Annotated in this window: 62 protein-coding genes, 1 tRNA gene and 1 other annotated feature (1 of these 64 only partly in view); of the genes, 23 read left to right on the top strand and 40 right to left on the bottom strand. The window is 36.3% G+C overall.

What is annotated here, in order from left to right; all coding sequences use genetic code 11:
• Together ACFOY7_RS09330 and ACFOY7_RS09325 are read left to right on the top strand one after the other, a co-directional pair.
• Window positions 1–692: the 3' portion of a thermonuclease family protein gene (locus tag ACFOY7_RS09330; RefSeq protein WP_390251657.1), read on the top strand. The gene continues 409 nt to the left of window position 1, outside the view; the window shows 692 of its 1101 coding nt (coding positions 410–1101); the start codon falls outside the window, past its left edge; its stop codon occupies window positions 690–692.
• 57 nt (window positions 693–749) lie between these two features.
• Entirely contained in the window at window positions 750–1994 is a 1245-nt protein-coding gene (locus ACFOY7_RS09325; RefSeq protein WP_390251655.1) for a site-specific integrase, read from the top strand.
• Between the two features lie 115 nt (window positions 1995–2109).
• On the opposite strand, the gene ACFOY7_RS09320 is transcribed toward ACFOY7_RS09325, so the two are convergent.
• Window positions 2110–2182 (bottom strand) — tRNA-Val (locus ACFOY7_RS09320).
• 267 nt (window positions 2183–2449) lie between these two features.
• Here ACFOY7_RS09320 and ACFOY7_RS09315 point away from each other — a divergent pair.
• Window positions 2450–3040, top strand: a complete 591-nt coding sequence (locus ACFOY7_RS09315) for a cell wall hydrolase (RefSeq protein WP_390251653.1) — start codon at window positions 2450–2452, stop codon at window positions 3038–3040.
• Between the two features lie 28 nt (window positions 3041–3068).
• Here the strand turns inward: ACFOY7_RS09315 and ACFOY7_RS09310 are convergent, their stop codons facing one another.
• A complete protein-coding gene (locus tag ACFOY7_RS09310; RefSeq protein WP_390251651.1) occupies window positions 3069–3746 on the bottom strand; it encodes a DUF3298 and DUF4163 domain-containing protein in 678 nt (225 codons plus the stop codon).
• A gap of 117 nt (window positions 3747–3863) precedes the next feature.
• On the opposite strand from ACFOY7_RS09310, the gene ACFOY7_RS09305 reads away from it, so the two are divergent.
• The 3 genes from ACFOY7_RS09305 to ACFOY7_RS09295 all read left to right on the top strand — a co-directional run bounded on the left by ACFOY7_RS09305 (window position 3864) and on the right by ACFOY7_RS09295 (window position 5889).
• Window positions 3864–4586 carry an alpha/beta hydrolase gene (locus ACFOY7_RS09305; RefSeq protein ID WP_390251649.1) on the top strand — a complete coding sequence of 241 codons (723 nt, stop codon included), beginning with the start codon at window positions 3864–3866 and terminating at the stop codon, window positions 4584–4586.
• A gap of 5 nt (window positions 4587–4591) precedes the next feature.
• Window positions 4592–5014 (top strand): GNAT family N-acetyltransferase, encoded by a 423-nt coding sequence (locus ACFOY7_RS09300; RefSeq protein ID WP_390251647.1) that lies wholly within the window; start codon window positions 4592–4594, stop codon window positions 5012–5014.
• 194 nt (window positions 5015–5208) lie between these two features.
• A complete protein-coding gene (locus ACFOY7_RS09295) occupies window positions 5209–5889 on the top strand; it encodes a DUF421 domain-containing protein (protein ID WP_390251645.1) in 681 nt (226 codons plus the stop codon).
• A 30-nt stretch (window positions 5890–5919) separates the two neighbouring features.
• Here the strand turns inward: ACFOY7_RS09295 and ACFOY7_RS09290 are convergent, their stop codons facing one another.
• The 3 genes from ACFOY7_RS09290 to ACFOY7_RS09280 form a co-directional block, all read right to left on the bottom strand.
• Window positions 5920–6207, bottom strand: a complete 288-nt coding sequence (locus ACFOY7_RS09290; protein WP_390251643.1) for a hypothetical protein — start codon at window positions 6205–6207, stop codon at window positions 5920–5922.
• Window positions 6208–6278: 71 nt separating this feature from the next.
• Window positions 6279–6515 (bottom strand): hypothetical protein, encoded by a 237-nt coding sequence (locus ACFOY7_RS09285; protein ID WP_390251641.1) that lies wholly within the window; start codon window positions 6513–6515, stop codon window positions 6279–6281.
• A 75-nt stretch (window positions 6516–6590) separates the two neighbouring features.
• Window positions 6591–7001, bottom strand: a complete 411-nt coding sequence (locus tag ACFOY7_RS09280) for a CotO family spore coat protein (RefSeq protein WP_390251639.1) — start codon at window positions 6999–7001, stop codon at window positions 6591–6593.
• 174 nt (window positions 7002–7175) lie between these two features.
• On the opposite strand from ACFOY7_RS09280, the gene ACFOY7_RS09275 reads away from it, so the two are divergent.
• Window positions 7176–7694 carry a CotY/CotZ family spore coat protein gene (locus tag ACFOY7_RS09275; RefSeq protein ID WP_390251637.1) on the top strand — a complete coding sequence of 173 codons (519 nt, stop codon included), beginning with the start codon at window positions 7176–7178 and terminating at the stop codon, window positions 7692–7694.
• 178 nt (window positions 7695–7872) lie between these two features.
• Window positions 7873–9405: a glycine betaine uptake BCCT transporter gene (locus ACFOY7_RS09270; protein ID WP_390251635.1), complete on the top strand. Its 1533-nt coding sequence runs from the start codon at window positions 7873–7875 to the stop codon at window positions 9403–9405.
• Window positions 9406–9446: 41 nt separating this feature from the next.
• Here the strand turns inward: ACFOY7_RS09270 and ACFOY7_RS09265 are convergent, their stop codons facing one another.
• The 4 genes from ACFOY7_RS09265 to mgtE form a co-directional block, all read right to left on the bottom strand.
• Window positions 9447–9839, bottom strand: a complete 393-nt coding sequence (locus ACFOY7_RS09265; protein ID WP_390251633.1) for a thiol-disulfide oxidoreductase DCC family protein — start codon at window positions 9837–9839, stop codon at window positions 9447–9449.
• An 85-nt stretch (window positions 9840–9924) separates the two neighbouring features.
• A complete protein-coding gene (gene fabI / locus ACFOY7_RS09260) occupies window positions 9925–10704 on the bottom strand; it encodes an enoyl-ACP reductase FabI (protein ID WP_390251631.1) in 780 nt (259 codons plus the stop codon).
• A gap of 120 nt (window positions 10705–10824) precedes the next feature.
• The gene (locus ACFOY7_RS09255) at window positions 10825–12669 is read right to left on the bottom strand and encodes a monovalent cation:proton antiporter family protein (protein ID WP_390251629.1); all 1845 of its coding nucleotides are present in this window, start codon (window positions 12667–12669) and stop codon (window positions 10825–10827) included.
• A 5-nt stretch (window positions 12670–12674) separates the two neighbouring features.
• Window positions 12675–14048, bottom strand: a complete 1374-nt coding sequence (mgtE, locus tag ACFOY7_RS09250) for a magnesium transporter (RefSeq protein WP_390251627.1) — start codon at window positions 14046–14048, stop codon at window positions 12675–12677.
• 253 nt (window positions 14049–14301) lie between these two features.
• Between mgtE and ACFOY7_RS09245 the strand changes: the two genes are divergently transcribed.
• Window positions 14302–15492, top strand: a complete 1191-nt coding sequence (locus ACFOY7_RS09245) for an FtsW/RodA/SpoVE family cell cycle protein (protein ID WP_390251625.1) — start codon at window positions 14302–14304, stop codon at window positions 15490–15492.
• A gap of 19 nt (window positions 15493–15511) precedes the next feature.
• Complete coding sequence (gene prpE / locus ACFOY7_RS09240) at window positions 15512–16267, top strand: bis(5'-nucleosyl)-tetraphosphatase PrpE (RefSeq protein ID WP_390251623.1); 756 nt, start codon at window positions 15512–15514, stop codon at window positions 16265–16267.
• On the opposite strand, the gene ACFOY7_RS09235 is transcribed toward prpE, so the two are convergent.
• The 3 genes from ACFOY7_RS09235 to yjbM are packed head-to-tail and all read right to left on the bottom strand — an operon-like array spanning window position 16264 to window position 18624.
• Window positions 16264–17148: an RluA family pseudouridine synthase gene (locus ACFOY7_RS09235; protein ID WP_390251621.1), complete on the bottom strand. Its 885-nt coding sequence runs from the start codon at window positions 17146–17148 to the stop codon at window positions 16264–16266. The genes prpE and ACFOY7_RS09235 overlap by 4 nt on opposite strands.
• A 34-nt stretch (window positions 17149–17182) precedes the next feature.
• Window positions 17183–17986 (bottom strand): NAD kinase, encoded by an 804-nt coding sequence (locus ACFOY7_RS09230; protein WP_390251619.1) that lies wholly within the window; start codon window positions 17984–17986, stop codon window positions 17183–17185.
• Between the two features lie 17 nt (window positions 17987–18003).
• Entirely contained in the window at window positions 18004–18624 is a 621-nt protein-coding gene (yjbM, locus tag ACFOY7_RS09225; RefSeq protein WP_390251617.1) for a GTP diphosphokinase, read from the bottom strand.
• Between the two features lie 148 nt (window positions 18625–18772).
• On the opposite strand from yjbM, the gene ACFOY7_RS09220 reads away from it, so the two are divergent.
• From ACFOY7_RS09220 to ACFOY7_RS09210, 3 genes are all read left to right on the top strand, one after another.
• The gene (locus tag ACFOY7_RS09220) at window positions 18773–19348 is read left to right on the top strand and encodes a CYTH domain-containing protein (RefSeq protein ID WP_390251615.1); all 576 of its coding nucleotides are present in this window, start codon (window positions 18773–18775) and stop codon (window positions 19346–19348) included.
• A 176-nt stretch (window positions 19349–19524) separates the two neighbouring features.
• Window positions 19525–19926 carry a globin domain-containing protein gene (locus ACFOY7_RS09215; protein ID WP_390251613.1) on the top strand — a complete coding sequence of 134 codons (402 nt, stop codon included), beginning with the start codon at window positions 19525–19527 and terminating at the stop codon, window positions 19924–19926.
• A complete protein-coding gene (locus tag ACFOY7_RS09210) occupies window positions 19923–20816 on the top strand; it encodes a ClpXP adapter SpxH family protein (RefSeq protein ID WP_390251611.1) in 894 nt (297 codons plus the stop codon). Before ACFOY7_RS09215 ends, ACFOY7_RS09210 begins: the two co-directional genes overlap by 4 nt.
• A gap of 554 nt (window positions 20817–21370) precedes the next feature.
• On the opposite strand, the gene pepF is transcribed toward ACFOY7_RS09210, so the two are convergent.
• The 12 genes from pepF to ACFOY7_RS09150 form a co-directional block, all read right to left on the bottom strand.
• Window positions 21371–23188: an oligoendopeptidase F gene (pepF, locus tag ACFOY7_RS09205; protein WP_390251609.1), complete on the bottom strand. Its 1818-nt coding sequence runs from the start codon at window positions 23186–23188 to the stop codon at window positions 21371–21373.
• A gap of 69 nt (window positions 23189–23257) precedes the next feature.
• On the bottom strand, window positions 23258–24346 hold the full coding sequence (locus tag ACFOY7_RS09200) for a competence protein CoiA (RefSeq protein WP_390251607.1): 1089 nt from the start codon (window positions 24344–24346) through the stop codon (window positions 23258–23260).
• A 49-nt stretch (window positions 24347–24395) separates the two neighbouring features.
• On the bottom strand, window positions 24396–25790 hold the full coding sequence (locus ACFOY7_RS09195; protein ID WP_390251605.1) for an MDR family MFS transporter: 1395 nt from the start codon (window positions 25788–25790) through the stop codon (window positions 24396–24398).
• Between the two features lie 196 nt (window positions 25791–25986).
• Window positions 25987–26670 carry an adaptor protein MecA gene (mecA, locus tag ACFOY7_RS09190; RefSeq protein ID WP_390251603.1) on the bottom strand — a complete coding sequence of 228 codons (684 nt, stop codon included), beginning with the start codon at window positions 26668–26670 and terminating at the stop codon, window positions 25987–25989.
• A 337-nt stretch (window positions 26671–27007) separates the two neighbouring features.
• Window positions 27008–27403 carry a transcriptional regulator SpxA gene (gene spxA, locus ACFOY7_RS09185; RefSeq protein ID WP_390251601.1) on the bottom strand — a complete coding sequence of 132 codons (396 nt, stop codon included), beginning with the start codon at window positions 27401–27403 and terminating at the stop codon, window positions 27008–27010.
• 218 nt (window positions 27404–27621) lie between these two features.
• Window positions 27622–28224 carry a GNAT family N-acetyltransferase gene (locus ACFOY7_RS09180; RefSeq protein ID WP_390251598.1) on the bottom strand — a complete coding sequence of 201 codons (603 nt, stop codon included), beginning with the start codon at window positions 28222–28224 and terminating at the stop codon, window positions 27622–27624.
• Window positions 28225–28309: 85 nt separating this feature from the next.
• Window positions 28310–29533, bottom strand: a complete 1224-nt coding sequence (locus ACFOY7_RS09175) for a putative glycoside hydrolase (protein ID WP_390251596.1) — start codon at window positions 29531–29533, stop codon at window positions 28310–28312.
• Between the two features lie 157 nt (window positions 29534–29690).
• The gene (locus ACFOY7_RS09170) at window positions 29691–30611 is read right to left on the bottom strand and encodes an ABC transporter ATP-binding protein (protein WP_390251594.1); all 921 of its coding nucleotides are present in this window, start codon (window positions 30609–30611) and stop codon (window positions 29691–29693) included.
• The gene (locus tag ACFOY7_RS09165; RefSeq protein WP_390251592.1) at window positions 30608–31654 is read right to left on the bottom strand and encodes an ABC transporter ATP-binding protein; all 1047 of its coding nucleotides are present in this window, start codon (window positions 31652–31654) and stop codon (window positions 30608–30610) included. The genes ACFOY7_RS09170 and ACFOY7_RS09165 overlap by 4 nt, the downstream gene beginning before the upstream one ends.
• A 17-nt stretch (window positions 31655–31671) precedes the next feature.
• Window positions 31672–32820 carry an oligopeptide ABC transporter permease gene (opp3C, locus tag ACFOY7_RS09160; RefSeq protein WP_390251590.1) on the bottom strand — a complete coding sequence of 383 codons (1149 nt, stop codon included), beginning with the start codon at window positions 32818–32820 and terminating at the stop codon, window positions 31672–31674.
• On the bottom strand, window positions 32820–33752 hold the full coding sequence (gene opp3b / locus ACFOY7_RS09155) for an oligopeptide ABC transporter permease (protein WP_390251588.1): 933 nt from the start codon (window positions 33750–33752) through the stop codon (window positions 32820–32822). Before opp3b ends, opp3C begins: the two co-directional genes overlap by 1 nt.
• A gap of 124 nt (window positions 33753–33876) precedes the next feature.
• On the bottom strand, window positions 33877–35556 hold the full coding sequence (locus tag ACFOY7_RS09150; protein ID WP_390251586.1) for a peptide ABC transporter substrate-binding protein: 1680 nt from the start codon (window positions 35554–35556) through the stop codon (window positions 33877–33879).
• A 281-nt stretch (window positions 35557–35837) separates the two neighbouring features.
• On the opposite strand from ACFOY7_RS09150, the gene ACFOY7_RS09145 reads away from it, so the two are divergent.
• Window positions 35838–36194: a DUF3899 domain-containing protein gene (locus ACFOY7_RS09145; RefSeq protein WP_390251584.1), complete on the top strand. Its 357-nt coding sequence runs from the start codon at window positions 35838–35840 to the stop codon at window positions 36192–36194.
• Window positions 36195–36251: 57 nt separating this feature from the next.
• Window positions 36252–36446, top strand: a binding site (T-box leader).
• 55 nt (window positions 36447–36501) lie between these two features.
• Window positions 36502–37497 carry a tryptophan--tRNA ligase gene (trpS, locus tag ACFOY7_RS09140; RefSeq protein WP_390251582.1) on the top strand — a complete coding sequence of 332 codons (996 nt, stop codon included), beginning with the start codon at window positions 36502–36504 and terminating at the stop codon, window positions 37495–37497.
• A gap of 168 nt (window positions 37498–37665) precedes the next feature.
• On the opposite strand, the gene ACFOY7_RS09135 is transcribed toward trpS, so the two are convergent.
• From ACFOY7_RS09135 to ACFOY7_RS09125, 3 genes are all read right to left on the bottom strand, one after another.
• Window positions 37666–37755 (bottom strand): putative holin-like toxin, encoded by a 90-nt coding sequence (locus ACFOY7_RS09135; RefSeq protein WP_390252073.1) that lies wholly within the window; start codon window positions 37753–37755, stop codon window positions 37666–37668.
• 177 nt (window positions 37756–37932) lie between these two features.
• Window positions 37933–38688, bottom strand: coding sequence for a DUF3603 family protein (locus tag ACFOY7_RS09130; protein WP_390251580.1), 756 nt, complete (start codon window positions 38686–38688; stop codon window positions 37933–37935).
• 77 nt (window positions 38689–38765) lie between these two features.
• On the bottom strand, window positions 38766–38978 hold the full coding sequence (locus ACFOY7_RS09125) for a hypothetical protein (RefSeq protein WP_390251578.1): 213 nt from the start codon (window positions 38976–38978) through the stop codon (window positions 38766–38768).
• 97 nt (window positions 38979–39075) lie between these two features.
• Here ACFOY7_RS09125 and ACFOY7_RS09120 point away from each other — a divergent pair, with 97 nt between their 5' ends.
• A complete protein-coding gene (locus tag ACFOY7_RS09120) occupies window positions 39076–39837 on the top strand; it encodes a DUF3891 family protein (protein WP_390251576.1) in 762 nt (253 codons plus the stop codon).
• Window positions 39838–39873: 36 nt separating this feature from the next.
• Here ACFOY7_RS09120 and ACFOY7_RS09115 read toward each other — a convergent pair whose 3' ends face one another.
• The 4 genes from ACFOY7_RS09115 to ACFOY7_RS09100 form a co-directional block, all read right to left on the bottom strand.
• Window positions 39874–40467, bottom strand: coding sequence for a lysophospholipid acyltransferase family protein (locus ACFOY7_RS09115; protein WP_390251574.1), 594 nt, complete (start codon window positions 40465–40467; stop codon window positions 39874–39876).
• A 185-nt stretch (window positions 40468–40652) separates the two neighbouring features.
• On the bottom strand, window positions 40653–41894 hold the full coding sequence (gene fabF, locus ACFOY7_RS09110) for a beta-ketoacyl-ACP synthase II (protein ID WP_390251572.1): 1242 nt from the start codon (window positions 41892–41894) through the stop codon (window positions 40653–40655).
• 24 nt (window positions 41895–41918) lie between these two features.
• Window positions 41919–42854, bottom strand: coding sequence for a beta-ketoacyl-ACP synthase III (locus ACFOY7_RS09105; RefSeq protein WP_390251570.1), 936 nt, complete (start codon window positions 42852–42854; stop codon window positions 41919–41921).
• A gap of 245 nt (window positions 42855–43099) precedes the next feature.
• Entirely contained in the window at window positions 43100–44074 is a 975-nt protein-coding gene (locus ACFOY7_RS09100; protein WP_390251568.1) for a BMP family ABC transporter substrate-binding protein, read from the bottom strand.
• Window positions 44075–44302: 228 nt separating this feature from the next.
• Here ACFOY7_RS09100 and ACFOY7_RS09095 point away from each other — a divergent pair, with 228 nt between their 5' ends.
• Entirely contained in the window at window positions 44303–44476 is a 174-nt protein-coding gene (locus ACFOY7_RS09095; protein ID WP_390251566.1) for a DUF2929 family protein, read from the top strand.
• A gap of 140 nt (window positions 44477–44616) precedes the next feature.
• Here ACFOY7_RS09095 and ACFOY7_RS09090 read toward each other — a convergent pair whose 3' ends face one another.
• Together ACFOY7_RS09090 and ACFOY7_RS09085 are read right to left on the bottom strand one after the other, a co-directional pair.
• Window positions 44617–44928: a metal-sulfur cluster assembly factor gene (locus ACFOY7_RS09090; RefSeq protein WP_089741331.1), complete on the bottom strand. Its 312-nt coding sequence runs from the start codon at window positions 44926–44928 to the stop codon at window positions 44617–44619.
• Window positions 44929–45002: 74 nt separating this feature from the next.
• On the bottom strand, window positions 45003–45767 hold the full coding sequence (locus ACFOY7_RS09085) for a prolyl oligopeptidase family serine peptidase (protein ID WP_390251563.1): 765 nt from the start codon (window positions 45765–45767) through the stop codon (window positions 45003–45005).
• A gap of 145 nt (window positions 45768–45912) precedes the next feature.
• Between ACFOY7_RS09085 and ACFOY7_RS09080 the strand changes: the two genes are divergently transcribed.
• Window positions 45913–46767 (top strand): Cof-type HAD-IIB family hydrolase, encoded by an 855-nt coding sequence (locus ACFOY7_RS09080; RefSeq protein WP_390251561.1) that lies wholly within the window; start codon window positions 45913–45915, stop codon window positions 46765–46767.
• A gap of 77 nt (window positions 46768–46844) precedes the next feature.
• Window positions 46845–47036 carry a DUF3813 family protein gene (locus ACFOY7_RS09075; RefSeq protein ID WP_390251559.1) on the top strand — a complete coding sequence of 64 codons (192 nt, stop codon included), beginning with the start codon at window positions 46845–46847 and terminating at the stop codon, window positions 47034–47036.
• 22 nt (window positions 47037–47058) lie between these two features.
• Here the strand turns inward: ACFOY7_RS09075 and ACFOY7_RS09070 are convergent, their stop codons facing one another.
• Entirely contained in the window at window positions 47059–47481 is a 423-nt protein-coding gene (locus ACFOY7_RS09070) for a hypothetical protein (RefSeq protein ID WP_390251557.1), read from the bottom strand.
• A gap of 114 nt (window positions 47482–47595) precedes the next feature.
• Between ACFOY7_RS09070 and ACFOY7_RS09065 the strand changes: the two genes are divergently transcribed.
• Window positions 47596–47859: a NifU N-terminal domain-containing protein gene (locus tag ACFOY7_RS09065; RefSeq protein ID WP_390251555.1), complete on the top strand. Its 264-nt coding sequence runs from the start codon at window positions 47596–47598 to the stop codon at window positions 47857–47859.
• 39 nt (window positions 47860–47898) lie between these two features.
• Here the strand turns inward: ACFOY7_RS09065 and ACFOY7_RS09060 are convergent, their stop codons facing one another.
• Both ACFOY7_RS09060 and ACFOY7_RS09055 read right to left on the bottom strand, forming a co-directional pair.
• The gene (locus ACFOY7_RS09060; RefSeq protein ID WP_390251553.1) at window positions 47899–48729 is read right to left on the bottom strand and encodes a BsuPI-related putative proteinase inhibitor; all 831 of its coding nucleotides are present in this window, start codon (window positions 48727–48729) and stop codon (window positions 47899–47901) included.
• A 49-nt stretch (window positions 48730–48778) separates the two neighbouring features.
• The gene (locus ACFOY7_RS09055) at window positions 48779–49627 is read right to left on the bottom strand and encodes a YitT family protein (RefSeq protein WP_390251551.1); all 849 of its coding nucleotides are present in this window, start codon (window positions 49625–49627) and stop codon (window positions 48779–48781) included.
• Between the two features lie 220 nt (window positions 49628–49847).
• On the opposite strand from ACFOY7_RS09055, the gene ACFOY7_RS09050 reads away from it, so the two are divergent.
• From ACFOY7_RS09050 to ACFOY7_RS09040, 3 genes are all read left to right on the top strand, one after another.
• Window positions 49848–50717 carry a DegV family protein gene (locus tag ACFOY7_RS09050; RefSeq protein ID WP_390251549.1) on the top strand — a complete coding sequence of 290 codons (870 nt, stop codon included), beginning with the start codon at window positions 49848–49850 and terminating at the stop codon, window positions 50715–50717.
• Window positions 50718–50766: 49 nt separating this feature from the next.
• Window positions 50767–51624, top strand: a complete 858-nt coding sequence (locus ACFOY7_RS09045; protein ID WP_390251547.1) for an SDR family oxidoreductase — start codon at window positions 50767–50769, stop codon at window positions 51622–51624.
• Window positions 51625–51768: 144 nt separating this feature from the next.
• Window positions 51769–53109, top strand: coding sequence for an MATE family efflux transporter (locus tag ACFOY7_RS09040; protein ID WP_390251545.1), 1341 nt, complete (start codon window positions 51769–51771; stop codon window positions 53107–53109).
• Window positions 53110–53154: 45 nt separating this feature from the next.
• On the opposite strand, the gene ACFOY7_RS09035 is transcribed toward ACFOY7_RS09040, so the two are convergent.
• The 4 genes from ACFOY7_RS09035 to ACFOY7_RS09020 form a co-directional block, all read right to left on the bottom strand.
• Window positions 53155–54558, bottom strand: a complete 1404-nt coding sequence (locus ACFOY7_RS09035) for an alpha-amylase family glycosyl hydrolase (protein ID WP_390251543.1) — start codon at window positions 54556–54558, stop codon at window positions 53155–53157.
• Window positions 54559–54669: 111 nt separating this feature from the next.
• Window positions 54670–55110, bottom strand: coding sequence for a hypothetical protein (locus ACFOY7_RS09030; RefSeq protein WP_390251541.1), 441 nt, complete (start codon window positions 55108–55110; stop codon window positions 54670–54672).
• 34 nt (window positions 55111–55144) lie between these two features.
• A complete protein-coding gene (gene asnB, locus ACFOY7_RS09025; protein WP_390251539.1) occupies window positions 55145–56992 on the bottom strand; it encodes an asparagine synthase (glutamine-hydrolyzing) in 1848 nt (615 codons plus the stop codon).
• A gap of 306 nt (window positions 56993–57298) precedes the next feature.
• The gene (locus ACFOY7_RS09020; protein ID WP_390251537.1) at window positions 57299–57667 is read right to left on the bottom strand and encodes a YisL family protein; all 369 of its coding nucleotides are present in this window, start codon (window positions 57665–57667) and stop codon (window positions 57299–57301) included.
• Window positions 57668–57671: the final 4 nt, after the last annotated feature.

Genomic DNA, 57671 nt, shown 5'->3' with positions numbered 1-57671 from the left:
ATAACGAGGAATTAATAACTACAACTGTAACTAGAGTGGTAGATGGTGATACGCTTGAAGTCAATTACAACGGTACTACGGAAGACGTACGTTTATTATTAGTAGATACACCTGAAACCGTTCATCCAAATAAACCAGTTGAACCATTTGGGCCTGAAGCATCGCAATTTGTTAAAGATACTGTTCAAGGGAAAGAAGTTCAACTTAAACTTGGTATCGAAGAAAGAGATAAATATGACCGCTTATTAGCTTATGTATATATTGGAGATACAACTTTACAAGAAATGCTATTAGAAGAAGGTTTAGCAGCAACTGCATATTTATATAACGATTTAACCATGTTAGAAGAATTCCATGCAGCACAACAGACAGCAATTGATGCTGGCATTGGGGTTTGGTCCATTCCAGGATATGCGACTGTCGATCAAGAAAATGGATTCCAATATGAAGAACCAGAACCTGAACCTGCTCCAGAACCAGAGCCGGTACCAGAGCCAGAACCTCAACCAGAACCAGAAGTAACAACCCCTAGTAGCAACTTAAAGTATGACCCAGCCGGACCGGATCGTGATTGTGGTGATTTTAGCACTCAATCTGAAGCTCAAGCATTTATGGAAGCATCGGGCGCATCAGATCCACATAGATTAGACGGAAACGATAATGATGGGTTAGCATGTGAAAGTTTACCTTAAAATTAAATGATTAAAAGCGTACCCTTGAGTGCGCTTTTTTCATAGGGAGGTTTCAATATGGCGAAAGGACATATGAGAGATAGAGGCAATGGCAAGTGGCAACTGGAAGTTGATTTGGGATCATATGTGGATCCGAAGACGGAGAAGAAGAAACGGCATAAGAAGTATCGTACTATACAAGCAAAAGGGATAAGAGAAGCACAAAAAGCTTTAACTAAGTTTGTTGCCGAAGTAACAGATAACGAATATTATGAGCCGGAGAAAATGAATTTTGTGGATTTTATCAATAATGAATGGTTGCCCAAGTGTGGTCGGAAGAGATTAGCCAGCACCACACTAGAAAATTATGTATTGTATTTAGAAACACGTATTCTGCCTGCCTTTCAATTTTTGCGCATGGATCAAATTAAACCAAAACACATTATTGATTTCATTCACAATTTGGAAGATGAAGGCATGAGACGAGATAAATATAAGGATGAAAAAAGACAAGAGGAAAATAAAAAGAAAAAATTATCGAGCAGCACTATCTTTTATCATTATCGAATTTTAAATAATGTATTTAACTTCGCTCAAGAAATGCAATTAATTAAGGATAATCCAGTAAAGCAAGTCAAAAAACCGAAGGTAGAACATAAACAATTAGAAGTTTATGAGATCAATGAAGTGATCCACTTATTAGAATGTTTAGAAAAAGAAATAAAAGTACCTCATTGGCAGATAATTGTGAAGTTGGCTATAACCACTGGTATGAGACGATCAGAATTATTCGGGTTAGAGTTTAAACATTTCGATCACGAAAAGAAATTGGTCCATATTAGACAAGCTTTAACTTATACTAAGGTGGATGGATACCAGATATACGACATAAAGAAAGGTAGTCAGTCGGCTAAGCAACGTGATGTAGTTATATCTGAAGCGTTATTGGCCGAAGTTAAGAAACTAGAATTGCATCGCAAAAAAGAGAGACTTGCCGCACAAGAATTATGGAGAGATGGAAAACATAATTTTATACTTGCTGACATGAACGGTAAACCATTTAATCCGGAATCATTAAAGAATTGGTGGGAACGGTTTATTAAACGGCATGGTCTAAAATATATAAAAATTCACGCACTAAGGCACACGTCGGCAACTTTATTAATCAATGAAGGCGTACATGCTAAAATTATTGCAGAACGATTAGGACATGCTAATATAAAAACGACTATGAATATCTATGCTCATGCTCTTAGACAGGCCGACGAAATTGCTTCTCAAAAATTAGATGATGCCCTAAATAGAAAGAACAAAAACGGTTAAAATTGATTATGTATGAAGAATTGGTCGGCTAAATGTCGGCATTACTTCTATTTATAAGAAAATAGCGATTCTCGAAATAAATCAAGAATCGCTATGTATAAAGGGTTGAAGCTAATGATTCCGACTGGTCTCGAACCAGCGACCTCCACCCTGTCAAGGTGGCGCTCTCCCAGCTGAGCTACAGAATCGCAAAATTATTTGATTGTTCCTATAAATATAGATAAAAATTCAATATCTGTCAATCTCTAATATGACAATAACATTTCAGTTGTCATATTAGAAGAAATTTATCCTTCAACATCCATATATTTACCCGCCATAATCTATTGGAAATAATTACTCCCCCCACTCCATCTAGTATTCTCCCGATTGGAAAAATCAACCTACTGAAAGATTATGTTACAAATGCTAGTCTTAATTTTAGATAATAAAAAAACACAGGAGGTAACAACAATATGTCCAAGATACTTCGCATATCCGTTCTTACTATAATCACAACAATTGCCTTTTTACTAATGCCTGCCATTTCCAATGCTTATACGGTAAAAAGCGGGGATTCCATGTGGAAAATTGCTCAGCAAAACAGTGTATCAGTTTTGAGTCTCCAAAACGCTAATAACCGATCCAACTCGATCATTTACCCTGGTGAAAATTTACTTATTCCTGAAGCTATCTCAGCTTCTGATAAACAGCTAATGGCAAAGCTTGTCCATGCAGAAGCTAAAGGTGAACCATATGCAGGGAAAGTTGCAGTGGCTACTGTTATCCTTAACCGTGTGGATCATAAGGATTTTCCTGATTCTGTTGCTGGAGTTATATATGAAACATATAACAATGGCTTATTTTATGCATTTAGTCCAGTGAAGGATGGTGCCATTAATCAGCCTGCTGATGCGGAGTCAATAAGCGCAGTTAATGAAGCTATCGCATTTCGTGGACAAGGTCAAGGTTCCATTTTCTTCTATAATCCAGAAACAGCTGTGAATAAATGGATTTCCAGCCGCCAAATAACGATTAAAATTGGAAATCATGTCTTTGCAAAATAAATAATTAGAAAAAAGCCTGATCACTCGATCAGGCTTTCTCATACACTTCTTTCGGTATTGCAATCTCTTGATTTCCTGAAACATATGGTGCAATTTCATACTGCTGGAATACTAACACAATCCCCTCATCTGTAAAATAGAAGGCTGTATCCTTTGTTAATTGAATGTCTTCTTTTTTTAAATCAGGATAGAAAATATCTGGTCGTTCAATGGCATATTCCCATACATAATTCTGAACCTTCTTCAATTGTTCTTCTGTTGTTAAGATGTCCGTTAAGTAAACTCGCTTTCCTGCTTCAATATCGTAATTAAATGACTGTACAACAGTATTGCCATGAGCTCCTCCACTGAACATATAATCGCTAGTTATAATACTTAAACGCGGGTTCTTGTTATATTTCACTTCGTATGTTGTAAGATATTCCCCTTCAAAACCGTATTTCTCTGCCTGCTTTAGGTTTTCCTTATAAGCTTTATATGCTTCTTTTATATATTTATCAAAATCCCGATTGATTTTTTCTTCCATTTTCTCATTATCAACATTACTTACTTGCGGATACTTTAAATTTTCTTTATCCTTATATAAATGCTCGGTAACTGTTGCTGTCTGTTTGGCAGCTTCTGCTGCAACTCCAAAATCAGAAGCACTAACGGTAAGGACTACAAGCACTGTTCCAATTATTACACACACTTTTTTCCAAGACATTGGGTTCACATCCTCCTTTTTAATTATTATGATGTGCTTGCGGTATATTTTCATGCATGATCGTTGGAGAAAATGTTAATATAGGTGCAAGAGTATTGTTTCTAGGAGGTTTATTTCATGGGCCGTAAGGGAAAAATGGGTGATCTAGTTATTGACAGTAATTATTTAGATGAAGAGATAACAGTGAAATGGTATCTGCCTGAAGGGTTTACTCCGATGAATGATTATCGAATCTGTTATATGCATGATGGTGATGATTATTTCAGAATGGGAAGAATCGCGACGTTAAGTGATAAATTACATACTGAAATGGAGATTGAGCCGACTATATTTGTTGGAATACATTATAATGACAAATATGACCGGATGAAGAAATACCATCCAGATGGGGAAAAACAAGAAGCATATATCACTTTTTTTATCCGCGAAGTACTGCCAATAGTGGAGGATGCATTACATATCACACCTGTTGAACGTTCTTTAATGGGTGATTCTCTTGCCGGGACATTAGCTTTTATGATTGCAAGTATGTATCCGAGTACAATCGGAAAAGTAATTATGCAGTCACCATTTGTTAATGAAACCGTAATGGAGCGTGCAAAGAATACCTCTAACCTGAAAGGATTAGAAGTGTATCACTCGATTGGTTTGGAGGAGAAAAGTGTCAAAACAACAGATGGCAAGGTATCTGATTTTTTATTACCGAATCGTGAGTTACATGGTCAGCTTGATGGTAATTTACTGGCATATCATTATGTGGAGTTCGAAGGTGACCATACTTGGACGTATTGGCAGCAACATATTGAGGGAATATTGAAGCAGATGTTTAGTGAGGAGTAATGAATATGGAAATTAAAATAGTAGAAAATGAACAACAATTACAGGATGCCTATTCAGTAAGATATGAAGTATTTATTCATGAACAAAGTGTCCCGGAAGAATTAGAAATTGATGATTTAGAAAAAGAAGCGATTCATTTTGTTGGATACGAAGGAAAAACGCCTGTTGCTGCAAGCAGAATCCGTTTAGTGGACGGGTATGGAAAAATGGAACGCATTTGTATTGTAAAACCAAGCAGAGGCAAGGGGTATGGAAAAGAGCTGCTATTATTTATGGAGCAGATTGCACAAGAAAAAGGGATGAAAAAATCGAAACTTAATGCACAAACCCAGGCAGAGGCATTTTACAGAAAGCTCGGATATGAAACCATCTCAAGTGAGTTTATGGATGCAGGCATTCCACATGTTACTATGACAAAGGTTCTTTAAAGTGAGGCCGGATTAAAAGTAATCCGGCTTTTTTTGATACATTGATCTTGAATGCAAATCATTCGGCATCTGTATCAAACCACCTTCAGATAAATTTGATTCACTAGTTTGGCTCATTTCACATTATACAATGTATAATCATGAATTACTTTGGTAAAAATGTAATGAGCTTAAACAAAGGTGGGGAATATTGTATGGGTTTTGGTTCAATTTTTATCGAAACAGTGTTTGGCTTTTTTGCATTGTTTATTTTGGCAAAAGTTCTAGGAAAAACACAAATCAAACAATTAACTGCCTTTGATTTTATTTCAGCACTAATCTTAGGTGAATTAGTTGGGAATGCATTATATGATAAAGAAGTTGGTATACCAAAAATCGCCTTCGCGGTTTTGTTATGGGGCGCATTAATATATATAACAGAATTGGTTACTCAAAAAGTTAAACGGTCGCGATATATAATAGAAGGAAGACCTTCTATGGTGATCCGTAAGGGAAAATTGCAAAGGGAAGAAATGAAAAAAGCAAGACTGGATATGAATCAGCTTCTTCATTTGTTAAGGGCTAAGGACACTTTTTCTGTCCAGGAAGTTGATTATGCTGTTCTGGAAACTGATGGTTCTGTTTCTGTGCTAAAAAAATCCAGCTATCAAACCCCAAAAAAAGAAGATATCAAACTTCCAGATACAGAGGTTATAATGCCATATATGCTTATAAATGATGGAGAGATTATCTATGATAATCTAGAAGAAATTGGTTATGGGGAAGAATGGTTAAAAGAAGAGTTGCGAAAGCAAGGAGTTCATGTAGTAAAAGAAGTTTTTTATGCAGAATATAAAAAGAATAGCGGATTATTTATTCAGGAACAGCAAAAATAAAAGAAGACAGCTCTGTTTCGAGCTATCTTGTTATGCTTGCGCGGCGAACTGTTGGCCTTTTCCTGTTACTTCGGCATAAACCTTATCATTTATTGTGCTCTTTCTGGTCAGGTAATGCGCCGCTTTCCTCATTCGTGTTTCTGCTTCTGAATTATTAGTCGTATCTTCAGCTTTTTCTTTTAGCTTTTCTCTATCGTACTGCATGTTAAATTGTACTGGATATAGCTTTTCGATTGGAAACGGGTCACGTTCTTCTTTGGTTACACGGTTATGATATTGTTGATATTGATAATTGTCAACTGGCATAATGTACCCCATCCTAAAACCTCCCCTATTCTCCTTTTATTAACTATACCCATATATTCGCCTCGTAAAACTATTTTTGACTGTTATAGCCATGAAAAAGGTGGTCTTCTGTCATCATCACGGTCTTTGTCTTTATGTTCCTCATTATTGTCTGCAATATCTTCTATATCCTCTTCACGGTGTTCTCTTTCTTCCGCTTCACCAAGCGTTTGTTGTCTTGGTCCGAAAAATGGATCATGACGACGAGATGGTTCAATACGGACATTATCTGCTTTAATTACAAGGTCTTTTACATAGATCACTTTCTTTTTATCTGACATGTTTAATTCCTCCTTATATGAAATCTTTTCCGCTATATCCTATGCAATTCTCCCAACAGGTTGTTACATAATAGCTTAAAAACCTGCAATATTAATTGCTTTTATTTGCTGAATTGGTACGGCTACCTCTTCCACTCTGCTCGGTGTTTTAATAGATACCATTTCATTCTGGTAATCATGAATAAAACCATAATATTTTTTTCTATCCGTAATTATTTCACAGCGTACGCGTGGCAAATGCTTTGGCATTGCTGCAAAGTGTTCTACCTTTTCTTCAATGGACATATCTTTGAATTTTTTCTTATTTACTGTATCCTCATTCACTACTTTTTTTTCTTCAGCTTCTTTCATCTCTTTATTTATTTTCTTTCTTTTTTTCCGTTTATTTGACTGATATACTGTTTGCATTTGACTGGATGGTTCAGTAAATGACGGTTGGTGCAAATATAGCTTCGGAGATTGATTGTTTCTTCTTGCGGAACTCATATCCCATTCCTCCTGTTACACATAATCTTGATTTATCTTATGATATCAGCCTAATATTGTGCATATTTATTAATATTTTTCTTCTCGTAATCGTGTCATTCGTCTATACATAATTATGTTAGTCTCATAGGCTATATTGTTAGCAAAAACTTAATTGAAGGAGTGTTATTTATTATGACTAAACAACACCATGAAGAAAACTGTGACGAATTAGGATCAATCTCAAGCCGCGACTGTGTATGTGATGTAGTACGCGCAATTGCTGATGCCCAAGACGATGTAGTTGATCAACACTGTGATATTAGCTGTGCACAATCAATCCGCAGCTTAGTATCACCTGTAACAGCAAACGGATTAGATACAGTACCATTCATTTTATACGGTAAAAATTTAAAACCTTTCAAAGCTTCAGGTGCTGTTATTGGGAACAATAACAATAACAATAATAATAATTTAGTGTTCGAATGTATCGAAAGCTTTATCTTCCGTGTGAACGAAGTAAGTGATGATTGCTGTGCAGTATTAGAATTACTAGCATTTGATAATGATAATGATAATAATGCATGTGACGAACCGTGTGATCAATTAGATAATGAAAATATAAGGGACTTAGAGCGCACTGGAATTTGTATTACGGTTGATTTGTCTTGCTTCTGTGCAATTACTTGTCTTCCAGCAATCTCCGTTTTTTAAATGACTCACTAAACTCTTTCATCAATTGATGGAAGAGTTTTTTTTATGCTAAATCATTGCAATTAGCCCCTTTCTTTTGATAAAATTCGACTCGTTGTTTCAATACATGAATGAACATCATTATATAGGGTATTAATAAGAATAAGAATAAGTAACTTATAAGGGAAAGGGAGATAAAATGCAAAAAGTAACAAAAGTTTTTTACATTTCTTTAGCTATTTCGGTTTTATTTATTATTTGGGGATTAGTTCCACCTGAGGTGTCGCCCAATTGGAACTTAGATCATGTAACTACATTAATACAAGGATTCTTAGTAACTAGGTTTGGTTGGTTCTATTTATTAGTGACAACAGCCTTTTTAATTTTCGCGATCTTTTTGATTGTTTCAAAGTATGGAAATATTGTACTAGGTAAAGATGGTGACAAGCCGGAATATAATTATTTAACATGGTTTGGTATGTTGTTTAGTGCTGGAATGGGGATTGGCCTTGTATTCTGGGGAGCAGCAGAACCGATCCACCATTTTCATACTTCACCATATGATACTGCAACTGAAGCTGAAGCGGCTAGAGTCGCGATGCAGTATAGTTTTTTTCATTGGGGATTCCATCCTTGGGCAGTTTTCGCAACAATTGCACTAGCACTTGCCTACTTTCAATTCCGGAAAGAGGAGCCAGGACTTATCAGCAGTACGCTTAAACCGCTTTTCGGTGATAAAATGAATGGCGGATTGGGAACATTCATTAATGTGATTGCAGTTTTTGCAACTGTTTTTGGTGTAGCAACATCGCTCGGTCTTGGGGCGCAGCAAATTGGAAGTGGATTAGAGTTTATCACAGGCAATATTCCCAACACTATTGGAATTCAAATGATTATTATCGCCATAGTGACCGTGCTTTACATGACTTCGGCCCTTACTGGTCTAAATAAAGGGATCAAAATTCTAAGTACTTCCAATGTAGTAATTGCTATCTTATTAATGCTCTTTTTGCTATTTACTGGACCTACCAACTTTATTATGAACTTTTTTACAACAACATTAGGAAGATATGTTTCCTATTTACCTGAGATGAGTTTCCGAATGGCACCTTTTAATGAGGAGAATGCCAGTTGGTTACAGAGCTGGACTATATTTTACTGGGCATGGTGGATCGCATGGGCACCATTTGTAGGGATGTTTATTGCACGTGTATCCAAAGGACGAACTGTTCGAGAATTTGTAACAGGAGTATTACTGGTTCCAACGCTGTTTGGCGCGCTATGGTTTAGTGTCTTCGGTGGATCAGCTATCCACTTAGAAGTGAATCAAGCTGTAGACATTGCAGGAATCATTAAAGAGTCAGGTACGGAAGCGGCTTTGTTTTCCGTATTAGATAATTTCCCATTATCAGGAATTATGGCAGCCCTTGCTATTTTATTAATCAGTTCATTCTTTATTACATCGGCTGACTCTGCTACCTTTGTACTTGGTATGCAAACAACAAATGGGGATTTAAATCCAGCGATGAAAGTCAAGGTTGTATGGGGTCTCGTTCAATCAGGAACGGCAGCTGTGCTGCTATGGCAAGGTGGCCTAAGTGCTTTACAAACGGCTTCTATTATTGCGGCATTTCCTTTTGCGATTATCATGATAATGATGGTAATATCCATTTTTAAGGCATTTAGGGAAGAAGCAAAGGTGTATTCATTAAAGAGAAAGAAAAGAGAATAAAAATCATGAAACCTCTTATTGTTATGTGACAATAAGAGGTTTTATTCTAAAAATCGTTTTCGGTCTTCAGGTTTAGGCAACATACAATTGTCTTTTTTTCCGAACCAGCGATAACGATTTCTCGCAATATATCTGTATACAAAATTTCTAATCGGTTTTGGTATAATTATAAATCCAAATAACATTGGGTATATATGATCTAACTTTTTTGCAATTTTAAGGGCTGCAGTTGATTCCAGATAATATCTATCTCCCTCAATCAACACAACACTCTCCACCGTTGACGGTATCCTATACTCCGCCATTAATTGCTGCCCAATTTCACTTTGTAATGATGCAAACTGAAAGTATATATTGGGATCATGCTTCATAATAAATTGGACAGAAGAATTACACAAATTGCAGACACCATCAAACAAAATAATTCTCTTCATTCCAACACCACCTTTTGTACAGTGTATCTCAAATTAAGTGGATTAACAAAACAGCCGCTCCAATGAACGACTGTTTTGTTAATAGTTATGATAAACCTAATATGTTATACCCTGCATCAACATGGATGATTTCACCAGTAACGCCACGTGACAAATCACTTAATAAGTAGTATGCAGAATCTCCTACTTCTTCTTGTGTAATTGTCCGGCGTAATGGTGCTTCTTCCTCAATTTTCTTCAGTACAGAATTAAAATCACCAATGCCTTTGGCTGAAAGTGTACGAATTGGGCCAGCTGAAATGGCATTGACACGTACCCCGTGTTTGCCTAAGTCATTCGCTAAATATTTCATACTGGCATCTAAACTTGCCTTCGCAACACCCATTACATTATAGTTCTTTACAACACGTTCGCCGCCTAAATATGTTAATGTAACAATACCGCCACCTTCCGTCATGAGCGGTGCAGCAGCTTTTGCTGTTACAACTAACGAATAGGAACTAATATTATGTGCTAATAAGAAACCATCACGGCTTGTGTCAACAAATTCTCCTTGTAAGTCTTCTTTATTAGCAAAAGCGATACAGTGTGCTAACCCGTGAATCGTTCCGACATCTTGTTTTATTTTAGCAAAAGTATTACTTACTTCTTGGTCATTTGTTACATCACACTCGTAAAAGAGAGCATTCTGTCCTTCTAATGTCTCTGCTAAGTCTTTCACAGGTTGTTCAAATCGATCATTGGCATAAGTGAAAATTAATCGAGCACCAGCCTCATGTAATGAACGAGCAATTCCCCATGCAATGCTTCGCTTGTTTGCTACACCCATTACGACATATGTGCGGCCTTCCAAAGAAAAATTCATCCCTTACCCTCCTAGATAAAATATATAACTTGTTATTAGTACCTGCTGCTATTTTATCTAATTTAGAGATTTATAACAATATTTTTCAACAAGATAACACCGACTTAAAGAATTTTTCTATCAAACGTACTCTAACAATCGCTGAAGATCCCCAACATATTCTTGTGAACCTGTAACAATTAGCCGATCGCCAACTCGCAGTTCCGTATCTCCATGCGGCACGATCGAATCTTTGCCACGGAAAATCCGTACCATTATTACATCCCCGGTAAACGGGAATTCCCGTAATAATATTCCTTCATACTGTGTGTTATTCATAAGAATCTCATATAGTGCTGATTCTTGTTGTGTAAAAATGTTTACAACATTTGGTGCTTCAATAAGTGCTTTTAGTAAGGTTTTAGATGATAGAAGAACGGAAAATACATCTACACCAATTTCCTGAAGACGTTTCTCAATCACAGGTGTTTCAATTCTGGCAATTACCCGACCTACGTCATTATTTTTTGCATAGGTAGCGATCTCTTCATTTTTCTCTTCTTCACCTGTTGATACAACTACAATATCATGATCGAATACACCAGCATTTTTCAGTGTCGCTATATCATAATTATCCAATTGATTGATGTCAAAGATGGATCTCGTATGTTTATCTTCTATCTTGTCCTGTCTTGTATGGAACAGGTGGACTTCGAATTCATCCGGATTTAATTCCCTTACAACAGGAATAGTCGCTTGATTGATACCAATAAATGCAATGGAATCACTATGCTCAACTTCTTCCTGATTAACAAAGTACTTCTTAAAGAAAGGAGGAGTAATAATACATGAAAGTACTGCAACCAATACTAGTGCACCATTCATTTCACTTGTTATAACTCCCAGTCTCTCCCCAATTGTGGCTGCCGCAATTACTAATGAGAGAGTTGATGTCAGAAGCATACTTGCAGCAACTACTGTTTTTGTATCATACCATTTCTTTAATATCGCTACAGGAATCACTTTAGAAACAAGTAATGCAAGAAATAGTAATGGTATTAATATTAATACCTTAGGTTCTTCAAAAAGTGCCCAGAGATCAAGTTCCACCCCGACCATAACAAAGAAAATCGGGATCAGAAATCCATAGCCAAAACTGTCTAATTTTTGAACTAAATCCTGATTTGGTGCCAGAAGAGATACTAACGCCCCTGCAAGGAAAGCTCCAAGGATGTTCTCTGCACCAACCGTTTCCGATAATGCAACAAGAAAAATAATTAAGGTAAAGACAGCTCTTGTTCCGATTTGGATGGTCCCTTTTGACATTGCTTCAAGAAATGACTGGTTCCTGAAGTATTTGCCAACAAAATACAACAGCACACCAACACCAAACAAAATAAGCAGAAGCCACATATTACCAGAGCTGTCGCCATAGAACGATACAAAGACAGCTAGTAAAATCATTGTTGCTAAATCAGCAATAACTGCAATAAGCAGGATAGTTTGTCCAATTGTCGTCTGCATTGCCTGAGCTTCTTTTAATGTAGGTACAACTACACCAAGCGAAATGGTGGAAATAATTAAAGTCATTAAGAATACATTATCGATAAAACCTAGAAGGACAAATAAATACGATAATCCGAATGATAAAATAAGTATGGCTACAAATATTAAAGTAGCAAGTTTTACAGGATTAGGCATTTTATTTTCCGTTTGCTTACCTCTTTTTTTCCTCGAAAATAGGGAAAAGTCTATCTCTAAGCCACTTAAAAACATGAGAAATATAAATCCAAGAGTTGATAAAGTCTCTAACCAACTGCTTTCTTCCACTAATTTAAACCCAGTTTCTCCAATAATCAAACCGATAATAATTTCTGCAACAACTACCGGTATCATCTTCAGTCTAAACCGGTGTAATAATATTGGTGTTAAAAATGCTGCAATGACAACAATTACCAATGAAGTAATTGATTCTCCGTGTTCCATTTATTTCATCCTCCCCCAATTAATAGATTCATAAAAGCAGTTGCTAAACCAAAATATATTAACATAGAAATAATATCATTTAATGTTGTTATAAATGGTCCTGAAGCGACAGCCGGATCGATCTTAAAGCGGTGCATGACAAGTGGTACAAACGCTCCAGCTATCGTTGCAACAATAAGTGTCGCCATAATGGATATGCCGACAAGGATTCCTAAGTAAAGTTCACCATACCAAAATGCAACAATAAAAGTTATAAGAACACCGCATGTTGTCCCTGTGATTACACCAGTCTTCGCCTCTTGCCAAATAACTGATAACTTTCCAATTTTATCCATATCCCCTGTAGAAATACTTCGAACAGCTACAGCTAACGCTTGGGTTCCCGTATTTCCTGCCATACCCGCAATAACTGGAATAAATGCTGCAAGTAATGCCACTTGATCTAATGCAGATTCAAATTTACTAATAATACTTGCGGTAAACATTCCTAAGAATAATAGTGCAATTAACCATGGCAGTCTTTTCTTTGCAGCCTGAATGGCAGTGTCACCAAATCGTTCTACATCAGAAATACCAGCTAATTTAGAATAATCATCACTTGCTTCCTCTTCCATAACATCCATAATATCATCAACTGTTATGATTCCGAGAAGATGATTTTGAAAATCAACAACAGGTAATGCTAGAAAATCATAATCTCGCATCATTTGGGCAATATCTTCCTGATCCTCCCCAACTGGCACGGAAACTACCCGCTCACTCATCACATCATAGATTATCCAATCACCTTCGGCAATGATCAAATCTCTTAGTGAAATAACGCCAACCAATTTTTTATAGGTATCAACTACATATATGTAATAAATCGTCTCAGCTTCTGGCGCTTCTTTTCTTAAATGGCGCATTGCTTCTTTCACGGTCATTTCATGATGAATGACAACAAACTCTGTTGTCATAATACTACCAGCAGTCTTTTCTTCATAATGAAGTAACTGCTTGATTTCATCTGATGCTTTCTTATCCATTATCGTTAAAAAACTAGCGACTTTATTTTTCTCTAATTCATTCAATATATCTACCGCATCATCTGTCGACATTTCTTCAAATATTTTCGCAGCAAATGCTGGCACCATTTCTGAAATAAAATCACTGACTAAATCCCGATCAACATGTTCCATTACTTCAGCCATTTCTTCCGGGGATAAATACGTATATATAAGAAAGCGTATATCTTCTTCTTGTTCCTCGAAAATCTTTGCTTGGTCATATGGATGTAATTCTAAGAAGTCTGCTCTAAATTGATCAATTTGCTCATTGATTAAGGCTCGCTGGATGTTTTCCCACATCTGCATTCTTTCATGTGTTTCTAAGTGCTCCATCATACACGCCTCCTAACTCACAAAACATTTTACAACATATTTTTTCATTTTAGTATATAAAGAATAACATATCATTAAAATAATTACGCTATTTTTACATTCTTTTAAGAAAACTTGGTTTTATCATCAATCTAGGAGCTAATTTGCTAAATATATCGAACCATTTTTTGCAAATTTAGTGTTTTTAATTCTCAAAACCTCGTTAATACACTATACTAAGGATAGAAGCTATTTAGAGGAAGGTACTTTATACATGTCAGAAGAAAATACAAACTCCAGAATCGATTATACACTTATATTAATTATCATTGCACTTGCAGTAATAAGTATTTTTACTTTATATACTTTACACCCGTTTCTCCTGGAAAAATACCCAAATGCTACTTACTATATGTCTCAAATTAAATGGTATATTGTCGGTACTGCTGCAATATTTGTTATTATGTTCTTTGACTATGACAGATTACGGCAGGTTTCCTGGATCTTTTATGCTCTTGGTGTGATTGCATTACTTATGTTATATTTCCATTTCCCGCCAGGTATTGCAGATGAAGTGAATGGCGCATGGGGTTGGTTTCAAATACCCGGATTCGGCTCCTTGCAGCCTGCGGAATTTATGAAAGTTTTTCTTATCATATTTCTAGCACATATAATTGTTGTTCATAATGAGAAATATCCCGATCATACAGTGAAGATGGATTTATGGTTACTTGTAAAAGTTGGCATAACATCATTAGTGCCCATTTTCTTCCTAATAAAACAACCTGATCTTGGAGGAGTGTTAGTATTATCATCCATTACTGTTTGTATGATTTTAGTTTCTGGAATTAAATGGCGTATTATTTTTTCTATTACTGTGGGAATACTAATAATTGGTGGAACAGCGTTTTTCGTCTACCTTACATTTCCCGAGCAAATGTCCACTTTTTTAAATGATAAAGGATTAAGCCATGTTACAGGCCGGTTCGATGCATGGTTAAACCCTGATGAATACAGCCAGGGGGTTGCATATCAGTTAATAAACGCAATGCTTGCCATCGGATCAGGTCAATTATCCGGTAAAGGGATTGGTGATTTTGAGATGATTTCCAAGATCCCTGAATATCATACAGATTTTATCTTTACATCCATTGCTGAGCAATTTGGCTTTATTGGATCAAGCATTGTTATTACCATCTTTTTCTTGTTAATTTATCGTTTGATCCATATTGCACTAAAATGTAAGGATCCTTTCGGAAGTTATATAATTACAGGGATTATCGGAATGTTTGCCTTTCAAGTCTTTCAAAATATCGGGATGTCAATTCAATTGCTTCCTATTACAGGATTGCCATTGCCTTTCATCAGTTATGGCGGTAGTTCAACTCTGACTTATATGATAGCTATCGGGATTGTGTTGAATATTTACTACCGATTAAAAACTTATATGTTTGATGAATCGTAAGAAGTGAGGTTATTATTAAGTGAAATTAGATATAATTGGAGATATTCATGGATGTTACAATGAATTACTGGCACTGATAGAAGAACTTGGCTACAAATGGCAGAACGATGAACTAAATCACCCTGATAACAGAAAAATCGCTTTTGTTGGTGATTTAACAGATAGAGGTCCGGAATCAATTAAAGTTATTAAGCTCGTATACCAACTAGTAATTAATAATAAAAGTGCTTATTATGTACCAGGAAATCATTGCAATAAATTGTATCGTTATTTTCTTGGAAATAACGTAAAGCAGCAGCATGGGCTGGAAACAACAGTAGCGGAATATGTACAATTGCCTGAAAATGAGCAGGAAACTGTTAAACAAATGATGGTGGAATTGTACGAAAAAGCGCCATTATATTACGAAATACCTGAAGTAAATGCTGTTATTGCCCATGCTGGAATAAAAGAAGATTATATAGGAAAACAAGGAAATAAAGTAAAAACTTTTGTATTATATGGAGACATCACTGGCGAAACCCACCCAGATGGCCGGCCTGTCAGAAGGGATTGGGCAAAAGATTATAATGGGGATAAATGGATAGTATATGGTCACACCCCAGTTATATCGCCACGGTTTTTAAACAAAACCGTCAATATTGATACAGGATGCGTATTTGGTAACAGACTAACAGCTTTCCGATTACCTGAAGAAACAATTATCTCTGTTCCATCACAACAGCCATTTATTGAAGAAAAGTTTATGAAATATGAAGAAGAAGCAGACAATTAATGTACTGCTTCTTTTATTTTAGCTATATCTGCAGCTAAAGGCAGGGAAAAGCTCATTCTTTCTTTCGTCATTGGATGATAGAATGCTAAATCCGTACAATGCAATGCTTGCCTGTTTATATACTCGAGATTGCCACCATATAAGCTATCTCCAGCTAACGGATGTCCTATATCTGTCATATGTACTCTTATTTGATGTGTTCTGCCTGTCTCTAACTGTATTTTTACCAGAGAATAACTCCCCCACTTTTCCAGCACACGGTAATTAGTTATAGCCTCCTGTCCTTTGGGATCCACCATTCTTTTTAGAATAGAGTTAGGGGCACGGGCAATCGGCTTGCTAATCTTCCCTTCAGCAGGCTCAGGTTTTCCGGCTACAACTGCCTGATACTTCCGATTTACGTTACCTGATTGCTGTTCCCGAAACATAATAGCATGACTATGACGATGTTTCGCGATTAGTAACAAACCAGAAGTATCCCTATCTAATCTTGTAACAACATGGACAGTGTATGGCAACCGCTGTTGATCATAATGGAAAAGAACCGCATTCGCCAACGTATTATGAGGATGGTGCAAAGATGGGATTGTGGCCATATTCGGGGGCTTATTAATGACAAGCACATCGTCATCCTCAAAAATGATGGATAATGGGATCTTTTCTGGAACCATAAATTCACTTCTCTTTTCTGGAGGGAAAATAACTTCTACCATATCACTTTCAGCTAAAACATACCGCACAGTTTTCGGTACATCGTTTACTAAAATTTTCCCGCCTTTATGTTTCACTGTTGCTAGCGTTCGTTTGGAAAATCCTCTCACTTCGATGAGATATTCCCGCAACAAAAGATTTTCATGATGTTTACTTATTATCCATTTCACTTGCTTATACTCCTTTAATCTTTAACCTTCCCTGCTATCTTTCATCCGAAATAAAAGAATCATGCACCCTCTTCCAAAATGGAAATGCCCGAAATCTGGCAAATCGGATTTTTTTCTCAGAGACACGACATTCGATTGTATCAATATTCGAATAGGAATCCGTATTATGATCCACAGTTATTAAGAAGCTTTTCTCATGGTGGAGTGGCTTCAATTCACAAATGTGATGTTTTGGCAAAATTAATGGTGAACCAATTGTACGGAATACACGGTTATTGATTGAAGCCATTTCTGTTAATTGATAAGCATTGAGTGCCGGATGGATAATGGCTCCACCTAAAGCCTTATTATATGCAGTACTCCCAGAAGGTGTGGAAATACATAATCCATCTCCTCTAAACCGTTCAAAATGAGCACCTTTTATTAACACATCCATGACAACTGTACCATCTGCTGATTTTACCGATGCTTCGTTTAAAGCTAAGAATTGCTTTGTTTCACCTTTACTAGCCGGATGGATGATAATATCAAGTAAAGGATATTCCACAATTTCAAACGGATTCTTGGCAATTTCAATGATTAACTTCTCTATTTCATCAGGTAACCAGTCTGCATAAAATCCTAAATGTCCTGTATGTACACCAATAAATGCGGTATCCTCTAAACGATGCTGATATCTGTGAAATGCTTCAAGAAATGTCCCGTCACCTCCAACCGAAATAGCCAAATCCGGTTCTTTCTCATCATATACTAGCGAAAAATCTTCTAAATATTGCTGCATCCGCCCTTTAATAACGTCAGACTTTTGATCACCTTTTGAAAGTATACTAAAACGCACGTCGATTACCCCCATGATTAATGATTCTGTTTATTCGAATGATAAATTCTTTGAGCCTCCTGAATCTCATCCTTAATTTTCGACATCTCTTCATCCATACTAAACGCTGCTTCTGCCGCTCTTTTCAAACGTGCTTGAACTCTTTCTGGAATTTGCCCTTCATATTTATAATTTAATGAATGCTCATTTGTCGCCCAAAAATTCATTGCCATTGTTCTAATTTGTATTTCAGCAATAATTCTTTGTTCTCCATGTATTGTTTCGACCGGATATTCTATAATTAAGTGATAGGAACGATAACCACTCTCTTTTTTTCTTTTAATATAGTCGCGTTCTTCCATCACTTCAAAATCATTACGAGACTTCAGCCGGTTAAGAATATCATATATATCATCAACAAATTGACAAACTACTCGCACTCCTGCAATATCTTGCAAATCTGTTTCAATTTTTTCCAGTGGGATGTTTTTTCTGCGCATCTTTTCTTTAATACTGGAAATTGGTTTCACGCGACCTGTTACAAATTCTATCGGAGAATGGTTTGTTTCATGTTCGAATTGGGATCGCATACCTCTTAACTTTACTTTTAATTCTTCAACCACCTGTGTATAAGGTGCCAAGAAAGTTTTCCAGTCCATATCTAGCACCACCTCTGTCTTTATCTAAGTATATATTACCACATTTCATCCGTTTTGCTGTATCAAAACTGTTTAGTGTATTATTTTTGCATTTTTGTTCAAGAAGAAGCACAATATGATTACAATAGAAGTAAAGGTGGCACGTAGTATGTCTCACGAAATTGAAATAGAATTTAAGAACCTATTAACGAAACAAGAATTTGCATTATTTCATGATTTTTTTCAATCGTTTTCTAAGAAACAAATAACACAAATTAATCATTATTTTGAAACCCCATCTTTTTCATTGAAAAATAAAGGTGCAGCACTTAGAATACGAGAGAAAGGAAATGATTTCACTGTTACCCTTAAGCAACCAAACCCTGATGGTGCTGGCTTGTTAGAAACTCACCAAGTAATCTCAGCCCATGAAACAACGGATTGGTTTGATAATAAGATCAACCCAGATCATGAATTAGCAACAGCTCTCACTCGGTTAGGGATTAAAATTACGCAATTGCGCTATGGCGGTAAATTGCAGACAAACCGGACAGAATTTGAGTATAAGGATACGTTAGTGGTACTGGACCACAGTTTTTATAATGGACAGGAAGATTATGAATTGGAATTAGAATGTAAAGAAGAAAACTATGGAGAGTCAATATTTAATGAATTATTAAAAAAGTTTGCGATTCCAAGGAGAAAAACAATGAACAAAATTGAACGATTTTATCATACACTGTAGCAGTTAACCCTTCTTCTAATAAACTGTACAATAACAGCCAACCCTTTATGTAAATAGTACTAAATAACAAAACACTTTATTTGCTAGAATCACTACTTCACTGTTACAATATAATAACAATTATGAATATTTTTTAACAATTCATTGATTAATGCGGAATGAAAGGTTTGGAAGAAATGAATAACGTACACTCAATTTATGAGGCAATTGGTGGCGATGAGACAATCGATCGATTAGTCGAAGCGTTTTATGCTCGTGTTGCAAATCATCCTGATCTAATCCCGATTTTTCCGGATGATTTCACAGAAGTCGCTCGTAAACAAAAACAATTTTTAACTCAATTTTTCGGTGGTCCACCATTATATATACAAGAACATGGGCATCCTATGATGAGGAAGCGGCACTTACGCTTTCCAATCACTCCAACGAGGAGAGATGCATGGCTGAAGTGTATGGAGGGTGCATTAGAAGAGGTTCAAATTGAAGAACCAGTAAGAAGTGCCATGTTTGAGCGTTTAACACTTACAGCCAATCACATGATGAATACACCTGACGAAGAGAAAGGAGAATCAATGTGAATTGGAATTCAGCTGGGTCATGGCAACCCCAAGATCGAAACCAGAGTACTCGATTTCATTTTATTGATGTGCTTAAAAAGCCGATCGAGATTTACTTATTTGTCGATCCACTATGTCCGGAATGCTGGTCATTAGAACCTTATATTAAGAAGCTTACTGTCGAATATGGACGTTTTTTCACAATAAGGCCTGTACTCAGTGGACAGCTTACCAATTTGCATAGAGATAAATTCGAACGACCAAGGAAGCTGAAAGATATTTGGGAAAAAACAGCGAATCGAACAGGTATGTGTTGTGATGGAGATTTATGGATCGAAAACCCAATACATTATCCTAAACTAACTTCAATTGCAGTGAAAGCAGCAGAATTGCAAGGGAAAAAGGCTGGGAAGAGATTTTTACGGAAAATTCAAGAACTAGCTTTCCTTGAAAAGAAAGATATATCCAGTGAAGAAATTCTTTTACAATGTGCGGAACAGATCCAGTTAGATAGTGATGAATTTAAAAGTGATCTTTACTCCCACTCTGCGGCAAAAGCTTTACAATGTGATCTGAAATTAACGAAAGAAATGGAAGTTGAATATATTCCGACAATGGTTTTCTTTAATGAATCTGACGAAGAAGCAGGAGTTAAAATTTCTGGTATTTATCCTTATGATATTTATGTTAAAGTTCTAAAACAAATGCTTCAAAAAGATCCGTTACCTGCTAAGAAGCCGGAGTTAATTGACTTTTTAACACAGTATGAATTTGTTGCAACAAAAGAAATTGCTGTTGTTTATGATTGGACAATGGAAAAGGCAGAGAAAGAAATGAAAAAATTACAACTAAAGCAACTAGTTGAGAAGGTTCCTGTGAAGTATGGCTGCTTTTGGAAATATATAAAATAACAAGAGAGGACATGTCAGTAAACATGTCCTTCTTTTTATCTATTACTAGATAAGGGATGGGAGAAAGTTTAGGTCAAACAAAGGGGTTTGTTTGTAAACATTTCATACTTAAACTATAACAATTGTTTTTTTCCATGGCAATACATATGTGCAACAATTCACAAAAGTGTCACACTTCTATTTTTTTCAATCCCGCATAGAGTAGTAGTAAAATGTTACATTAAATCATAACTGCTCTATTGTAGACTTCTTCTCTGCCATGCTCTACATTAGCCTCATATCTATAGAGCACCTCTATTTTTTGCTTCGGGTTATCCTTGGAACTAAAAAATTGCAAAGGTTGGGATACTTATGCGAGTGCTAATTTTTTTATTGCCACTATTCGCTTTATTCCTGAATATATTTGGATTAATGCGCTTAATCCCAATGTATTTAACCATTCCCCTGTTATTTATTACTATTTATATGTCCGTGTATTTCTACTTTGATAGAAAGAAATTTAAAGGGTTTGGAAAAAGGCTGCCACATTAGGTTCGTGTGGCAGCCTTTTTCGTTTACTCTATTTCTTCCAACAGTTTTTCCAGTTCATTTAGTTTCTCTTCAAATACCTTCAATGCATTTAACACTGGTTTCTTCTCTGTCATGTCTACTCCGGCATGTTTTAAAACTTCAATCGGATAATCACTGCTGCCGGCACTTAAATAGTCAATATATCGTTTAACTGCAGGTTCTTTTTCTTCTAAAATTTGCGCAGCTAATGATTGTGCCGCCGCGTACCCTGTAGCATATTGATAGACATAATAATTGTAATAAAAGTGAGGAATTCTTGCCCACTCATAGCCTATTTCTTCATCGATATTTAAATCATTACCAAAGTATTTTTTATTCAGCTCATAATATACTTCGGTCAGTTTATCTGCCGTCAGTGCTTCTCCCTCTTGTTCCATGACGTGAATCTTATGCTCAAATTCAGCGAACATCGTTTGTCTAAATACAGTACCTCGGAAGCCTTCTAAGAAATGATTTAGTAAATATAACTTTTCCTTCACATCATCTGTTTTTGCAACAAGATAGTCATTTAATAATGCTTCATTACATGTGGAAGCAACCTCTGCTACAAAAATCGAGTAGTTACCATAGCGATAAGGCTGGTTTTCGTGTGTATAATAACTGTGCATCGAGTGACCTAACTCATGCGCTAATGTAAATAAGTTGTTTAAGTTATCTTGCCAGTTCATTAAAATGTATGGATTTGTGCTATAGGAACCTGAAGAATATGCCCCGCTTCTCTTCCCTTTATTTTCCTCTACATCGATCCAGCGATCTTCAAACGCTTTTTTCATCACTTGCAGATAGTCTTCACCAAGCGGTCTTAATGCTTCCAATACCGTCTTCTGAGCTTGCTCAAATGTAAATGTCATATCAACATCTTTCACTAGCGGGGTATATAAATCATACATATGAAGCTCATCCAAGTCCATTACCTTTTTGCGCAAAGAAATATATCGTTGCAGTAGTGGAAGTCCTTCGTGAATCGCTTCAATCAAGTTATCATATACAGACTCCGGAATATTATTACGGTCTAATGCTGCTTGTCTTGCACTCTCATAGTTACGTACCTTTGCATAGAAGTTATCTTTTTTTACAACCCCTTGCAATGTCGATGCAAAAGTATTCTTTAGGCTGCCGAATGTTTCATACATTGCTTTAAAGGCATCCCGGCGGACACGGCGATCCTTTGATTCTAGGAAGTTAATGTAGCGGCCATGTGTTAAATCAACCTCTTCTCCATTTTCGTCCGTTATTGATGGAAAAGTAATATCCGCATTATTTAACATACCAAATGTTTGAGAAGCATTATCTGTCACTTCAGATGCTTCTGCCAATAAAGCTTCTTCTTTTTCCGATAAAATGTGTGGTCTCTTACGATTGATCTCATCAAGTGTATGTTTATATAATTGTAATGGCTCATAATCCTTTACATATCGTTCTAAAGTAGCTTCATCCAATGTCAAAATCTCTGGTGTAATAAAACTCATTACACTAGATGCTTGTGTTAGCAGGTTCTCCGCTTTCGCATTCATTGCTTGGTAAGATGAATTCGTTGTATCTTGATCGTAACGCATATGGGCATATGTATATAGTGTACCTAAACGATCAGATATTTCATCCTGGAGTTGAAATAATTCATACAGTTTCTCAGCAGATTCATTTAACTTCCCTTGGTAGGAGGAGAACTTCGGTAATTGTTCCTTCACTGCTTGCCATTCTTTTTCCCACTCATCATCCGTAGCATAAATATCTTCCAATCTCCATGTTAGTTCCTCGGGAATCTCTTGACGGGCTGGTAAAGACTTTTGTACTTTTGCCATATTACATTTCCTCCTTTGACAAACTTTTGAATAATTGCCTATCTTTATTATAACTTAGAATGGTACCAATCATACAGTTAGACGTATTACAACATATATATTTTGTTTATTGCTCTTTAGAATCCCTATCCGTTCAAGTTGCTGAAAATATTCTTTTATGGGATGTAATGTGGAATGAATTAGAGGGAAATGTGAAGCAGGATACAGTTGTGTGTTAAGAATATCCATTGCATTTCTGAAGCTAAACTTTCTCTGTTTAACAATTAACTCTAGATAAAGACGGCTCTGCCAAACCCATGGCGGTGTTTTTAACATAAACCCACACTGTATCGGTAAATTGACAAAGTACGGTAATGTCTGGACATTTAAGCCTTGGAGATAAAGCCACTGTCGCCATGCTGTTTCTTTTTTCTGATGAACGGGTACAGGGCGATTGCGCCATTTTTGTAATTCATGTCTCCATGTTTGTAACAAATGGTATGTCGGTAACTTTCTGAGGGTGAAAAAGTCTTTTAATATACATTTCTCTATAGATAGTATTAACAGATTACCAAATGCTTTCGTTTGGGATAAGAAAGAGAAGTCTTGAAAGAAGATAAACTGTTTCTGTGTGCTGCAGTAATAATAAATGGATAAAGGGAAATGTTGATGAAATTGATGGATATAGCTTGCATCATTAGCGGTTAATTTAAGGACTCGGCTTGATAAGCGTTTCAACTTATTTCCACCTAAAATCCAGAGGGGTACAATACCTGCGCTCAGGTAGCTTTCCGTCCTTTTTTTCATATCAATTATAGATATTTCTGCACACTGGTATTCAATAGCTAAAGTTTTCGTACCAATTTCCACTAATAAATCCGGACGTTGCTTGATTTCTGCTAAATAAAATTCTAACTTCACTGGAATCCCCTGTTTTCTCAACCATAAGTATAAATCAAGCTTTCCTTTTTCATGGTATATTCCCTCACCTCCATGCTGGCATGTAGATTTCTTACGATGAGCAAAATGGGCAATCACTTTCTCCCCTGCGCGAATAATTAATTCTTCTTTACAGTCAGGACAATAAAACCGGCCTTCCTCTTTAAGTTTAGACAGTCTATCGGCACTTAAATTATAAAGTGTGACTAACTCCCCGTCACTATTTAATGCTTGTAACAAAAAATCACCTCCATCATGATCTATTCGACATGGAAGTGATTTTTCCTGCTTAATTTTCTATTTGACCTGGAATCGAATTTTTAATGAAAAATGATAAAATAAAGCCTGCTGCTGATATAATGGCAGCAACCAGGAATGAAACATTTACACCATGAATCATTCCCTCCATTCCATTCGATGGATTGGCTTGATTAATCATTATGGAGACTAATAATGCTGTACCGATAGCTCCGGCCATCTGTCTCATTGTATTGTTCATTGCCGTACCATGAGGCACCATGTTACTCGGCAACTGATTTAATCCAGCTGTTGTAACTGGCATCATTACCATCGCTATCCCGAACATTCTAAAGGCATTAACAACCGTTAAGTAAAGATAACTCGTTTCTGTAGTTAAAATGGAAAATAAGAATGTAGTCACAACTAGTATCCCTAGTCCGGTAATCGCTAACCATCTAGCACCAAATTTATCAAACAATTTACCTGTTATCGGGTTCATCGCACCCATTAACAATGCCCCAGGAAGCAGCATCAAACCTGATTGCAATGCAGAAAATCCAAGGTAACTTTGCATCATGATTGGTAAAATAATGGCCCCGCCAATCATTGCAAAGAACGAAATCATTCCAATGGCAGTTGTTAATGTAAACATTTTGTATTGAAAGATTCGAAATTCTAATATCGGCTGTTGTAACTTTAATTGACGTTTAATAAAGATATACAAAGTGACCGCACCAATAATTAAAGGAATATAGACTAAGGGGCTCGTCCAACCATGGTTCACATCACCAGCAGTACTGAATCCATATAACAATCCCCCAAAGCCTAATGTTGATAAGATAATTGATGAAATGTCAACTTTTGGATTCGTTTGTTTTGTTACATTCACTAAGATTTTATATGCGACGATGATATCAATAACTGCAATCGGCAAAATCACATAAAACAAACTTCGCCAATCGAAATGCTCTACTAAATAACCCGATAAGGTCGGTCCAATTGCAGGTGCAAATGCGATTACTAGCCCGAACATCCCCATTGCTGATCCTCTTTTTTCAATAGGGAATACTAAAAACATAATTGTTTGCATTAATGGCATCATTATACCTGCACCTGCTGCCTGCAGTACACGTCCAACTAGTAATACATAAAAACCTGGTGCCATCGCACAAACCAAAGTACCGGCAGCAAAACTGCCCATAGCTGTTAAAAATAATGCCCTTGTTGAAAACTTGCCAATTAAAAAAGCAGTAATTGGAATCATAATTCCATTTACCAGCAAAAAGATGGATTGAAGCCACTGTGCCAACGCTTCATTGATTTCCAAATCAGTCATAATATGTGGTAATGCTGTACCTAGTAATGTTTGGTTTAAGATTGCCACAAATGCTCCTGAAATTAGTACAACCATAAGCGGAGTACGATTTATTGGTCCTTCATTCATAAATTTAATTTCCTTCTTTCTATTTAACGTCTTTTATAATCTATACTAATCATAATAATTTTACACACTTTAAATATATTAACACAGATTATTTCGTATTACGAAATATTTGTTTACCTTCATTTTTATCAATGATTCAAACTGTATTTAGTTTTTTTTCAAAAAAAAATAGGTATTTCTTATTAGAAATACCTAGTTATGCTTGAAAGTGTTCTTTAACTTGTGCTAATGCATCCTCTGCAAAGATTACTTTCCCATATTCTTGTACAACAAACATTGTTTCCGTAGACTCACTGCCAAATTCCAAAATCTGGCTAATTAAATCTTCTTGCTCATCATCTGACAAATATTCCTCATCGAACCTTGTTATGAGCATGTATTTTCCGTTATAGAAGTAAAGCTCTTCCCCCATACCTTCGACCGTTTCAAATATGTGACTCAATTGGATAATATCCTCTAAGTCTCGAAAGCTGACTACTACAACAAAGTCATGTCCATACTGTTCCTCAACTTCGACTTCATCTCTATTTAAAGGCCCAAACTTCTCCTCTAATAAAGATTCAATCTTATCGTCCACAGGCATATCAATCGTCTTACCAGACTCTGTTGGCAACTGTAAGTTCTGCCCGTCCTTTGATATTTGTGCCTTTGTAACAACAATTTCCAGTCCCTTTTCCAGTGCTTGCACCTGAATCCACAAAGGTCCGTCTATTTGAAAGTCTTCTTCATTATAATTTACTTCATCCATGACTTGCCAAAACAATTGCTCGCTTTTTTCGCGATTATACCAAATTTCTTCACGATCAAAGCCTCTGTCTTCGATATCCATGTATGAAATGTAGAATTTGATCGTATTCTCATTAATTCTTTCTATTTCCATAGATTAACTCTCCCTTCTTATATGAATGTTTGGGTTGGAAGGGAATCACCATTCATCTATCTAAACCCTTAACTTTCTCATACCCTAATACATTGCTAAACCATTTAATGAAAAGGTGTTATCTTTATTGTATGACAATGACTGCTAATTTGAAAACATAAAAACTTAATTTTATTAATTTTTTTCACCATTGAAATAAAATAAAGGAGGTATTAACTATAGATTGTAGCTTATTCTATATCATTTGTCATTAGATAAATACATCATTTTATGTTTAGATACTACCCATTTTAATGAATTATTGGAAAAAAAAACAGATCTTTAAGAGATCTGCTTTTTAATTAACCATTCTTTGCGCCTCACGTAATTGAAATGTTCTTACAGTACGTGGTAGGAAGCGTCTAATTTCATCTTCGTTATAACCTACTTGAAGTCTTTTCTCATCTAAGATAATGGGTCTTCTTAATAAACCTGGATTATCCTGAATTAATTGAAATAAATCCTTTAAAGGTAACTGATCTAAATTCACATTCAATTTTTGGAAAACCTTTGAACGGGTAGAGATGATTTCATCTGTACCGTCTTCTGTCATTCGTAAAATCTCTTTGATTTCATTAAGCGATAATGGCTCTGAGAAAATATTACGTTCGTGAAATGCAATGTCATGCTCCTCTAACCATGCTTTGGCTTTCCGACATGATGTACAACTTGGCGAGGTATAAAGTGTTACCATGTAACTTCACTCCTCAATATCGATTTAATTTATAATATGGATGTCTTGTTTAACATCTTTTATTACATTAAAATTAGTTTAAACTACTAACTATGTACTAAGTATACTACATAATGTGTTTGAATGATAGAGCCTCACGTGATTTTCTTCACTTTTTCCACATTATTTACTTAACTAGAGTATACCCTTCCTTTCCTTTACTAAACCTTTTTTAATGATTATTTTTTCTTTTTTTCTTCATATTCTTCCAGGGATTTAAAGATGTCACTTGTCTCACGTTCTTGACCATATGTCAGTACTTCTTCAACTGGTTGATAGGACTTCCCGTAGATTTCTTCATCTTTATATGTATGAATATCCTCATACATTCTTTTCATTTGTTGATAAATTTGTTCTTCATTCTCACCTGTAGGCGACCAATATAGGATTTCTAATGTATTATTCTCGTTTGTAGCTAGTGACTTTCTAGTATATCCAATTGATAATGCATGTTTGAATCCTTCTCGTTGATAAAACCGGAGTCGCTTGGTAGAATCGGTATCCTTATAATCGTAAGGCTCAACTTCCAAGATGATTGGTTTCTGTTTCCTTTTCAGTTTCTCCATTAATTGATGGCCAACACCTTGTCCGCGCGATTCTTTAGAAACATAGACATAATCTATAAAGATAAATGATGGAAATTCTGCATACATCAGAACATGATGTTTCCCCTCATCTTTATAGTACACGTCGCTTTTTTCTTGTAAAAGAATTTCCATATGTTCTTTCGATTTCATCTCTTCTACAGGAAAGTATTGATTCAATTTTTCATACCAGTTCAATCACAACACCTCTATGCAATCTTTGTTTCGTGGTCATCGCAATTAATATACCCGTTCTAATTAAACATTAAACATAATTAAAAAATTAATTTAATGGTGTATAATCTACTCCTTCGGTATAGGAGTTACCTGCATTCCAAATAAGAAATTCATCAATACCGTTCTCATTTAATGCACGTATCTGTGCTTCCACTTCTTCTTTCCCATATTGGAAGGTTGCCCCATTATATAGCCATGGCGCTTCGAAATCCTGAATCCATGGTCTTGAAACTGGGCGGTTTTCCAACTTTCCCAGCACCTCATTCTCAACCTTTGCATATTCATCTACAAGTCGATACGGCTCCTTATCAGGATTGTCAATTCCGAAATATGATGTCCAATGACTTGGATATATCATTGAAGAAATAACATCAACATTCTCTGATATTTTTGAGAAATTTTGTCCGATGCCAGGAGCTTCTTCAATTGTGGCAGAATAGCCAAAGATATCTACAGAGACATCCACATCATAGTATGATAGCTCTTCTTTTGCATATGCAACAAAATCTGTTACAGCTTCTACCCTTTTTTTGACATCATTTTGATCTGATTCTTTATAATCACCTTGATCGTAAGTCAGTTCTTTATCTCTCTTTTCAAATCCTTCAGGGAAACGAACGTAATCAAATTGAATCTCTTTAAATCCAAGTTCTGCTGCCATTTTAGCCAATTTCACATTATAATCCCAAACTTCTTTTTTAAATGGACTAACAAACGCTTCCCCTTTCCCATTTACCCAAACTTCCCCATTTTTTGTGAAAGATAAATCCGGACGTTTTTTTGCTAACACCGAATCTTTAAACACAACAATTCTCGCGATTGGATAAATTTGCTTCTCCTCTAAAACTTCTAACATTGCTCTAGCATCCTTAATATAATTTAAAGAAATGTCTTCAAATTCTGATCCTTCTTCAGGTTTAAAAGTTAAATTCCCATGGTCTTCTTTCACATCAATAACCATCGCATTCAGGTCAGTCGATTCCACTAAACTGATCAAATTTTTAAACCGGGCGCCGCCTGCAGAGGGACCAGTTACGTAAATTCCACGAACAGCATCTGGATACTCAAAATTCAAGCCAGATTGATATGTAAATAGCGGGAGATTAGTTGGAACCTCCAACAAAGACGACGAATTTTGCTTTAACGTATGTAAAGATGCACTTAAAGTCTCGTCTGTTGTCTCATCTGCATACATACTTACAGGGACTAACAAAAATCCAGTAACACATAGAATCATGAGCTTACTTCTTAGTTGAGCGAGGTTCATCATTTTCTATCAAACTCCTACATTTTTTTGTTTACATACATTATATAGAAAATCTCGATACTTTTGTTAAAATTCCACCAATTTTTTTAAATTTATCAGTCGTATCATGTTATTTATATGATGGAAAGGCTCTTATCCACTTAAAGATAAGAGCCTTTATTTATGCTTGTAATTGTTTGAATTCTTCGTCTGTACATAACACCCAATGTCCTGGTTTCACTTCCCGCAGGTCAGAATCCTCTGGATGATAATTTTCCGGATCAAAAGCAACACGTTCCCTGTTTCTCTCAAATTCCGGATCTGGAACAGGTATTGCTGATAACAATGACCTAGTATAAGAATGCAACGGATTATTGTAGAGTTCATCACTTTCCGCTAGTTCTACAATTCTCCCTGCATACATAACAGCAATCCTGTCACTAATATATTTTACCATTGATAGGTCATGGGCAATAAATAGATAGGTCAGACCTCTTTCCTCCTGCAATTCCTTCATTAAGTTAACTACTTGCGCTTGAATGGAAACATCAAGTGCAGAAATAGGTTCATCTGCAATAATAAACTCCGGGTTAACTGCAAGAGCTCTGGCAATCCCAATTCGCTGACGTTGACCACCACTGAATTCGTGGGGATAACGGGAGGCATGCTGTTTGTTCAACCCAACTGTTTCCAGAAGCTCATGAACTCTTGCCGTCTTTTCTTTATCATTTTTTGCCAGTCCATGAATATCCATACCCTCTGCAATGATGTCTTTAACTGTCATTCGAGGGTTTAAAGAGGCGTACGGATCTTGAAAAATCATCTGCATCTGACGATTAAAAGCTTTTAAATCTTTTTTCGATTTTACACTATGCACATCCGTTCCATTGAAAACAACCTCACCGCTCGTTGCATTGTATAATCGAATAATTGTTCTTCCGGTAGTTGATTTTCCACAACCCGATTCCCCAACAAGACCAAAAGTTTCACCTCGGTAGATATCAAAGCTAATTCCGTCCACTGCTTTAACAACATTATTTTTTCCTGTATGGAAATGTTGTTTTAAATCTTTTACTTCTAATATTTTTTCTTGTTGCTTCATGATTGACTTCCCTCCTGACCAGAGATGCCCGCCATTCGTTTTTTCACTGCTGGAGGCGGCTCAATTTCTGGCGCATTTTCATGTAAAAGCCATGTTGCCGCATAATGGGAATCAGACACTTTAAACATTGGAGGCTCTTCTTCAAAATCTATCGCTAAAGCAAACTCATTTCTTGCAGCAAAAGCATCCCCTTTAGGCGGTTGGATTAAATCAGGCGGTGTACCGGGAATTGCTAGTAATTTCCCTTCATTACTGTCAACCGTTGGCATTGATCCAAGTAACCCCCATGTATACGGATGTTTGGGATTATAAAAAACATCATCCACAGTACCGATTTCCACAATCTTCCCTGCATACATTACAGCAACACGATCTGCTACATTGGCAACAACTCCAAGGTCATGGGTAATAAATATAATCGATGTATCCATTTTCTCTTGAATGTCCTTCATTAATTCAATGATTTGTGCTTGGATCGTTACATCTAAAGCTGTTGTTGGTTCATCTGCAATTAACACTTTCGGATTACAAGCAAGAGCAATTGCAATTACGACACGTTGCCGCATCCCGCCAGAGAATTGGTGAGGGTATTGGTCTATCCTTTTCTCAGGGTTTGGAATCCCTACAAGGTTTAATAATTCCAGAGCTCTCGCTCTAGCCTCATCTTTACTTTTCCCTTGATGAAGAATTAGACCTTCCATGATTTGCTTACCAATTTTCATTGTTGGATTTAATGATGTCATTGGATCCTGGAAAATCATAGATATATCTTTTCCTCGAATCTTTTGCATTTGTTTATTACTTAATTTCGCTAAGTCTTTGCCTTCAAACAAAATTTCACCTTCAGGTATTTTACCTGCTGGCTTTTTGATTAAACCCATTAGGGCCTTTGTTGTAACAGACTTCCCTGAGCCTGACTCCCCAACAATCGCCAGGGTCTCCCCTTTTTTTAGTGAGAAATTAACACCTCTCACCGCTTGTACCTTGCCACCGTACGTATCAAAGGTTATATTCAAATTGTTCACATCTAATATTGTTTCCATCTCTTCCACCCCGCTTTCTATCGTCTCATTTTCGGATCTAATGCATCACGAACTCCATCGGCTAATATATTAAAACCAATCATCAATAAAGAAATAATTACAGCAGGGAATAATAACATGTATGGATATACTCTGTAATCATCAAATGCTGAATCAATTAATGTCCCTAATGATGCAATTGGCGGTTGTAGTCCAAGTCCAATAAAGCTTAAAAAGGATTCAAAGAAAATCGCACTAGGTATTGTAAACATTGTCTGTATAATGATCACACTCATTACATTTGGAATCAAATGTTTCATTAAAATTCGTTTATCGTTTGCACCTAACGTTCTTGCTGCTAAAACAAACTCTTGTCCCTTTAATTTCATTACTTGCCCGCGGACAATTCTTGCCATACCAATCCAGCCAGTAATTGTCAATGCTATAGTGATCGCTAGTAAACCAGGATCAAGCAGCATAATCATTAAAATAACGACAACTAAGTTTGGTATTCCTGATAAAACTTCAATAATTCGCTGCATTATATTATCTGTACGTCCACCGTAATAACCGGAGACCCCACCATATAGAACACCTATCACCATATCAATCATCGCAGCTAAAACTCCGATATATAATGAAATTTGTGTTCCTTTCCAAATTCTTGTCCAAAGATCCCGTCCCATACTATCTGTGCCAAACCAATAGTACGTATCATCGAAGCCTTTGGAGGCATATGCATCCACTTCAATTGCAACCGTATAATAATTGTCATTACTCTCATCCGGTTCTTCAATAACTTCTGAATTTTGCACATATTTTTCATCAATCCCATATCCATCTAATCCACGCTGGATGGCATCTTCCACAGTTGTCCCTTGTACTTCACGTGTTTGCATTCCATCCAATCCCAGCCAGCCCAGGCCTTGAACTTTTGGCGGCAAATAGGCTGCATCATAATTCGCATCTTCCATTGAGTAGTCATTCATTAGCGGTCCAATTAATGCAAGCAATACAATCAATATGATGACAATTAATCCAGCGATTGCTCCTTTATTCTTCATTAAACGAAGCCAGGCATCTTTCCAATAGGAGAGTTGAGGACGAGTGAGTTTTTCACCTAACTCTTCTTGTAAATGGACACGCTGAAACTTCTCATGACTGTATTTTTTAGTTTCTTTGTCCATTAGTCCTTCCCTCCTGTAATTCGAATTCTTGGATCAATTAAGCCGTAAAGCAAATCAACAATTAATATAACAACAACAAACAATACAGCGAATAAAATCGTTGTTCCCATAATCACCGGATAATCATTTGTATTAATCGACCGAACAAATTGCTCACCAATTCCAGGAACCGCGAATATTTGCTCAATAACTAATGTACCTGTCATTAAGCTGACCGTCATTGGTCCTAATACCGTAATAACCGGAATCAATGCATTTCTTAACGCATGCCTAAACATAATTCTCCTGCTCGACACACCTTTTGCACGCGCCAATTCAATATAATCAGAACCTAATACATCAAGCATTTCTGTCCGCATAAACCTGGCGCAAATCGCCATTGGGAAAATCATTAAAGCGATTGTCGGTAACACCGTATGAACAGGAGTCTCCCAAAATGAAACGGGGAACCATCTCAGCTTAACGGCAAGATAGTATTGTAATAATCCGGCAAAGACAAAGGAAGGTATTGATATTCCTATCACTGCAATTATATTGGATATATAGTCAACCCAAGAATTATACCTGATTGCTGCAATCATCCCTAATACGATTCCCAGAATCGATCCTATGATTAATGCCTGCGCACCCAATTGTGCGGATGGACCAATTCGTTCAGAAATTACGTCTGTAACTGGACGGTTATTGTATTGAAAAGACAAGCCGAGATCACCGCGAACCACACCTGTTAGATATTTCACATATTGGACAGGTACAGGCTCATCTAAACCATATTTTTGCTCTAATACCGCCTCTTGTTCTTCGGTCATTTTCCCGCCTAGATTATTAAACGGAGTTCCAGGCATCAGTTTCATCAAGAAAAAAGTGGCGGTTATGATTATAAATAATGTGATAATCATATATAGTAGTCGTTGTAATAGATATTTAGCCAATCTTCCCACCTCCTATAAGGTATTAAACTAATGAAATATTCTAACAATTTGAATAACAGGGGAAAAGAGAGTAAAGCTATCTAAATAACAGCTTTACTCTCTCCCCGTTTTTAACTATCCGACTTTATTGGATATCTACATATTTATAGCTGTAGTTATTACCAAATGGATTTAACTGATCTAACCCAGTTACACCATTTTTAAATAGTACAGATGTTTTTCTTTGCAAGATTGGTGCGACTCCGGCTTCTTCTAAAAGAAGCTTCTCCGCTTCTTGCATTGCTTCAAAACGAGCAACAGGGTCAGTTGCCAATTCACCTTTAGCAGATTTCACTAAAGCGTCATACTCTTCATTTGAATAGCCAACGTCATTATTTTCACTATCAGTCAGGAAAATATCAAGGAATGAAATTGGATCAATATAATCAGGACCCCAGCCGGAAATAGCTAAATCATATTTTTTGTCACGCATTAGCTCTAATTGTTGTCCCCAAGGTACATTTTTCGCATTAATTGTTAAGCCATCTAAATTAGCTTCTAATTCAGTTTTAATGAATTCAGAAACTGTTTTTCCTACTTCACTATCTTGGTTAATAAATGTAAGTGTTACTTCTTCAAAACCGATTTCTTCTTTTGCTTTTTGCCAATATTCTTGTGCTGATTCTACATCAAATGATAATATATCACTACCTGTTTGAAAATCTTCCCCTGTTTCTGGATGTTCAGCAAACTCAGCAGGGACAAAGAAATCGATTGGTGTAGAATCATTTCCATAAACCACATCAATGTATGCTTGTTTATTAATTGCTTTTGCTAATGCCATTCTAAAATTAAGGTTTGACATATACTCACTATGCTCCACAGAACCCTGATTCATTTTCACATAGAATACGGATGATTCTGTTAGTGTATGATATTCAGGGCTTGTTTGATTATCTTTCACCTGTGCACCTGCTAATGTAACACGGTCTAAGTTACCTGTTTCATAATTAGAAAGCATTGTATCATCATCTTTAATAACTTTTACAGATATGCCATCAAGCGCTACATTCTCAGCATCCCAATAGCTTTCGTTTTTCTCTAATTCCCAGCCATCTTCTGCCTTCCAGCTCGTCATTTTAAATGGACCGTTGGCAAGAATACTTTCAGGTGACAATGAGAAGTTATCTCCTTGCTCTTCCACAAACTCTTTGTGAGCTGGTAAGAAGTTAGAGTTAATTACATATGAATCAAAATATGGAACCGGTGTTTCCAATTCTACAACGAATGTATAATCATCTGGTGCACTAACACCTAATTCTTCTGGTGCTAACTCTCCGGCAAAAATTTGCTCAGCATTTTTAATTTTTCCGTTCATTAGATAATCACCATAAAATGAACCATTATCTGGGTTAGTCGCACGCTGCCAACCGTAAACAAAATCATGTGCTGTTACTGGATCACCATTTTCCCATGTAGCATCTTCGCGTAAATGGAAGGTATAAGTTAATCCATCTTCACTCACTTCTGTTTCTTCCATTTTCGCAATACCAGATACAATTTCTCCACCTGGTGCTTGACGATATAACCCTTCATAAACCGTATCAATCCACTGTGTAGAAACATTGTCTTCTGTCATGATAGGATCCATTGTTGGAATATCAGAACGTTCAGCAATCCTAAGTACTTTTTCGTCTTGCGCTTCCTCATTACCTTCATCGTTAGTATTTTCCTCTGAAGTGTTATCGTTTCCAGTAGAACACGCTACTAACATTATAGCTAACATTGCGATGAACAACGCTAAAAGCCAACTTCTATTCTTCATATAAATAGCCTCCCATATATTTTTTTTATGTTAATTCTGTAAAGTTTCTGAAAACTTATAAAAGGTATTATACAGCCATCCAGCTTCACTTGCACTAAGAATGTTAATCTTTTTTACAAATTTCGTTAAAATTCGTTCTTTTAACTTATATAAACTAGTATATATGGACTAATCCTATTGAATTAATTTGAATAATCGGACTATTGCGATTCTTTGAAATATTCTATCAATTGTTATTTAGGCAGTATTATTGGATAATGGTATGGAAAGGAGTTTACTATATGAAAAAACAACTTCTTATTTTTATATTTCATTGTTTACTATGTGTACTTTTGGTTTTTTTACTTAAAAGAGATACCCCAATTATTGACAGCATAAACTATGCGTTTTATATCTCTGGATTCTATTTAACAGCAGGGTTGTTGCTCCTGGTAGTCTCTAGGGGATTCTTCGATATTACAGTAGAGAGTTTCAAGAAAGTATTTACACGTATTGATAAAAAGAGGCAATGGGAAGGTACTTGGCAAGACCCACGTCTACTATCAGAGAAAGTAACCCCTGGCTGGATTCGATTTTGTCTCATACAAGGCGGATTGATGTTGGTAGTCATGGCAATTTTACTAGCGATTTATTATTAATTAACTTGAAAAAATTTGCTTTATTCTATATAATTCAATCAAAATCATATATACTTTGAAATCGAAAAGTTGAGTACTTCTTATCCTCTAGTTAAAGAGAGCCTATGGTCGCTGGAAATAGGTACTATGATAAAGAAGAAAGTGGGCTTTTCTCGCAGATTTTTCAATGTTTAACTAGGCATTAACTAGTCATAAAGTGATCACATTTTATTGTGATAACAAGGGTGGCACCGCGGTTCATTCGTCCCTTCTGCAATAGGGAGAATGAACCTTTTTGTATGCAAAAAAAATTACCGAGGTGAAAAACATGAAGAAAATTTTCTCAGGAATTCAGCCGAGTGGAACACTAACATTAGGTAACTATTTAGGGGCGATGAAACATTTTGTTACATTACAAGAGGAAAATGAATGCTATTTCTGTGTAGTCGATGAGCATGCTATTACTGTGCCCCAGGATCGATTAGAATTACGAAAAAATATTAAATCACTAGCAGCTTTATACATTGCGTCAGGAATTGACCCAGATAAATCCGTATTATTTATTCAATCAGAAGTACCAGCACACACTCAACTTGGATGGATGTTACAAACAGTCAGCTACATAGGTGAATTAGAAAGAATGACACAATTCAAAGATAAGTCAAGCGGGAAAGAAGCTGTATCAGCAGGTCTGCTTACATACCCCCCACTTATGGCTGCAGATATCTTATTGTACCAAACAGATATTGTCCCAGTTGGTGAAGATCAAAAACAACACCTTGAGTTAACTCGTGACTTAGCGCAACGATTCAATAATCGTTATAATGAAATTTTTACAATCCCTGAAATCAGCATTCCTAAAATTGGTGCTCGCATTATGTCATTACAAGAACCAACAAAGAAAATGAGTAAATCTGATGAAAACCAAAAAGCATCCATATTGATGCTGGATACAGAAAAACAAATAGAGAAGAAAATAAAAAGTGCTGTAACCGACTCTGATGGCATTGTGAAATATGATAAAGAAAACAAACCAGGAATTAGTAATTTGCTGACAATCTATGCAAGCTGTACTGGGGAAAGCATAGAACAACTCGAAGCAAAATATGAAGGAAAAGGTTATGGCGAATTCAAGCAAGATACTGCTAATGCTGTTATTGCAACATTACGACCAATTCAACAAAAATACCAGCAGTTAATGGAATCGGAAGAACTCGACTTATTACTAGACCAAGGTGCTGAAAAAGCCAACTTTGCTGCAAATAAAATGATTGCAAAAGCAAAAAAAGCAATGGGACTTGGACGAGTAAAGAAAAAGAAATAAGTCACCTTGAGAGTATTGCGAATATATAGTATAATTAAGTTAACAAATAATATTGAATAAACCCACAGCTGCAACTGTGGGTTTATGGATAAGCGGTTCCCCAGGAGGATCGGCCATCAATACATGATAGACCTCACCTAATCATTTTCACTGGTTAACAGGTGAGGTCTATTTTCGATTGATCATGGAAACAATCAATGCGAGTAAAGCAATGAGAAAGGTTCCAAAACCAAATAGAACCATAAAACTCTCATACATACTCACAGGCATCCCCCCTTCCATATTGGGGTTTAGCCGACCTCAGCCTAAAAGAACATTATCCCTATTTAGTATATCACAATATCAAGGAACGAATATTTGTTCTAATTATATCAAAACAGCAAAAAAGAGCATTTTAATTAAATGGTGAAAACCTCTCCCGTGTTTTTTGTCTGTCTATTTTAGAGATTTTGTTGTTTTGGGATTCTGCTCTTCTTCTAGAATATTCTCATAGAAAGCTTGCCCTTTCATAATCTGATGGCAGAAATTTTCATGTTTAGGTGACCAGCCTGCCACTAAATCCTCATATAAATGGTTCCATGCCTCTTTGAAATTCATTTTTTTAATGGACGCATAATCCTCAGGCTGCCATTCTGTTAGCCAATATCTTATTTCTTCCAGACATTCCGAGACTTGCAGCTGGTCTAGGGCCATCATAAGTAATTGCTTTAACTGTCGCTCTCTTCTAGTCAATCCTGTCATAGATTCAGGAGATAATGATAAAATATGGAACTCTTTCTCAACTACATTGTTACTTTGATAAAACTTAGCCTCTCTTCCTTCAATTAACTCTAATACTAATCTTTCTTGTCTAGGAATTAAACGACTTTTCTTTATAGGTATTTGGTAGCCCATTGTATCGAATGCTAAAATGGACCGCCCGTCTGTAACAATACATGCATACTCTAAGACTTTTCTTTCCTGGTTTTTCCGGATATATGCACGTTTATAAATCTGTTCTAACATTTCCTTTGGTATATCATGTAAGTCATTCTCAATCGTATGAAAGGTTTTTTCATCAATATAGAGTACGGGAACTTGATCTAATATTTCAATTCCGTCAGAAGTCCGCCATTCATGGAAAGAACAAATATTATATCCGTTCTCCTCTCCTTCAAACCAATTCACCCATACATCATGTAAATATAACATATGATAAACCCTCACTTTACGCTAATTTCTTATCCAACAGTATGACCAAATGAGGAAAATTTATTCTTTTGTTGTTATTATTTTACAGACATTACTGTTAATTTATTCAATGCAATTCCCATCATAATTAGACCTACAATGAAAAGATAGCACTCCATTTTGGTTTGAATGATAGATATATAACCGAAGAAAGTAAGACCAGCTGGGATAAAATTCAAGTATAAAATTATTGACATTCCTCCAGATATTGCGAAGCCAAATCCGAGTAGGAAAAGTAATACATATATCATACCTATTCACCTGCTTGTCCTAATCTTTTTATTAAGTATATGTGATAGGATATATTGATAGAATAGATGTTAAGAAAAAAGGGGAGTGACGTACTAAATGATTGTAAGGGAACGTGCTAACGAATATGTTATGATTGAGCAGCATTGTCATGCCCAAATATCGGGCGATATTATGTCTCAGTGGAAAGAGTGTCTGTTTATAGGAGATTCATTCAGGAATTCGGTTGAATTAGCTGTCTATTTCCATGATTATGGCTGGTCTGAATTCGATAAGCGACCTCTTTGGAACGATAGGGAAAAAGCACCCTGCACATTTGCCAATTTCCCTATCAATCGAAAGATCACTCTATATCAACAGGGAATTGAGGCAGTGGAAAAGATGGATCTTTATGCTGCGCTTTTATGCAGTGAACACTATAAGAGGTTTCTGCTAAATGACATGTCCAAAGATGCACAAAAATTTGTCGCAAAAGAATTGTCCCGTCAGAATCGAATCATTAACAGTATGAACGAATTTGACCAGCAATTATTCAATTTCCATTATCACTTCCTTCAATTCGGAGACAATTTATCCTTGTTTTTATGTTTAAATGAACCTGGCAGCAAGAACCATCCCTTCTTTAAAAAAGGGATTCCTTTAGGCTCTTCCCTTGTTGGCTTTAAAGATGCCTTTTTAGATATACAATGGAAAGGTGATAACACCATAATGCTTAAGAACTTTCCATTCGCCAGACCATTAGACATCTCCTATTGGCAAAAAGCAGTAAAGAAAGAAACGATTGAAAAGGATGGATTAATCCCCGCTTATGAATCCACCCCCGCTGAAGAAATTGCAATAGAGATTCTGCCTATTAACTAAGAAAATCACCTCAAGGGTGAGGTGATTTTTATCAGGTTATGGTGTTCTCAATTGTTCTTGTAATTTTATGAATTCTTCATTCACATGATTCATCATTATTTCCATGCCAACTTTTTTTGATTCGTTTTCTGGAAGGTAAATTGGCTTTCCATAAATTAACTTTGGCTTCCTCCGCTTAAATAAGTCTTTAAAATTATTTGGACCAATATATGCTGCTGGAATGATTGGTACCTTCGAGTTAGCGGCAATTGTAACTGCTCCTCTTTTCAATGGTACATCTTCACTCTTTCTTGTTCCACTTGGGAAAATTCCTACAACCTTTCCTTCAGCCAGTAACCGGCGGGGGACCTTTATTGAACTAGGCCCGGGGTTCTCTCGATCAACCGGAAATGCATGCAGATGATACATCAGCCATTTCATCATTTTCGATTGAAATAACTCCTTTTTAGCCATATAGTTGATTTCTTTAGGCAATGTTGCAATTCCTAACCATAATATATCAACCCACCCTGTGTGTGTACAAGCAATGACATACCCACCTGTTTTAGGTAAATTTTCTTTTTGATACACTTCAATTCTCCCAAACAAACTTAGTACTACTTTTAATAAATTTGCTGCAAATTTATACATATTGGGCACTCCTTCTGTTCCTTTATTCATCATACACAGCTCTTTAATACCATCATCTATCAAATAGTTGCTTCAATGGAGAACACATTCTCCCCAAAAAGCAAAATTCCCATCATCATCATTATTTTTTCAATCTAAAAAGAACAAGTGCAGAAATGCTGCTGCACTTGTTCGATTACTTCTAATTATCCTTGATATTTTTTGAAGATTAGTGTTACATTATGTCCACCGAAGCCTAATGAGTTGCTGAGTGATACTTTAATATCTTTTTGCTTTGCTTCATTTGGTACATAATTTAAATCACATGCCGGGTCTGGTGTTTCGTAGTTAATGGTTGGTGGCGCTATACTGTCTTCAATTGCTTTTACACATGCAATTGCTTCGACTGCACCGGCCGCTCCGAGAAGATGTCCTGTCATTGACTTCGTTGAGGAAACATCCAATTTGTATGCATGGTCACCAAATACAGATTTAATCGCTTGTGTTTCAAAAGAGTCATTATACTCGGTACTTGTACCATGTGCATTAATATAATCTATATCCTCCAGGGAAATTTCCGCATCTTCAATCGCTTGCTTCATAGCGCGGGCTGCCCCTTCGCCTTCTGGTGCTGGTGATGTAATATGATAAGCATCTCCTGAAGCACCATAACCAACGATTTCAGCATAAATCTTTGCCCCACGTTTTTGCGCAGATTCCAATGATTCCAATATTAAGATACCTGCACCTTCTCCCATAACAAATCCATCACGGTTTTTATCAAATGGACGGCTGGCTGTTTTAGGATCCTCATTAAACGATAACGCTTTTGCTGTAGAGAATCCAGCAAATGACATTGGTGTTAAAGGTGCTTCAGCCCCGCCTGTAATCATAAATTCAGCGTCTCCGCGCTCAATTACTTTATATGCATCACCTATAGAGTTTGCTCCAGATGCACAAGCAGTTACAGAGCAGTTATTAATTCCTTTGGCACCTAACTGAATCGATACTTGACCTGCAGCCATATCCGGGATTAACATGGGAACGAAAAACGGACTAACTCGTTTGTAGCCTTTATCCATAAATCTTCTAAATTGCTCATCATATGTTGCCATCCCGCCAATTCCAGAACCTATCCAAACTCCTACTTTAGGTGCAATTTCATCCGTAATTTCTAATTTGGCATCCTCTACTGCCATTTTGGCAGCGGCTACCGCATATTGGGTAAAGAGATCCATTCTTTTGGATTCCTTTTTCTCCATATATGCTGTTGGATCAAAGTCTTTCACTTCACCTGCTACTTTAGCTGGGAACTCATCTTTATTTACTTTTGTAACATAATCAATTCCTGATTGTCCTGATTTTAAATTGTTCCAAAATATGTCTATTTCATTTCCAAGTGGTGTAATAGCTCCAAGTCCTGTTATAACTACTCGATTCTTACCCATACAACTTCCTCCTTTTTGCTAAATTTATTTACCCCATTTAATGGCGACCGCACCCCATGTGAGACCACCGCCAAAACCTACTAATACGACTAAATCATTTTCCTTTATATTACCGTTTTTCACCCCTTCAGACAAAGCAAGAGGTATGGAAGCAGCAGATGTGTTTCCATATTTGTTGACGTTTACTGCTAATTTCTCTGGTTCTATCCCTAATCGTTGTCTGGCAGCTTCCATAATGCGAATATTTGCTTGGTGTGGAATTAAATAATCGACATCCTCTTTCGCATATCCTGCCTTTTCTACAACATTCACTGATGATTCAGGCATTTGACGAACAGCAAACTTAAATACTTCTCGTCCATTCATAACAATATGGTCATTTTCTTGGGCCAAATGCTTTCCACCTGATCCATCTGAACCTAATTCAAATGATAATATACCCTTTTCTTCACTGACCGGCCCCATAACTGCAGCTCCAGCACCATCACCAAATAATACACATGTATTACGGTCCGTCCAGTCTGTAATTTTAGATAATTTATCTGCCCCTATGATTAAGACATGCTTATATGCACCTGTTTCAATAAATTGTTTTGCAGTAATGACCCCATACATAAAGCCTGCACACGCAGCACTTATATCCATGGCAGCTGCCTTATCTGCACCTAACCGATCTTGAAGCTTACAAGATACTGTAGGAAAAGCTTGGTCAGGTGTAACTGTTGCAACCAGTATCAAGTCGAGTTCTTCCGCTTTTATACCAGCCTCATCTAGTGCATTTATTGCAGCTTTGTATGCTAAATCTGACGTATCTTCCTCATCAGAAGCGATTCGCCTTTCTTCAATTCCTGTTCTTGTACGGATCCATTCGTCACTAGTATCTACAATTTTTTCTAAATCAAAATTTGTTAACACTTTCTCCGGAGCGTAATGTCCTGTACCTAAAATACCTGCTTTCATTTTAACCTTCCTCTCAAAGGAATTAATATCAATTATTAAGACTTGGTACTAATTTTAATGTAAATTTTATAATTTTTCAAGTCTTTTATTTACTGTAACAACCAAATGCTTGGGATTTAGATCATAACAATGTTTCTCTTTAATCTTAGTCTATTTTAAAAAGTAAGGTTATCTATATGGTCATCATTAATAAGGATATTATTCCAAACAAAATAAATAAAACCATAGTCCATTGCAGACTATGGTTAACTTGCTTCATTCAGCTGGTATGGTAATAATCCTGTTTCAATATATACATCAATTTTTTCTTGTAATTCTTCTTGAAACGATTCTGGTACTTTCTCACTGTATGGCCCCATTGATATTACTTCTTCTGCAAAGCCATAGTTATAAATGCCACCCTCTAATTCACCTTTGATTAATTGTTCGACTGCATATACATAGAGTTTATCAATATGTTGAATAGTGCTGGTTAAGACAGTTTGACCACCGATTGCCTGTTGATCATTAACAAAACCGATTGAATTGATCTTGTCATCCCTCGCTTCCTCCAGAACCGAAACACTGTAAGCATCACCAGCAGGATAAATAACATCGATCTGGTTATCGACCATATTATGATAATATTCCAATGCTAGTTCAGATTCGTCCCAGCTATATACATATTGAATATCAACACTTACTTCTTCATTTTGATATTTAACTCCTTCATAAAACCCTTCTACTTCGGGTTGCCACTCATATGCTGCAATGATTCCAACACGATTTGTCTCCGTCATTTCAGCGGCGAGCATTCCTGCAAAATACCCCATCGCTAAGGAGTTGAAGTTTAAGCTAGTTAAGTTGTCGTCGGAATATGCACCATTTACATAAAGAAAATGAATGTCAGGATATGTTGCCTGGATATTGTGAAACATTTCACCATACGTACTGCTATGGCCAATAATTAGTTGTACACCTTGATTAGCGAACTTTTCAACGGAACGATTCACTTGTTGCTGTGTATGAACACCTTCCTGAAAGAAAACTTCCATATCCAATTCTTCCTTTATTTGCAATAACCCGCGATATCCTTTATTGCCCCAAGTTTGATCATTAATCGAGTGTTCAATTAACATACCAACTCTTGTAATAGTTTTATTATCCTCTGATTGCACACAACCAGTTAATTGCAATGTTGTAAAAATAATGAGTATAAGTATTCCAAATCGTTTTTTCAATCTATGCACTCCTTGGAAAGTCCTGGACTAAAATTTAGTCTATAGTACTATTTTATCGCTTTCAACGTTGCACGTAAATAAAGAAAAGATTACAATATTATTACAAGTTTGAAAATTATTACGCTCATTTTTTTATTTATTTTCCGCTAGTTTTTTGATAAACTAGAAATGATAATTGTATATGTTAATTAAAATTTTTACATAAATGTAGCTAAAGAGGTGAAAACAATGAAATATGTAATGACTATTTTTTGGGCGCTTATTATCAGTTTAGTTATAGGCTTTGTATTAGCTCGTATGGCTGGAGAGGAGCTAAATGTCCCAGGAGCACTAGCGATTGCTGCAATCTTTAGTATTATTGTATTCATATTAGGTGATGGTGTTTTAAAAGAAGAAAATTAATGGTATTAAATGGAACCCCTGTCATTTTGAATGGCAGGGGTTCCTTCTTGATATGAACTTATTAAGGAATAGAAATTAATCGATAGAAGATGCATGACAATTAATCCAATGAAAAAACGGACACCTCTGTCCGTTTCTCATCAATCTGGAATACCCAGTGCAATTTTCGCATAGCGAGACATGCGGTCTTTTGACCATGGTGGACTCCATACAATATTTACGTTAGTATCTTTTACTTCTGGGATATCTTCCATAACACGTTTGACATCTTGTTCAATATGACCGGCTAACGGACAACCCATTGCAGTTAAGGTCATTGTAACTGTTGCGATCCCTTCATCATCAAGATCTACACCATATACAAGCCCAAGATTTACTATATCTATACCAAGCTCCGGGTCAATAACGTTTTCCAAAGCTCCCATTAAATTCTCTTCAAGTGCTTGATCCATCTGTATCCCTCCTTGTATCTTTAAAGCTTATCCTTATTATAAACAAAATTCCTCTAATTTTAAAATGATATTTATCACAACCTATACTCTAACCAATTGATAAACTCCACAATCGCAAAACGACTTACTTTATGACCACGATTCATTTCCTTTAAAAAGCGAATATTTTCTGGGTTTTTATAATGTTCAATTGCTTCTTCATAAAATTCATAGGCATGATTAAAGGGAACAACTTGATCATCTTCTCCATGCCAGAAAAACAGTGGACGGCCAAAGAGTTTATCGATCTGTAATGATAAGTCAATTTCTTTTAAATCCTCTAAAATCAAAGCAATTTGATCATCAGGAATTGGAAAGTCATTTACTTTTAATTTTGTATATTCAATTAGCTGATTGGCGTATGCAGTTAATTTTGGCGATCCCATTAAGATACCTGCCGTATTGATCCAGGAAAATTGTGTTAAGGCTGCAGCTGTGGTAATTCCGCCCATACTCGTTCCAGCAAGTCCGAATCGGTCAACTTCAACTAAATGTTTTGTAACGAGTTCTTCATATATTGATTCAATATCATCTAAATTCTGTCTAACAATGTCAAAAAAACGCAGCTCACGTTCCATATGTGATATTTCTTCTTCTCTTTCACCATGTAACAGGCAATCAGGTAAAATTACTCGATATCCTTTTTCCGCAAGCAAATAAGCGATTGGTAAATTATGTTCTTTTGCACTAGTATAGCCATGGATATATGTAAGTGTTGGAAGGGGTGTATCTATCTTATCATGGTCCACCACGTGTAAAAGAGGTATGTCATTCCAATATTCCTTGTTTACAATAATCATATAACTTATCCTCTCCTTTGGAAATTCCCACAGTAATAATGATATAGCTTTCTAATCCAACTTGCAAAATATAGAAACTAATTATACAAGAACTTTACATCTGCTGATAAGAACTATAGACTATACTACATAGTGAGGTGATAATATGGGGAAAGGAAAACATCTAATTGCACTAGATCTAGATGGGACTCTATTGACTGACCAGAAGGTAATTAGTCCCTATACGAAACGAATAGTGCAGGATGCAATGAAAGAAGGGCATATTGTTATAATAGCAACAGGCAGGCCGCACAGGTCTAGCATTGTGTATTATCATGAACTCGGTTTACATACACCAATGGTGAATTTTAATGGGGCACTGATCCACCATCCAACAGATAAAAAATGGGACAGTATCCATTCACCATTACCGAACCGAACAGCAAAAAAGATTATTCAAACATGCTACGATTTCGAGGTTGAAAATATTTTTGCTGAAATTGAAGATAATATCTATTTAGATCGATTTGACCAGGAAATATTAGATATTTTTACAGAGCCTGACCATGCTGATTTGATAACAATCGGCAGTCTAAAAAATCATTTAAAAGATGATCCTACATCTATTCTAATTCACCCAAAAGCTGACAATATGGAACAATTAAGAAAATACTTAGATGATGAACATGCATCAGTTATTGAACATAGAAAATGGGGCGTCCCTTGGAATGTTATAGAAATTGTAAGGAAAGGGATAAATAAATCTGTCGGTTTAAACAAAATTGCACATTATTTCGATATTCCACAACATAATATTATAGCGTTCGGTGATGAAGATAATGACCTGGAAATGATCGATTTTGCTGGTGTAGGTGTGGCGATGGGAAATGCAATCAACGAATTGAAGGAGATTGCCAATTATGGAACAAATACAAATGAAGAAGATGGAATCGGGATATTTTTGGCAGACTATTTGAATTTGCGGCAGCACACCCCAATTGGAAAAGATTTAAATGAATAAGTCTCTCCCCATTTCTTCATAATAAGCTTGATCATCAAAATTGATGGTTAAGCTTATTTTTATAAGGAGGGCCACCAATGCGTAACAATATGTTCGAGCAAGCAAGAAATGCTGTAAACAATCTAATGAACAGAAATAATTTTAGTGATCAGGACAGACAAGCTGCTCAAAGTGCCATTGAATCTGCTTACACTAATGCAACTGCAGAAGAACAACGAGAATTGAAACAATTAGAGCAGCAGTTACAGCAGCAAGACGAATTAAAATAAATGATGATTACACCACCACCAATTACTGGTGGTGTAAATTCCTTTTAGCCAATATATATAACACCATACCATAGATTACATGTCCAATGAACCATAGAGTAATTGCTATTACATCATCTGCAGATGGTGTTTCCTTCTTCGCTATAAGCGTTAAAGGAAAATAGCTTATTGCTGCCGTTATACTTAACAATAATGCTGCCGGTTTATGATACCTTTTTGATAATATTCTTTGCAGTGATAAATAAAGCAAGGCGATTAGCCATGCAATAACTATATGAAAAAACCATTCCAATACTGGTGATAAATCACCTTCAACCCCGGGAATAAAATCAACATTCATTAATAATGTGTACAGTTTAATGTTTGACAATTTCTCAATGAACCACAAAAAACATCCTAATACTACTCCTGAAATTGTTCCTAATATGATGGAAAACCGGATCATTTTCATTTCTCCTATCCTTCCTGTCAATTGATTCTACAGGAATAAAAGCTTTTTAATTCTATTAGTTTCTGATATGATAGTAAGAAAGTACGGTGAAATAGGAGGAAATAAGTTATGGCTATTCATGTAGAAGCGACGCCTAACCCGAATGCAATGAAATTTACTAGTGACAAAATGATATTTCAGGGAAATAGCAGTGTTTCTGTTATGTCTGGACAAACAAGTGAACACGAAGTTCTAAATGAATTAATGAAATTAGACGGGGTTGATAATGTGTTTGGATTCCAACATTTCATTACAGTAAATAAAAAAATGGATGCAGAGTGGGATACACTTATAAACCAAGTGGAAGAAGTTATTACAAACTTCGGATATTAGATCGAAAAAGAGAAGGTTACCACAACCTTCTCTTTTTCTTTATTGAATTTGTTCCAATTGGACTGGAACAGTATAGGAACGATCTTCATTAAAGATCATCATCATAATTACTCCGTTAAATGGAAGATCCTTTTCAGCAATGGATACATCAATGGAAAAGGTATACCAGTCTTCTCCCTCAACAGGAATCTCTGTTTTCTCCACTAAATAATTGTGACCATCTTCTACTTCATAATAAAGATTTCCTATCGATGGGTGAACTTCCCCGGTTACTTGGTAGCTGCCATTTTCTCCAGTAACTTCAACATTTCGAATCAATTCATCACCATCTGCACTTGTTTCTTCTGCCCTATCAGCAATTTGGACAGTGAAATTATTCGTAAATAAACCCTCTTCCACATCTTCTTGCCCTAACTTACTTGGTAATAATTGCATTTCTACACTATATTCACCAGGTTCAACTTCTTGCCCAGGCTGCCATACTTCCTCCCAAACTTTTGACTCCCCGCTCTCAATGGTTTCTTCGACTAATGCTTCTGTAAAGACTTTGTCATCAGAATATTGATATACTAGTTCATCACCTTTTTTTACGATAATATCGTATTGTTTCCCTGATGGGAAGGTAACCAATACATCTTCACTATGCTGATTGATTAATTCAAAGCGGAAGTGAATACCGTCATCTTGCTGCACTGCTTCTGTTACCACTTCTACATGATCCATCACAGACTCAGTTTCTGCTGACTCACTTTCTTCTTTTTCTTGTGTATTTGACTGGTCGCCTTCCGTTTCCGTTTCGCTGTTTGTCTCACCACATGCCACAGTGAAACTAAACATTAATAGTACAAGTAACATTGATAGTTTTTTCATTTAATATCTCCCCTTTTGCAATAGTAGTCGTTTGATGAGAAAAAAAGTTTCAATCATTTCGTCTGAAAAAACCATAAACGCCTGCTGTTTGAACAACATTCGTAAACGCATTCTCGTCCACTTCGTTAATAATTTTCTCTAGATCATATAACTCATACCTGGTTATTACTAAGTATAGCATGTGTTTATTCTCTTTTGTATACGCTCCGGTAACAGGCAGGATAGTAATACCTCTTACCATTGTATCATGAATTGCTTTCTGAAGCTCTTCTGCTTTTTTTGTCACAATCATTGCAGTTACTTTTTCGTGACGTGTATGAATTCCATCTATCACACGAGTTGTTACATAAAGACCAACTAATGTGTACAGCGCATTTTCTGGTTCATTCAGTATCCCTGCGATCAGGATTATTAGACCATTGATAGCCATTAAGTAGCCACCGATAGGCTTATCCTTCATTCGGGAAAGGACCATCGCAACAATATCGGAACCACCAGTTGATGCCCCCCATTTTAATGTAATACCTACACCTATACCGGCAATTACTCCACCGAACACGGCGTTTAGTATAATATCATTTGCTAATTGTATAACTGGTAAAATCTCCAGAAATAATGAGGTGAAAATAACGGAAAGGAAACTATAAATAGTAAATCCTTTACCGACTTTTAACCAGCCCAGGATTGCAACAGGAATATTTAATAGGAATAAGATAATACCTGTACTAATACTCTCTATACCGAAGAAATCGGTAAATATTGTTGATAAAATTTGTGATATACCTGTAAAACCACTTGCATAAACGTTGGCGCTAATAAAGAAAAAATTCAATGCAATTGCATTCAATGCAGCACCAACAATGACAATTGCGATTCGTTTCGCTTCCATTAAGAACAATAATATCCCTCCAACTTTAACAGTATGTCATTTCCTATATACCCTGTCTTATTTCGCTCTAATCTAGCATACAATATGTATAGTAAAGAAGATTGCACTATAAGTAAATCAAAAAAGATTTTTGTGTTTTACTTTGACGAAGAGAGAAGATATGCTTAAACTTATAGTAAACAGAAATTAGACATACATACATGAACAATCAAATAAAGGAGGCTTTCATATGACAGTAAAAATTATAGCTGATTCTGCTAGTGATTTAACAAAAGAGGATTATAAACAGTATGATATAGAAATGGTACCACTTACCGTACAGTTAGACGGGGAAAATTATGAAGATGGCATCACTATCTCCTCTAAAAAGGTATATGATGCGATGCGTGAAGGGAAATCACCGAAGACTGCGCAGGTGAGTCCACATATTTTCCAGGATACATTTGAAAAGCATGCAAAGGAAGGTAATCAAGTAATATACCTTGCTTTTTCTTCTGAATTATCTGGAACATACCAGGCTGCAAAGTTAATGGAGGAAGAAGTCAAACAGAACTATCCTGATTTCCAATTGCATGTAGTTGATACAAAATGTGCCTCTTTAGGTTATGGACTTGTTGTCATCAGAGCAGCAGAAGCAGCAAATAGTGGTGCTTCTCTTGATGAAATTCTTAACGTAAGTAAACACTACTACGAAAGCATGGAGCACATCTTTACAGTAGACGATCTCGAATATTTATATCGTGGTGGGCGCGTTAGTAAAACTGCAGCATTTGTCGGAACATTACTTAAAGTAAAACCTTTACTTCATATGGAAGACGGAAAACTGATTCCACTTGAGAAAGTACGAGGCTCGAAGAAAGTGTTCAAGCGAATGATTGAAGTCATGGAAGAACGCGGTGTGGATTTAGAAGATCAACTAGTTGCTATCAGCCATGGTGATGCGATTGATACTGCTAACACGCTTGCGGAAATGATTCGGGAAAAGTGGAATGTGAAGGGGATTAAAATTAATATGGTTGGGTCTACGATTGGAGCACATGCTGGCCCTGGCACAATAGCACTGTTTTTCCTTAATCAACCACCGATCAATATTACATGATCTATTGTCTATTAGCCATACTAGGTAAAAATAGTTGGAGAGTGATTTAATGGCTAATAAACAACAACCAATATTACCGAAACAACATCAGGACCGCCAACCAGGATTCGAATACGAAATGAACCCACTTCCTGTCAGTATCCAACCGAATTATAAAGGGGCACAAAAATTAACAGATAAAATTGCAGTCATTTCTGGTGGTGATAGTGGTATTGGGCGGGCAGTTGCTATTCATTTTGCCCGTGAAGGCGCTAATGTAGCAATTGTTTATTATGATGAAGACAAGGATGCGGAAGATACGAAGAAGTTAGTGGAATCTGAAGGAGTTAGCTGCAGCCTATTCCGAGGTGATATTTCTGACAGTACTTTCTGTAAAGAAGTCGTTGAAAATGTCATTATACTGTACAAAAAAATCGATATCCTTGTTAACAACGCAGCTGTACAGTATCCACAAAAAGATCTTCTTCAGATTACTGATGAACAGATAGAAAAAACTTTCCGAACCAATATTTTTTCTTATTTTTATTTAACAAGGGAAGCCTTACATTCGATGGAAAAAGGCAGTGTTATTATTAATACTTCTTCAATAACTGCATTCCATGGGAATGAAAATTTAATTGATTACTCTAGTACAAAAGGAGCTATCACCACTTTTACCAAATCACTAGCGAAATCTTTAGTCAGTAAGGGGATTCGTGTAAACAGTGTTGCTCCGGGACCGATCTGGACTCCTTTAATCCCTGGTTCCTTTGATTCGGAAACAGTATCAAAATTTGGATCTGATGCAGAGATGGCAAGACCAGGCGAACCAGCAGAAGTAGCTCCGGCATTTGTCTACTTAGCAAGTGATGACGCAAGCTATGTTACCGGTCAAACTATCCATGTAAATGGCGGAAGCATAATATAATTATTATGTAGAAAAAAATACTTAATAAATAGATTAATCTTGCAACAAAACTCGGCATAATGCTGAGTTTTTTTATTTATTTTTCAATCAAAATAGTGTAAAGTATAATCTTCATAATGATCAAATGAGGAATGAGGAAGAAACATGAAAAGTACAGACACAAAGAAGATAACTCTCTTTGCACTTACGTGGCCGATTTTCGTTGAGATCCTGCTGCATATGTTAATGGGGAATGCGGACACATTGATGCTTAGTCAATATTCAGATCATTCGGTAGCTGCAGTTGGTGTGGCGAATCAAATCTTATCTGTTGTTATTGTTATGTTTGGTTTTGTTGCTGCAGGTGCTTCGATTCTAGTTGCGCAATACCTTGGTGCAAAACAGGAAATTGATGCAGCTAAAATTTCAATGACATCGATCAGTCTTAACCTTATATTCTCACTGGCAATTAGTCTTGTATTATTTCTAATGAGCAGTTTTATTTTAGAATTAATGGATTTGCCACCAGAACTAATGGATGAAGCTTCTGTTTATATGAATATTGTAGGCGGTTTTATGTTTATCCAGGCATTAATCATGACTATTTCTGCTATTCTAAGAAGTTATGGTTATACAAAGGATACGATGTATGTAACGATTGGAATGAATGTCCTTAATGTTATTGGAAACTATCTATTTATTTTCGGACCATTTGGTTTTCCAGCACTAGGTGTAGAAGGTGTGGCTTACTCTACGATAATTAGCCGCTTTATTGGATTCATTATAATAACTATTGTATTAATTTATCGCAGTGAGAAGAAGTTACCGCTCAAATCCTTTTATCACTATGAGAGAACCCATGTTACTGATCTATTAAAAATTGGCATTCCCTCTGCAGGCGAACAGCTTTCTTACAACACCAGTCAAATGATTATCACTTACTTTGTTGCACAATTAGGAACTGTTGCCATAACGACTAAAGTGTATGTACAAAATTTAATGATGTTTATTTTACTCTTTTCGAATGCAATCGGGCAAGGAACACAAATTTTAATTGGGTACATGATTGGTGAAGGGAATCTCGATTCTGCTTACCAACGGTGTATAAAAAGTTTAAAAATCTCTATCATTATCAGTACAATAACTGCCGTAATTTTTTATGCTTTTCATGCTAGTTTATTAGGGATTTTTACAGATGACCCTTCAATTATTGAACAAGGTGGTCTGCTTCTGCTGGTTACGGTAATATTAGAACCTGGCCGCGCATTTAATTTAGTTGTAATCAGTTCATTACGAGCAGCAGGTGATGTGAAATTCCCTGTCCTTTTAGGTATTCTCTCAATGTGGGGGATCAGTGTAACGTTTGCCTGGTTCTTCGGTATTTTCCTGGGATTAGGTCTCTTGGGAATTTGGATCGGCTTTATTGCAGACGAATGGCTGAGAGGAATGTTAATGCTGCAAAGATGGCGATCAAAGGTTTGGATAAAAAAGGCATTTGTTAATTAAAATAAACTTCTTTACATTTCACACATATAGAAAAGCATCAAACAATTATTTTGTTTGATGCTTCTTTACTCTTGAGTTAAATGCAATAACGAAGGCAATAAATCCTCCGAAAATAGCGATCATCATTGTGATGAAAAACCAGTTAAATCCTGTATTCTCTTCTACTATAAAGATATTGCTTGTTTCCCGATCTAAAACAATTCGATGGGTGCCATCTTCTTGCTCCCTTACAATATCGTCCTCTAGTAAACCTGTAAGTTGCATGTCAGAGTTAATGCCTTCAAGCATTGCCACTTGTGTTTTTGTATCATTATTTATCGCAACATACATCGTTTCATCTGCTGTTTCCCGTTTAAAGACAGTCATAGCCCCAACCTGATCAACTAATTCAAATTCCCCTGAAGTTAATGCCGGTGACACCTCACGGATCCTGGACAGCTTCTCAATGTGTTTCGTTATTTCTTCGTCCTCTTTATTCAATTCTGCCATACGATGATCAGGCTCAGCTTCCCCATTATCCATTGGCACTTCTACACCCTGATATAGTAAAGACGAGCCTGGTAATGTATATAACAACGTTGTGGCAAGCTTCCACCGTGTTACAGGATGGTAACCTTCACTAGCTGTTTCGAAAGTAAATCGATTCGTTAAGACAGAATCCATATAATTAACCTTGTTGGCCGCAATGGTAGAGCCTTCCTCAAACAGTGGTGCCAGCGATTGACTAGGCTGTTTCAACATGTTAACGGCATCCTGTTGAAAAGCTTGGTTCATTGTAATGCCGACATTTTCTATTCCTTCTGCAATTACAAAAGCATTGTCAGATATCGTATCTTGAAATTGCTCTACAACTTGTGAATTAGTTGTTTCATTAACATATAAGTGGAACCCGTCAACCCCTGCTTCATTAATCCAAAATTGCGCTGCCTCTATAATGTAATCATTGGAATCACTTGTTAGTTCCAAATTAGAGACCTGCTGATTAAATAGACCTTCAGCCTGTTCTTGTGAAGCAAACGGATGAGCAGGACTGACCTGGGAAATAACGAAATCGAGGATTATTTTTAAGTCATGCTCATGTGCTTGCTCAACTAATTCTCGTAATTCCTCTACAGTGCCAAAATGTTGATTGATAGCTTGATGATCTAGTGTATCAAAACCATGATAAGACTCTGAAGCCATAATCGGACTTAAATTAATAGCAGTAAAGCCTTTTTCTTTAATTTCAGCAAGCGTATCGATAACACCTGCTATGTCTCCTCCGTGATATGCCTCCGGATCTTCAATATTAATTGGAAGATCATTATCATTATTTCCATTTACAAAACGATCAACTAATATGTAATAAATTCTTTCATCTAAATGATCAGCTGCATCTACCTGGGAAATTGGTATAATGAAAATGATACAAGCGATGATCGATAGCCATCCGAATCTAATCTTGTTCATAAAATGTCCCCTTTTTTCTATCATTGTCCATCTCCCATTATCCTAGACTAGGGAGAATTGTCAATCAATAGCTAAAAGGGGATCCTATAACTTTTTAATTTGTGAAAGTTTTTAGAAATCTTCAAGCACTTGTTTTTTATACTCTTCCCTTACAACATATATGACAACTAATGAGAGCAAAAAGAGATAAGGAATTGAATGAATGAACAAGTTCTTCCAATGAAATGGTACATTTTTTGTGAAGACTGCTTTTAGATATTGTTCACCGTCAAAGACTGATATTGCATCAAATATATCTGTTTGCTTCACTTGATAATATTTCGTCCCGACTGGGTACTTGTTAGATGCATTTCCATAGTATTGACCACCGGCATCTGGCAGTGTTGTGACTTCACCAATTTCTCTTCCAATTTCATTTCCCTCTACTTGCTCTTCTAACACTCGATAAACCTTTCCATCGAGAACAACAAAGGGAAAGACTTCTTCAACCCCTTGAATAATTAGTGGATGAACGAATAACAGAATGATAATAACAATTATTTCCCTCATCATTCTCACTACTTTCTCTTTCTCATTCCTACTATCACTATACTTTTATTTGAATATCATACGTTTTCAACCAGCAATCAATCTGAGCTAAATGTGCTAGAAGTTGCGGCCCTGTCATTAATTGCCCAAACCAAGGTGTCTGTATATTCGTTGCTTTACTTTTGACCAATTCTTTGACTGATGAGCGATCTAACAATTCAAATAAACGTGAATCAGTATCATCAATAATTTCTTCCATCCATTGTACTACTGCTTTAGTATATGCAGGATGATGTGTTTTCGGATATGGACTTTTCTTACGATAGAGAATTTCATTTGGTAAAATACCTTCTAAAGCTTTTCTCAAAATACCTTTTTCTCGATTTCCATATGTCTTCATTTCCCAGGGAATATTCCACACATACTCGACAAGTCTGTGGTCACTAAAAGGAACCCGAGCTTCAAAACTTGCTCCCATACTCATTCTGTCTTTTCGGTCCAGCAATGTTGGCATAAACCATTGCATATTAAGATAGAACATTTGTCTTCGATATTGTTCTTCCTTATTCTCACCATCTAACAAGGGCGTTTCATCCACTGTCTCCTTATAACGCTGAATCGCATATTCTTTCAGATATACTTTTGATTGGATATCTTTACGCAGCAATTGCTGTCTAACTTCTGAAGACCTGATCCAAGGGAAACCTTCGCGTTCTAAATCTTCCTTTCGATAAAACCATGGATAACCGCCAAAAATTTCATCAGCACATTCCCCTGACAATGCGACGGTTACTCTTTGTTTCGTTTGTTTACAGAACCATAATAAGGAAGCATCAACATCCGCCATTCCAGGTAAATCCCTATAGGTTACGGCATCTTTTAATAATTGAACCAATGTTTCATTATCCATTTCAAACCCTGTATGGTTTGTATCAAATGCCTTAACCATCTTCTCAATAAAAGGTTTATCCTGATTTGGCTGAAAATCGCTTTGTTTGAAGTATTGATCATTTTCTTTATAATCAATGGAAAAGGTGTTCAGCGGTGCTTGATCTCTTTCTTTTAAATAGTTAGCAGCAATGGCAGTAATGGCACTTGAATCAACGCCACCAGATAAAAATGTTCCAAGTGGGACATCTGATACAAGCTGGCGTTCAACGGCATCTATTAATAAACTTCTTACATTCTCCGCCGTTTCTTCCACATTGTGTTCATGCTTCTCACTTTTTACATTCCAATATCGAGAAATTTTCCACCCATTTTTATTAAAGATACCAACATGACCTGCTCTCAGTTCTTGTACTCCCGTTAATACGCCATGGCCTGGTGTCCGCGATGGTCCCAGTGCAAAAAGCTCGGACAAACCTTCGGTAGAAATTTCTGGTTTCACTTCTGAATTGCTAAGAATTGCTTTTATTTCGGAGCCAAAAAGCAATCCATTTTGATGTTCTTTATAAAAGAGTGGTTTCACACCTAATCGATCACGACAAAGGAACAATTGCTCCTTTGCAGAATCCCATATAGCATAGGCGAAAATCCCGTTTAACCTATGCACATGTTCTTCACCCCATTCGATATAACTTTTTAATAAAACTTCGGTATCGGAATGAGATTCAAATGTCCAGCCTTTTCTAAGTAATTCTCTACGTATATCTTCTGTATTATATAATTCACCATTATAAACAAGGACATATTTCGCTTCATTTTTCTCTGCAATCATCGGCTGTTTTCCACCAGCAGGATCAACAACAACAAGCCGGCGTTGGCCAAAACTAACATGTTGATCATACCAATACCCCGACTCATCTGGTCCGCGGTGAGCTAAATTACTTGTCATTTCACTCAATTGTTCATGGTCTTGATCTAACCTTCTTGTAAAATCTATCCAACCAGTAATCCCACACATAAGTATTCACCATACCTTCCATAGCCTAGTTGCTTTTACTAATCTATGCAAAAGGTAAGTAAAAATGATAGCTATTAAGATTTTGAGATTGAATTTCTTACTAAGCTCAGCAGGAATATGACGGTTGGTGTTAGAATTCAGTAGATTGGTACTACAGCTTCTGTTAACTGCCTATCCGCCTTCTTTTATCCCTTCGTTTGGCAATTAAAGCTTTCCTTCATGCCTTCCCACCCTTCTTTCACCACATTTAACGGCCTTAAATTCCCATAAAAAAACACCACTTCTATGAAGTAGTGTTTTTTTAGATTAAACGGATAGTGGCAATCGGAAGAATCCTAAAACGATCGCAATCACAGCTGCAATAATAAGCTGGATCCAAAAGCTTGTTGCCGGTTTTGACTTAGATGTTTTCACAAGGATCATTTCCATTGCCACAATCACCCAAAGACCTGCAATAATTTTGACAATTAATTCACCTAATAGTGGAAATCCAGGGAATCCTATTCTTGCGTACTCAGCAATTAAATCTCCACCTGAATACAAGATTAATAAATAATCTAATCTTAAAATCATATGTAAGATCTTACCTGCTTTACTTTCTTTTTTGTACATAACATATGCAATGATCAAAAGAATTAAACCTAAAACCCATGACGTAATGTGTAAATGTGTCATTTTA

Source organism: Gracilibacillus xinjiangensis, from assembly GCF_042651765.1.
GTDB lineage: Bacteria > Bacillota > Bacilli > Bacillales > Amphibacillaceae > Gracilibacillus > Gracilibacillus xinjiangensis.
The sequence above is the reverse complement of the archived record's forward strand: the minus strand, read 5'-3'. Positions and strand labels throughout refer to the sequence as shown.

What these genes read in the sequence shown, in the direction of transcription:
- ACFOY7_RS09325 (WP_390251655.1), top strand. Translation starts at nt 750, where the DNA reads ATGGCGAAAGGACATATGAGAGATAGAGGCAATGGCAAGTGGCAACTG.
- ACFOY7_RS09315 (WP_390251653.1), top strand. Translation starts at nt 2,450, where the DNA reads ATGTCCAAGATACTTCGCATATCCGTTCTTACTATAATCACAACAATT.
- ACFOY7_RS09310 (WP_390251651.1), bottom strand. Translation starts at nt 3,746, where the DNA reads ATGTCTTGGAAAAAAGTGTGTGTAATAATTGGAACAGTGCTTGTAGTC.
- ACFOY7_RS09305 (WP_390251649.1), top strand. Translation starts at nt 3,864, where the DNA reads ATGGGCCGTAAGGGAAAAATGGGTGATCTAGTTATTGACAGTAATTAT.
- ACFOY7_RS09300 (WP_390251647.1), top strand. Translation starts at nt 4,592, where the DNA reads ATGGAAATTAAAATAGTAGAAAATGAACAACAATTACAGGATGCCTAT.
- ACFOY7_RS09295 (WP_390251645.1), top strand. Translation starts at nt 5,209, where the DNA reads ATGGGTTTTGGTTCAATTTTTATCGAAACAGTGTTTGGCTTTTTTGCA.
- ACFOY7_RS09290 (WP_390251643.1), bottom strand. Translation starts at nt 6,207, where the DNA reads ATGGGGTACATTATGCCAGTTGACAATTATCAATATCAACAATATCAT.
- ACFOY7_RS09285 (WP_390251641.1), bottom strand. Translation starts at nt 6,515, where the DNA reads ATGTCAGATAAAAAGAAAGTGATCTATGTAAAAGACCTTGTAATTAAA.
- ACFOY7_RS09280 (WP_390251639.1), bottom strand. Translation starts at nt 7,001, where the DNA reads ATGAGTTCCGCAAGAAGAAACAATCAATCTCCGAAGCTATATTTGCAC.
- ACFOY7_RS09275 (WP_390251637.1), top strand. Translation starts at nt 7,176, where the DNA reads ATGACTAAACAACACCATGAAGAAAACTGTGACGAATTAGGATCAATC.
- ACFOY7_RS09270 (WP_390251635.1), top strand. Translation starts at nt 7,873, where the DNA reads ATGCAAAAAGTAACAAAAGTTTTTTACATTTCTTTAGCTATTTCGGTT.
- ACFOY7_RS09265 (WP_390251633.1), bottom strand. Translation starts at nt 9,839, where the DNA reads ATGAAGAGAATTATTTTGTTTGATGGTGTCTGCAATTTGTGTAATTCT.
- fabI (WP_390251631.1), bottom strand. Translation starts at nt 10,704, where the DNA reads ATGAATTTTTCTTTGGAAGGCCGCACATATGTCGTAATGGGTGTAGCA.
- ACFOY7_RS09255 (WP_390251629.1), bottom strand. Translation starts at nt 12,669, where the DNA reads ATGGAACACGGAGAATCAATTACTTCATTGGTAATTGTTGTCATTGCA.
- mgtE (WP_390251627.1), bottom strand. Translation starts at nt 14,048, where the DNA reads ATGGAGCACTTAGAAACACATGAAAGAATGCAGATGTGGGAAAACATC.
- ACFOY7_RS09245 (WP_390251625.1), top strand. Translation starts at nt 14,302, where the DNA reads ATGTCAGAAGAAAATACAAACTCCAGAATCGATTATACACTTATATTA.
- yjbM (WP_390251617.1), bottom strand. Translation starts at nt 18,624, where the DNA reads ATGGACTGGAAAACTTTCTTGGCACCTTATACACAGGTGGTTGAAGAA.
- ACFOY7_RS09220 (WP_390251615.1), top strand. Translation starts at nt 18,773, where the DNA reads ATGTCTCACGAAATTGAAATAGAATTTAAGAACCTATTAACGAAACAA.
- ACFOY7_RS09215 (WP_390251613.1), top strand. Translation starts at nt 19,525, where the DNA reads ATGAATAACGTACACTCAATTTATGAGGCAATTGGTGGCGATGAGACA.
- pepF (WP_390251609.1), bottom strand. Translation starts at nt 23,188, where the DNA reads ATGGCAAAAGTACAAAAGTCTTTACCAGCCCGTCAAGAGATTCCCGAG.
- ACFOY7_RS09195 (WP_390251605.1), bottom strand. Translation starts at nt 25,790, where the DNA reads ATGAATGAAGGACCAATAAATCGTACTCCGCTTATGGTTGTACTAATT.
- mecA (WP_390251603.1), bottom strand. Translation starts at nt 26,670, where the DNA reads ATGGAAATAGAAAGAATTAATGAGAATACGATCAAATTCTACATTTCA.
- spxA (WP_390251601.1), bottom strand. Translation starts at nt 27,403, where the DNA reads ATGGTAACACTTTATACCTCGCCAAGTTGTACATCATGTCGGAAAGCC.
- ACFOY7_RS09175 (WP_390251596.1), bottom strand. Translation starts at nt 29,533, where the DNA reads ATGATGAACCTCGCTCAACTAAGAAGTAAGCTCATGATTCTATGTGTT.
- ACFOY7_RS09170 (WP_390251594.1), bottom strand. Translation starts at nt 30,611, where the DNA reads ATGAAGCAACAAGAAAAAATATTAGAAGTAAAAGATTTAAAACAACAT.
- ACFOY7_RS09165 (WP_390251592.1), bottom strand. Translation starts at nt 31,654, where the DNA reads ATGGAAACAATATTAGATGTGAACAATTTGAATATAACCTTTGATACG.
- opp3C (WP_390251590.1), bottom strand. Translation starts at nt 32,820, where the DNA reads ATGGACAAAGAAACTAAAAAATACAGTCATGAGAAGTTTCAGCGTGTC.
- ACFOY7_RS09150 (WP_390251586.1), bottom strand. Translation starts at nt 35,556, where the DNA reads ATGAAGAATAGAAGTTGGCTTTTAGCGTTGTTCATCGCAATGTTAGCT.
- ACFOY7_RS09145 (WP_390251584.1), top strand. Translation starts at nt 35,838, where the DNA reads ATGAAAAAACAACTTCTTATTTTTATATTTCATTGTTTACTATGTGTA.
- trpS (WP_390251582.1), top strand. Translation starts at nt 36,502, where the DNA reads ATGAAGAAAATTTTCTCAGGAATTCAGCCGAGTGGAACACTAACATTA.
- ACFOY7_RS09135 (WP_390252073.1), bottom strand. Translation starts at nt 37,755, where the DNA reads ATGTATGAGAGTTTTATGGTTCTATTTGGTTTTGGAACCTTTCTCATT.
- ACFOY7_RS09130 (WP_390251580.1), bottom strand. Translation starts at nt 38,688, where the DNA reads ATGTTATATTTACATGATGTATGGGTGAATTGGTTTGAAGGAGAGGAG.
- ACFOY7_RS09125 (WP_390251578.1), bottom strand. Translation starts at nt 38,978, where the DNA reads ATGATATATGTATTACTTTTCCTACTCGGATTTGGCTTCGCAATATCT.
- ACFOY7_RS09120 (WP_390251576.1), top strand. Translation starts at nt 39,076, where the DNA reads ATGATTGTAAGGGAACGTGCTAACGAATATGTTATGATTGAGCAGCAT.
- ACFOY7_RS09115 (WP_390251574.1), bottom strand. Translation starts at nt 40,467, where the DNA reads ATGTATAAATTTGCAGCAAATTTATTAAAAGTAGTACTAAGTTTGTTT.
- fabF (WP_390251572.1), bottom strand. Translation starts at nt 41,894, where the DNA reads ATGGGTAAGAATCGAGTAGTTATAACAGGACTTGGAGCTATTACACCA.
- ACFOY7_RS09105 (WP_390251570.1), bottom strand. Translation starts at nt 42,854, where the DNA reads ATGAAAGCAGGTATTTTAGGTACAGGACATTACGCTCCGGAGAAAGTG.
- ACFOY7_RS09095 (WP_390251566.1), top strand. Translation starts at nt 44,303, where the DNA reads ATGAAATATGTAATGACTATTTTTTGGGCGCTTATTATCAGTTTAGTT.
- ACFOY7_RS09090 (WP_089741331.1), bottom strand. Translation starts at nt 44,928, where the DNA reads ATGGATCAAGCACTTGAAGAGAATTTAATGGGAGCTTTGGAAAACGTT.
- ACFOY7_RS09085 (WP_390251563.1), bottom strand. Translation starts at nt 45,767, where the DNA reads ATGATTATTGTAAACAAGGAATATTGGAATGACATACCTCTTTTACAC.
- ACFOY7_RS09080 (WP_390251561.1), top strand. Translation starts at nt 45,913, where the DNA reads ATGGGGAAAGGAAAACATCTAATTGCACTAGATCTAGATGGGACTCTA.
- ACFOY7_RS09075 (WP_390251559.1), top strand. Translation starts at nt 46,845, where the DNA reads ATGCGTAACAATATGTTCGAGCAAGCAAGAAATGCTGTAAACAATCTA.
- ACFOY7_RS09070 (WP_390251557.1), bottom strand. Translation starts at nt 47,481, where the DNA reads ATGATCCGGTTTTCCATCATATTAGGAACAATTTCAGGAGTAGTATTA.
- ACFOY7_RS09065 (WP_390251555.1), top strand. Translation starts at nt 47,596, where the DNA reads ATGGCTATTCATGTAGAAGCGACGCCTAACCCGAATGCAATGAAATTT.
- ACFOY7_RS09060 (WP_390251553.1), bottom strand. Translation starts at nt 48,729, where the DNA reads ATGAAAAAACTATCAATGTTACTTGTACTATTAATGTTTAGTTTCACT.
- ACFOY7_RS09050 (WP_390251549.1), top strand. Translation starts at nt 49,848, where the DNA reads ATGACAGTAAAAATTATAGCTGATTCTGCTAGTGATTTAACAAAAGAG.
- ACFOY7_RS09045 (WP_390251547.1), top strand. Translation starts at nt 50,767, where the DNA reads ATGGCTAATAAACAACAACCAATATTACCGAAACAACATCAGGACCGC.
- ACFOY7_RS09040 (WP_390251545.1), top strand. Translation starts at nt 51,769, where the DNA reads ATGAAAAGTACAGACACAAAGAAGATAACTCTCTTTGCACTTACGTGG.
- ACFOY7_RS09035 (WP_390251543.1), bottom strand. Translation starts at nt 54,558, where the DNA reads ATGAACAAGATTAGATTCGGATGGCTATCGATCATCGCTTGTATCATT.
- ACFOY7_RS09030 (WP_390251541.1), bottom strand. Translation starts at nt 55,110, where the DNA reads ATGATGAGGGAAATAATTGTTATTATCATTCTGTTATTCGTTCATCCA.
- asnB (WP_390251539.1), bottom strand. Translation starts at nt 56,992, where the DNA reads ATGTGTGGGATTACTGGTTGGATAGATTTTACAAGAAGGTTAGATCAA.
- ACFOY7_RS09020 (WP_390251537.1), bottom strand. Translation starts at nt 57,667, where the DNA reads ATGACACATTTACACATTACGTCATGGGTTTTAGGTTTAATTCTTTTG.